Annotated in this window: 49 protein-coding genes and 1 pseudogene (2 of these 50 only partly in view); 14 read left to right on the top strand and 36 right to left on the bottom strand. The window is 71.3% G+C overall.

Annotated elements, in window-relative coordinates:
* The 17 genes in view from ACFVJQ_RS05805 to ACFVJQ_RS05725 are tightly spaced (at most 46 nt apart) and all read right to left on the bottom strand, a layout consistent with a single transcriptional unit that may run on beyond the window.
* On the bottom strand, nt 1-2,604 hold the 5' portion of the coding sequence (locus tag ACFVJQ_RS05805) for a putative baseplate assembly protein (protein ID WP_385781235.1). Its footprint begins 1,158 nt before the window's first position; 2,604 of the gene's 3,762 nt are visible here — the first part of the coding sequence; it begins with the start codon at nt 2,602-2,604; the stop codon falls past the left edge of the window.
* Nucleotides 2,601-5,735, bottom strand: a complete 3,135-nt coding sequence (locus tag ACFVJQ_RS05800) for a putative baseplate assembly protein (protein WP_385781232.1) — start codon at nt 5,733-5,735, stop codon at nt 2,601-2,603. The genes ACFVJQ_RS05805 and ACFVJQ_RS05800 overlap by 4 nt, the downstream gene beginning before the upstream one ends.
* Nucleotides 5,732-6,109 (bottom strand): GPW/gp25 family protein, encoded by a 378-nt coding sequence (locus tag ACFVJQ_RS05795; RefSeq protein ID WP_385513029.1) that lies wholly within the window; start codon nt 6,107-6,109, stop codon nt 5,732-5,734. The genes ACFVJQ_RS05800 and ACFVJQ_RS05795 overlap by 4 nt, the downstream gene beginning before the upstream one ends.
* Nucleotides 6,106-6,441 carry a hypothetical protein gene (locus ACFVJQ_RS05790; protein ID WP_385513028.1) on the bottom strand — a complete coding sequence of 112 codons (336 nt, stop codon included), beginning with the start codon at nt 6,439-6,441 and terminating at the stop codon, nt 6,106-6,108. The genes ACFVJQ_RS05795 and ACFVJQ_RS05790 overlap by 4 nt, the downstream gene beginning before the upstream one ends.
* Before the next feature lie 20 nt (nt 6,442-6,461).
* Nucleotides 6,462-6,998: a phage baseplate assembly protein V gene (locus ACFVJQ_RS05785; protein WP_385513027.1), complete on the bottom strand. Its 537-nt coding sequence runs from the start codon at nt 6,996-6,998 to the stop codon at nt 6,462-6,464.
* A 30-nt stretch (nt 6,999-7,028) separates the two neighbouring features.
* Nucleotides 7,029-8,168: a hypothetical protein gene (locus ACFVJQ_RS05780; RefSeq protein WP_385781228.1), complete on the bottom strand. Its 1,140-nt coding sequence runs from the start codon at nt 8,166-8,168 to the stop codon at nt 7,029-7,031.
* On the bottom strand, nt 8,161-8,529 hold the full coding sequence (locus ACFVJQ_RS05775; RefSeq protein WP_385513025.1) for a hypothetical protein: 369 nt from the start codon (nt 8,527-8,529) through the stop codon (nt 8,161-8,163). Before ACFVJQ_RS05775 ends, ACFVJQ_RS05780 begins: the two co-directional genes overlap by 8 nt.
* A gap of 10 nt (nt 8,530-8,539) precedes the next feature.
* Nucleotides 8,540-9,226, bottom strand: a complete 687-nt coding sequence (locus ACFVJQ_RS05770; RefSeq protein WP_385513024.1) for a hypothetical protein — start codon at nt 9,224-9,226, stop codon at nt 8,540-8,542.
* A complete protein-coding gene (locus tag ACFVJQ_RS05765; RefSeq protein WP_385513023.1) occupies nt 9,223-9,906 on the bottom strand; it encodes a hypothetical protein in 684 nt (227 codons plus the stop codon). Before ACFVJQ_RS05765 ends, ACFVJQ_RS05770 begins: the two co-directional genes overlap by 4 nt.
* 40 nt (nt 9,907-9,946) lie before the next feature.
* Nucleotides 9,947-16,774 carry a DUF4157 domain-containing protein gene (locus ACFVJQ_RS05760; protein ID WP_385781224.1) on the bottom strand — a complete coding sequence of 2,276 codons (6,828 nt, stop codon included), beginning with the start codon at nt 16,772-16,774 and terminating at the stop codon, nt 9,947-9,949.
* The gene (locus ACFVJQ_RS05755; protein WP_385781222.1) at nt 16,771-17,049 is read right to left on the bottom strand and encodes a hypothetical protein; all 279 of its coding nucleotides are present in this window, start codon (nt 17,047-17,049) and stop codon (nt 16,771-16,773) included. The genes ACFVJQ_RS05760 and ACFVJQ_RS05755 overlap by 4 nt, the downstream gene beginning before the upstream one ends.
* A complete protein-coding gene (locus ACFVJQ_RS05750) occupies nt 17,040-19,010 on the bottom strand; it encodes an ATP-binding protein (protein WP_385781219.1) in 1,971 nt (656 codons plus the stop codon). The genes ACFVJQ_RS05755 and ACFVJQ_RS05750 overlap by 10 nt, the downstream gene beginning before the upstream one ends.
* Before the next feature lie 33 nt (nt 19,011-19,043).
* Complete coding sequence (locus tag ACFVJQ_RS05745; RefSeq protein WP_385781216.1) at nt 19,044-19,901, bottom strand: DUF4255 domain-containing protein; 858 nt, start codon at nt 19,899-19,901, stop codon at nt 19,044-19,046.
* 46 nt (nt 19,902-19,947) lie between these two features.
* Nucleotides 19,948-20,685, bottom strand: a complete 738-nt coding sequence (locus ACFVJQ_RS05740; RefSeq protein ID WP_385781213.1) for a hypothetical protein — start codon at nt 20,683-20,685, stop codon at nt 19,948-19,950.
* Nucleotides 20,678-21,400 carry a hypothetical protein gene (locus ACFVJQ_RS05735; protein WP_385781211.1) on the bottom strand — a complete coding sequence of 241 codons (723 nt, stop codon included), beginning with the start codon at nt 21,398-21,400 and terminating at the stop codon, nt 20,678-20,680. The genes ACFVJQ_RS05740 and ACFVJQ_RS05735 overlap by 8 nt, the downstream gene beginning before the upstream one ends.
* Nucleotides 21,401-21,423: 23 nt before the next feature.
* On the bottom strand, nt 21,424-21,948 hold the full coding sequence (locus tag ACFVJQ_RS05730; protein WP_004003113.1) for a phage tail protein: 525 nt from the start codon (nt 21,946-21,948) through the stop codon (nt 21,424-21,426).
* Nucleotides 21,949-21,978: 30 nt separating this feature from the next.
* Nucleotides 21,979-23,844 (bottom strand): phage tail sheath C-terminal domain-containing protein, encoded by a 1,866-nt coding sequence (locus tag ACFVJQ_RS05725; RefSeq protein ID WP_385513016.1) that lies wholly within the window; start codon nt 23,842-23,844, stop codon nt 21,979-21,981.
* A gap of 364 nt (nt 23,845-24,208) precedes the next feature.
* Between ACFVJQ_RS05725 and ACFVJQ_RS05720 the strand changes: the two genes are divergently transcribed.
* Nucleotides 24,209-24,646, top strand: coding sequence for a YchJ family protein (locus ACFVJQ_RS05720; protein WP_385781205.1), 438 nt, complete (start codon nt 24,209-24,211; stop codon nt 24,644-24,646).
* Here ACFVJQ_RS05720 and ACFVJQ_RS05715 read toward each other — a convergent pair.
* Nucleotides 24,643-25,923 (bottom strand): annotated as a pseudogene (locus tag ACFVJQ_RS05715) (RNA-guided endonuclease InsQ/TnpB family protein). The gene ACFVJQ_RS05720 and the pseudogene ACFVJQ_RS05715 overlap by 4 nt on opposite strands.
* Nucleotides 25,924-26,148: 225 nt before the next feature.
* Here ACFVJQ_RS05715 and ACFVJQ_RS05710 point away from each other — a divergent pair.
* Nucleotides 26,149-26,346 carry a hypothetical protein gene (locus ACFVJQ_RS05710; protein ID WP_385781203.1) on the top strand — a complete coding sequence of 66 codons (198 nt, stop codon included), beginning with the start codon at nt 26,149-26,151 and terminating at the stop codon, nt 26,344-26,346.
* Nucleotides 26,347-26,422: 76 nt separating this feature from the next.
* On the opposite strand, the gene ACFVJQ_RS05705 is transcribed toward ACFVJQ_RS05710, so the two are convergent.
* On the bottom strand, nt 26,423-27,820 hold the full coding sequence (locus ACFVJQ_RS05705) for a GntP family permease (protein ID WP_129797017.1): 1,398 nt from the start codon (nt 27,818-27,820) through the stop codon (nt 26,423-26,425).
* A 60-nt stretch (nt 27,821-27,880) separates the two neighbouring features.
* Nucleotides 27,881-28,408, bottom strand: coding sequence for a gluconokinase (locus tag ACFVJQ_RS05700; protein WP_385781200.1), 528 nt, complete (start codon nt 28,406-28,408; stop codon nt 27,881-27,883).
* 141 nt (nt 28,409-28,549) lie between these two features.
* On the opposite strand from ACFVJQ_RS05700, the gene ACFVJQ_RS05695 reads away from it, so the two are divergent.
* Complete coding sequence (locus ACFVJQ_RS05695) at nt 28,550-29,251, top strand: FadR/GntR family transcriptional regulator (RefSeq protein WP_129797015.1); 702 nt, start codon at nt 28,550-28,552, stop codon at nt 29,249-29,251.
* A gap of 10 nt (nt 29,252-29,261) precedes the next feature.
* On the opposite strand, the gene ACFVJQ_RS05690 is transcribed toward ACFVJQ_RS05695, so the two are convergent.
* The gene (locus ACFVJQ_RS05690; RefSeq protein WP_385781197.1) at nt 29,262-29,885 is read right to left on the bottom strand and encodes a cytochrome b/b6 domain-containing protein; all 624 of its coding nucleotides are present in this window, start codon (nt 29,883-29,885) and stop codon (nt 29,262-29,264) included.
* The gene (locus tag ACFVJQ_RS05685; RefSeq protein ID WP_385781194.1) at nt 29,869-30,594 is read right to left on the bottom strand and encodes a molybdopterin-dependent oxidoreductase; all 726 of its coding nucleotides are present in this window, start codon (nt 30,592-30,594) and stop codon (nt 29,869-29,871) included. The genes ACFVJQ_RS05690 and ACFVJQ_RS05685 overlap by 17 nt, the downstream gene beginning before the upstream one ends.
* A gap of 124 nt (nt 30,595-30,718) precedes the next feature.
* Between ACFVJQ_RS05685 and ACFVJQ_RS05680 the strand changes: the two genes are divergently transcribed.
* The 6 genes from ACFVJQ_RS05680 (at nt 30,719) to ACFVJQ_RS05655 (ending at nt 34,824) form a co-directional block, all read left to right on the top strand.
* The gene (locus ACFVJQ_RS05680) at nt 30,719-31,234 is read left to right on the top strand and encodes an NUDIX hydrolase (RefSeq protein ID WP_224734080.1); all 516 of its coding nucleotides are present in this window, start codon (nt 30,719-30,721) and stop codon (nt 31,232-31,234) included.
* Nucleotides 31,235-31,265: 31 nt separating this feature from the next.
* Entirely contained in the window at nt 31,266-31,658 is a 393-nt protein-coding gene (locus ACFVJQ_RS05675) for a YidH family protein (protein ID WP_129797021.1), read from the top strand.
* Nucleotides 31,655-31,978, top strand: coding sequence for a DUF202 domain-containing protein (locus ACFVJQ_RS05670; protein WP_385513009.1), 324 nt, complete (start codon nt 31,655-31,657; stop codon nt 31,976-31,978). The genes ACFVJQ_RS05675 and ACFVJQ_RS05670 overlap by 4 nt, the downstream gene beginning before the upstream one ends.
* Before the next feature lie 131 nt (nt 31,979-32,109).
* Complete coding sequence (locus tag ACFVJQ_RS05665; protein ID WP_385513008.1) at nt 32,110-32,406, top strand: hypothetical protein; 297 nt, start codon at nt 32,110-32,112, stop codon at nt 32,404-32,406.
* Between the two features lie 174 nt (nt 32,407-32,580).
* Entirely contained in the window at nt 32,581-33,603 is a 1,023-nt protein-coding gene (locus ACFVJQ_RS05660) for a phosphotransferase family protein (RefSeq protein WP_385513007.1), read from the top strand.
* Nucleotides 33,604-33,609: 6 nt separating this feature from the next.
* Complete coding sequence (locus tag ACFVJQ_RS05655; RefSeq protein WP_385513006.1) at nt 33,610-34,824, top strand: acyl-CoA dehydrogenase; 1,215 nt, start codon at nt 33,610-33,612, stop codon at nt 34,822-34,824.
* Nucleotides 34,825-34,873: 49 nt separating this feature from the next.
* Here the strand turns inward: ACFVJQ_RS05655 and ACFVJQ_RS05650 are convergent, their stop codons facing one another.
* The 3 genes from ACFVJQ_RS05650 to ACFVJQ_RS05640 are packed head-to-tail and all read right to left on the bottom strand — an operon-like array spanning nt 34,874 to nt 37,922.
* On the bottom strand, nt 34,874-35,467 hold the full coding sequence (locus tag ACFVJQ_RS05650; protein ID WP_385513005.1) for a TetR/AcrR family transcriptional regulator: 594 nt from the start codon (nt 35,465-35,467) through the stop codon (nt 34,874-34,876).
* A 26-nt stretch (nt 35,468-35,493) separates the two neighbouring features.
* A complete protein-coding gene (locus tag ACFVJQ_RS05645; protein ID WP_385513004.1) occupies nt 35,494-37,161 on the bottom strand; it encodes a class I adenylate-forming enzyme family protein in 1,668 nt (555 codons plus the stop codon).
* Complete coding sequence (locus tag ACFVJQ_RS05640) at nt 37,158-37,922, bottom strand: SDR family oxidoreductase (RefSeq protein WP_385781187.1); 765 nt, start codon at nt 37,920-37,922, stop codon at nt 37,158-37,160. The genes ACFVJQ_RS05645 and ACFVJQ_RS05640 overlap by 4 nt, the downstream gene beginning before the upstream one ends.
* Nucleotides 37,923-38,144: 222 nt before the next feature.
* On the opposite strand from ACFVJQ_RS05640, the gene ACFVJQ_RS05635 reads away from it, so the two are divergent.
* Complete coding sequence (locus ACFVJQ_RS05635; RefSeq protein WP_385781184.1) at nt 38,145-39,380, top strand: exo-beta-N-acetylmuramidase NamZ domain-containing protein; 1,236 nt, start codon at nt 38,145-38,147, stop codon at nt 39,378-39,380.
* Nucleotides 39,381-39,436: 56 nt separating this feature from the next.
* Here the strand turns inward: ACFVJQ_RS05635 and ACFVJQ_RS05630 are convergent, their stop codons facing one another.
* Nucleotides 39,437-42,235 carry a penicillin acylase family protein gene (locus ACFVJQ_RS05630; RefSeq protein WP_385781181.1) on the bottom strand — a complete coding sequence of 933 codons (2,799 nt, stop codon included), beginning with the start codon at nt 42,233-42,235 and terminating at the stop codon, nt 39,437-39,439.
* Between the two features lie 231 nt (nt 42,236-42,466).
* On the opposite strand from ACFVJQ_RS05630, the gene ACFVJQ_RS05625 reads away from it, so the two are divergent.
* Nucleotides 42,467-43,069, top strand: coding sequence for a hypothetical protein (locus tag ACFVJQ_RS05625; protein WP_385261865.1), 603 nt, complete (start codon nt 42,467-42,469; stop codon nt 43,067-43,069).
* 102 nt (nt 43,070-43,171) lie between these two features.
* Here ACFVJQ_RS05625 and soxR read toward each other — a convergent pair whose 3' ends face one another.
* A complete protein-coding gene (gene soxR, locus ACFVJQ_RS05620) occupies nt 43,172-43,681 on the bottom strand; it encodes a redox-sensitive transcriptional activator SoxR (RefSeq protein ID WP_385513000.1) in 510 nt (169 codons plus the stop codon).
* Between the two features lie 105 nt (nt 43,682-43,786).
* Between soxR and ACFVJQ_RS05615 the strand changes: the two genes are divergently transcribed.
* Nucleotides 43,787-44,248 (top strand): MaoC family dehydratase, encoded by a 462-nt coding sequence (locus ACFVJQ_RS05615; RefSeq protein WP_385781178.1) that lies wholly within the window; start codon nt 43,787-43,789, stop codon nt 44,246-44,248.
* A 3-nt stretch (nt 44,249-44,251) separates the two neighbouring features.
* On the opposite strand, the gene ACFVJQ_RS05610 is transcribed toward ACFVJQ_RS05615, so the two are convergent.
* From ACFVJQ_RS05610 to ACFVJQ_RS05600, 3 genes are all read right to left on the bottom strand, one after another.
* Complete coding sequence (locus tag ACFVJQ_RS05610) at nt 44,252-44,896, bottom strand: TetR family transcriptional regulator (protein WP_385781175.1); 645 nt, start codon at nt 44,894-44,896, stop codon at nt 44,252-44,254.
* Nucleotides 44,897-45,064: 168 nt separating this feature from the next.
* The gene (locus tag ACFVJQ_RS05605; RefSeq protein WP_385512997.1) at nt 45,065-45,352 is read right to left on the bottom strand and encodes a YiaA/YiaB family inner membrane protein; all 288 of its coding nucleotides are present in this window, start codon (nt 45,350-45,352) and stop codon (nt 45,065-45,067) included.
* A gap of 59 nt (nt 45,353-45,411) precedes the next feature.
* Nucleotides 45,412-46,563 carry an acyl-CoA dehydrogenase family protein gene (locus ACFVJQ_RS05600; RefSeq protein ID WP_385512996.1) on the bottom strand — a complete coding sequence of 384 codons (1,152 nt, stop codon included), beginning with the start codon at nt 46,561-46,563 and terminating at the stop codon, nt 45,412-45,414.
* Between the two features lie 81 nt (nt 46,564-46,644).
* Between ACFVJQ_RS05600 and ACFVJQ_RS05595 the strand changes: the two genes are divergently transcribed.
* Entirely contained in the window at nt 46,645-47,286 is a 642-nt protein-coding gene (locus ACFVJQ_RS05595) for a TetR/AcrR family transcriptional regulator (protein ID WP_385512995.1), read from the top strand.
* Between the two features lie 46 nt (nt 47,287-47,332).
* Nucleotides 47,333-48,046 (top strand): ArsR/SmtB family transcription factor, encoded by a 714-nt coding sequence (locus tag ACFVJQ_RS05590; protein ID WP_385781170.1) that lies wholly within the window; start codon nt 47,333-47,335, stop codon nt 48,044-48,046.
* Between the two features lie 64 nt (nt 48,047-48,110).
* On the opposite strand, the gene ACFVJQ_RS05585 is transcribed toward ACFVJQ_RS05590, so the two are convergent.
* The 6 genes from ACFVJQ_RS05585 to ACFVJQ_RS05560 form a co-directional block, all read right to left on the bottom strand.
* Nucleotides 48,111-49,430 carry an MFS transporter gene (locus tag ACFVJQ_RS05585; RefSeq protein ID WP_385781167.1) on the bottom strand — a complete coding sequence of 440 codons (1,320 nt, stop codon included), beginning with the start codon at nt 49,428-49,430 and terminating at the stop codon, nt 48,111-48,113.
* 189 nt (nt 49,431-49,619) lie between these two features.
* Nucleotides 49,620-50,705 (bottom strand): Zn-dependent alcohol dehydrogenase, encoded by a 1,086-nt coding sequence (locus tag ACFVJQ_RS05580; protein WP_385512992.1) that lies wholly within the window; start codon nt 50,703-50,705, stop codon nt 49,620-49,622.
* A 14-nt stretch (nt 50,706-50,719) separates the two neighbouring features.
* Nucleotides 50,720-52,108, bottom strand: a complete 1,389-nt coding sequence (locus ACFVJQ_RS05575) for an aldehyde dehydrogenase family protein (RefSeq protein ID WP_385781164.1) — start codon at nt 52,106-52,108, stop codon at nt 50,720-50,722.
* Between the two features lie 117 nt (nt 52,109-52,225).
* Nucleotides 52,226-53,470, bottom strand: a complete 1,245-nt coding sequence (locus ACFVJQ_RS05570) for an MFS transporter (protein WP_385781161.1) — start codon at nt 53,468-53,470, stop codon at nt 52,226-52,228.
* 28 nt (nt 53,471-53,498) lie between these two features.
* Nucleotides 53,499-54,902, bottom strand: a complete 1,404-nt coding sequence (locus ACFVJQ_RS05565) for a CitMHS family transporter (RefSeq protein WP_385512989.1) — start codon at nt 54,900-54,902, stop codon at nt 53,499-53,501.
* Between the two features lie 133 nt (nt 54,903-55,035).
* On the bottom strand, nt 55,036-56,816 hold the 3' portion of the coding sequence (locus ACFVJQ_RS05560) for a molybdopterin oxidoreductase family protein (protein ID WP_385512988.1). 472 nt of this gene lie beyond the right edge of the window; 1,781 of the gene's 2,253 nt are visible here — the last part of the coding sequence; its start codon lies off the right edge, out of view — the gene reads right to left on this strand; it ends in the stop codon at nt 55,036-55,038.

Here is a 56,816-nt window from a genome sequence, read left to right as displayed (position 1 = left end):
CGGGGTCTGCCAGAGCGCGAAGGTCTGGTTGACGCGGTCGGAGTCGCCGCTGCCGATGGCCTCCTCGCGGCTCTCGCCGTGGGTGGCCTCGACGACGTTGCCGAGGATCCGGACGGTGTCGCGGCGGTAGCGGTGGGCGAGGTCGGCGGTCAGGGTCAGCCGGGTGTGGACGTGGTCGCCGGGCAGCTGCGGGTCGACGGCCGGGTCGGCGGCGGCGATGGTCACGACCTCGGTGGCGGTGACGCCGACCACCCCGGGAATGTCGCTGCGCTCGCCGGTGACGACGAGGGTGCGGCCGGGGCGCAGTCCGTCGTACAGCTCGGCGAGTTCGATCTCGTTACCGTGCACGTCCTCGCCGAGCGGTTCGTCGGCCAGGCGCAGCGGTTCGCCCGCCGCGTGCACGGTGGTGTCGCGGATGTGTGAGAGGAGGACGTCGAACTCGTCCAGCCAGGGGTCGGCGAGGACGAGTTCGGTGCCGCGGCCGGTGATGCCGTAGTTGGTGTACGCGGCGGTGCGGGCCGCGACGACCTGGGTGGTGACGAAGGCGAGCTTCGCGTCGCCGGGTATGCCGCCCTGGGCTCCCTTGGCGGGGCGCCGGATCGCCACCCAGCTGCCGACGGTGATGCCGTGGTGGACGGTGTCGAGCTGGAGCACACGGCGGTCGACGGGCTGCGGCTTGCTTGCGATGACCATCTCGACGTTGGGCTCGGCACTGCCCACCGTGTACCGGATGCTCACCTCGTACTCGCCGTGTGTGAACTGCTCGGCGCTGCCCGGCCGCAGGGCGATCTGCTCGGAGGTTCCGTTGTGCACGCCGACGTGGACCAGGCCGTCCGCGTCGGGCCGGGACACGAACAGGGTGCGTTCGGGCAGACCGGAGTGCAGACGGGCGGTGACGCCGGGGTCCGGGGAGTCCGTGGGGCGACGGTTCAGCCAGCTCAGGTCGCGGTCCTGGCCGGAGCGCACGGACAGGTCGACCTGGCCCGCACCCAGCGGGAAGGTGATGAACTGCGGGACGGGCAGGTTCTCGGCACGCTGGTCGGAGCTGCTGCCCTCGACGTACTGGAACTCCGCCCGGACCGGGACCTTGCCCCCGGTGTCGTACACGACCCGCAGGGTGACCAGCGCCGCGCCGGTGAGCGGCCAGTCCGCGGTGCGGATGACGCGGCCGCGGTTGTCCTGCACCGGCTTCAGCGGGGCGGTGGCGCCGAAGGGGGCGGCGGTGACGCGCATCGCCAGCAGCTCGCGCAGGAGCTGCGGTGTGCCGGGGGCGGCGGCCGTGCGCCAGGCCGGGTAGAGGGTGCCGAGGTTCGGGTGGAGGGCGGTGAGGAGGCGGGCGGTGTCGGTGCCGGGGTGGTGGGGGCGGGCGCGGGTGGCCGGCCCGGGGGTGGGGGTGGAGGTACGCAGGGCGGGGAGGACGGCGGACAGGGCCCGGAGGGCGGCTGCCTGAGGGTCAGGGGTGGTCCGCGCCTTGGCCGTGGCGGGCTCGTCGGGTCGGGCCGGTGCCAATTCCCGTGCGCGCTCGGCCAGTTCTGCGAGGACCGCCTCCAACTGCTCGAACCACGCCGCCACGTCCTCGTACGGCTCGGCCAGCACCTGCGCCTCGCCGAGTCGCGCGACGGGCTCCGCGAGGCGGGCCGCGAGCCGCTCCGGGGTCTTGAGGGCGTCCAGGTCGGCCCGCAGCGGGGCGAGTACCTGGTCCTCGAAGTCCTCGATCAGTCGGCTGACCGGCCGGGGGTTGGGCACCTCGGGGGTGGGCGGCTCGTCGCCGGGCTCGCCGGGGGTGGCGGGCTCCGCGGTCCAGCGGCGTACCTCGTCGACGATCTCCTTCAGCGTCGGCGGGGCCGACCTGGGCAGGGAGATCGCCGTGATGCCGTCCTCCCGGTCGACGCGGGCCGCGGCGACGGGCAGCAACGTCCGCTCGCCGCCCGCCTGTTCACCGAAGACGAAGAGGAGCTGGTCCCCGGTCTGCAGGGAGTTGGCCGTGCCCTCGACGAACAGCTCCGAGCGGCGCTCCAGGTCCTCGGGAGTGACGAGGCAGGGGCGCCGGCGCCGTACCTTCAGCTCGTTGAAGTCCCAGCGGGCCGTCAGGTCGTGGCCGGTCTCGAAGGTCAGGGACTCCTCGTCGGCGGAGGCGGGCACGCTGTGGCTGCGCGCCCCGCGCGGGATCAGCACCGGCAGGGTCTCGGCGCGGGGGTCGCGTTCGAGGGTGTACGCGAGGTGGGTGGCGGCGGCCACGCCGGGGCGGGGCCGGTGGCCGACGAGCCGGCCGAGCAGCACCAGGGAGCGGTGCTCGTCGGCGGTGCGGAGATAGGCCTCGTCGGCGATGCGCTCGGAGTGGAAGGTGAGCAGGTCGCCGAGGACGGCGGTGGCGTCGAGCAGGCCGATCGCCGGGTCGTCCGGGGTGCGGACGGTGAGCCCGTCGAGCGCCGGGTACGCGGGCGAGGCGAGCCGGTCGAGCAGGGCGGTCAGGAAGGAGCCGTACTCACCGACGCGGTAGTCGAGGGCGGTGCGGCCGGGCGGGTTGTGCAGGGGGGCCGGGGCCAGGCGCTCGTCGTGGCCGCCGCGGCAGGCGCCGCCGCAGGTGCATGCGTCAGCCGTCATCGGGCACCTCCCAGGGAAATCGCCAGCCGGCCGTTCTCCGGCCGGTCGGGGTCGTTGTCGCAGGTGGCGATCTCCAGCGGGCCGAGCCGCAGCACGCCGTCCTCCCTCTCTCCTCGGTCCTGCTCGAACAGCCGGCGCAGCCGGGTGACGTGCACGCTCTCGACGCCCGGGACGGCCGCGGCGACGGCGACCAGCCGGCTCAGCCGGACCGGTTCGCCGAAGGTCAGCGCGTCCGGGTGGAAGAAGCCGCGAGGGCCGGCGCCGAGCACCCGGTACAGCTCGGCCAGGATCTGCCCGTGCTGGTGTCCGGGCGCGGCGCACACGGTGAGCGCGATGTCGAGCGGCACCAGCCGGGCGGGGCCGACGACGAGGTCGTGGCCGATGCGCCGGTATGTCTCCAGGGACTGGGCCACGGCAGCGAGCAGCTCGTCCGACGGGGTGCCGTCGCCGCAGGCGTCGACGGCGATGTGCGCCTCCTGGACGCTGCCGGTCCAGCGCAGCTCGGCGGCCGCCCGCTGCACTCCGGGCAGAGCGGAGGCCAGGGCCGCGTAGTCCTCGGCGGTCACCGCGCGCAGGCGGGTGCGGCGCAGGTCCAGCGGCGCCAGCTGGCGTACCTGTTCGACGGGTTCGGGTTCGGTGCCGCCGGTGGCGGGCAGCGGGTTGCGGACCACGGCGGCGGGCGGTGCCTCGCAGTCGTCCGCGACGACGAGGTGGTTGATGGCCTCCGCGCCGACGTTGCCCGCGCTGCCGCCGCCGAGGCGGTAGTGGATCCGCAGGCGGGCGCCCGGGGTGGGGCGGGCGCCGTGCCGGCCGTCGCCGAACCGGAGGGCCAGCCGGCCGTCGTCCTCGAGTTCGCCGACGAAGTGACGGTCACGGGGGGCGCTGTCGAGCAGGTCGCGGCGGGGCTCCCAGACGTCGTCCCCGTCCTGGATGCGTACGGCGGGCAGGGCCCGGCGCGGGTCCTGGGTGAGGGCGCCGGTCGCGGAGCCCCGCAGCACCGGCTCGTCGGGGTGCAGTCCGGCCGCGTACGCCGGTCCCCAGCTGTGCGCGATCTCCCACGCGATGTGCCCGTCGAGGACCGTGCCCGCGCGGGCGCGGGCGGCGAGGACCTCGGTGCGGCGCAGCTTGGCGTCGAGCAACTGGTCACTGCAGTACAGGAGTTCGCGCAGCGCCCGGACGGGATGGAGGCGCAGTTCGAGGCGCTCCAGGATCTTCAGGCCGTAGATGACGGCGAGTTCGGAGATCTCCTCGTCGCCGAGCCCGTCGCGGTCGCGGGCGCTGCGCCACAGCTCGACGAGCCGCTGCCGGACCCGCCCCGGGATGGCGGCGATCCGCTCGGCCTGGCCCGCCGCCACGGTCCGGGAGTCGGGGAACGGCACGGCCTGCGCGACCGGGGCGCGGCCGAGGACCGGGCGGAAGCGGGGCCGGATACCGGGGTAGAGGGACTGCGCGAGCAGTGTCCGCAGGGCGGCGGCCTGGGCGTAGGCCGTGCCCGGCACCACGCGCTCGTGGCGCTGTCCGGCGCGTTCCAGGCCGAGCCCGGCCCGGGTGGTGGCGGTCAGGCCCACGACGTGGAAGAGTTCGCGCACGTCGTCGGGGGTGAGCGCGTCACCCGACTCCGCCTGGTCCGTCAGGGAGTTGATGAGCCGCGCGGGCGCGTTGCCCTCCGTCCGGTCGGTGCAGCCGAAGGCGAGCGAAGCGAGATGGGGGTACCCCCGGCCGGAGGCTGGGGGAGGGTCGCAGGGGGCGACGACGGCGGGCTCGGGCGGCACAGTGGCCGTCTCCGGGGCGGGCAGGGAGCGGCCGTGGTCGACGAGGACGACGTTGCCGCGGGCGAGGGTCACGTCGTCGACCGGGAGGCAGTCGCGGCCGCCGCGGGTGCTGAGGCAGAACGGGAAGCGCAGGGCGTCCTGAGCCGCCCAGGTGACCTCCAGGACGGGCTGGTCCTCGATGCGGTCGACGGCCGGGAGCACGGAGGTCAGACGGACGGCCTGCCGGTGGCTCGGGTCCGCGTCGCCGGGGGTGCCGGTGCGCGGGCCCTTCACCTCCTCCAGGACGAGCAGGTCGCCGGGCTTCAGGTCGAGTCGGCGTTCGCGGCAGGTCTCCGGGTCCACCCACTCGTCGCGCAGGGTGGCCGAGGTGGCGCCCTTCGGCAGGGCGCACACCTCGCCGCCCCACGTCCACAGCCGGATCGCGTTGTGCGCGACGCGCAGCTCCAACTGGTCGGCGGCGACGACCGGTTCGAAGACCTCCACCGAACCGCGCTCGTCGAGGTCGGCCAGGTCGCCGTCCCCGATGACCGTGCCGGGTTCGGGGCGGTCGTGCGGGTCGAGGGTGCGGACGTCGACGGAGGCGAAACGGTACGTCCCGGGAGCGAGCGTGTGGTCACCGGCGGTTTCGACGGTGACGTACGCCCGGGCGGTGCAGCCGTCGTGCATCGCGTAGTCGATGAGCCGCACATGACGGCGTACGGAGACCCGGCGGCGGGCGGTGTCGAGGTAGGCCTCGGTGGCCACCGCGTCCTGCTGGTAGCTGATCTGGTCGCCGGTGTACGCCAGCAGCTCGACCAGGGTCATGCCGAGGTCGGCGGGGTTGCGTTCGGCCCAGTCGGGGGTGGTGAGCGCGAGGCGGTCGAGGAGCAGCTTGCGGATGGTGTCGTAGTCGCGCGCCGTGTAGTCGATGACGGGCGCGGCCGGGAAGTCCGGCTCCTCGGAGTGGTCGTCCTTGCAGTCGAAGGGGGTCGGGCAGTCGGGCCGGAAGGAGAAGGCCGCGCTGTGGTAGCGCTGGTCGAAGCCGCGGAAGGGCTCGGTGCCGGGGCGGCCGTACGGGTCGGTCTCCACCAGGGAGAGGCGGTAGCGGGAGGTGTCGCCGGCCCGGTCGAGGGTGACGTAGAGCCGGTCGTCGAGCTCGGGGTCCTCCTCGCGTTCGATGCTGACGTCGGTCGCGGTGATGCCGGTGATGCGGCGGCCGCCGTCGATGCGGACGTTCTCCGGGATGAGGCCGTGCGGGGCCTTGCCGAGGAAGGTGACCGTCAGGAGCAGTCCGTCGTCGCTGACCTCGACGGCGTCGACTCCGTTGAGCTGGGCCGCTCTCACCTTGTTCCGGCGGGATGCGGTGGTGCCGGTGGTCATGCGGCCCTCCCTGCGAAGACGTCGTCGCGGCGGGTGCCGGTGGCGCGGACGACGTACGACAGGTACACACGGACGACGGTGTCCTCACTGACCACGTCGAGGGCCTCCACCTCGATGAGGTCGCCGAGCCAGCGCTGCAGGGCGGCCTGGACGGACAGCTCGAGGGTGTTGATCAGCTCGGGGCTGTTCGGGGCGAAGACCAGGTCGAGGAGCCCACAGCCGAAGTCGGGGCGCATGACGCGCTCGCCGGGGCTGGTGAACAGGAGTTGCTCGATCAGGTCGTGGACGTGGTCGCCGTGCCGGGCGTGGGCGGTGCGGCCGCGGCGGTCGGCGCGGAAGGGGAAGGCGATGTCGGTGGTTTTCGTGGCGCTCATCGGACGGTGACCTTTCGCTGCGCGGCCTGGACGACGGGCGGTCCCTGCGGCACCAGGGCCGCGGTGAGGCACTGGGCCGCGGAGGTGTCGAGCAGCACGGGCGCGCCGTCGACCGTGACGCCGGTGCTGTGGGCGGTCCAGCGGACCGAGACGCAGGGCATGGGCACACCGTCGACGGTGTGCGGGCAGCCGGTGACCACATAGCTGTGGGCGGCTGTGGCGACGGGGGCACCGTCGCTGAACACGGCCCCGGTCGGTGTGGTGGCGGCGGCGACGCGGCCGCCGTGCGGGCAGCCGATCACGGCACCGGCGTCGAGCAGACTCGCGGACAACGTGTTTACTCCCCCGTCTTCTATCGCTTCGAGAGCACGGTCAACTGGCCCTCATTGATGGTCACTTCACGGCCGCGCAGCACGATCTCGGCGCCCGCACCGGTCGCGACGACCACGGCTTCCTCGGTGATACGGATGTACGCGCCGCCCTTGGCCTGGAGCAGGATCCCCTCGTCGGTGCCGGGCGTGTCGCTCATGACGAGCTTGTGCGCCAGGGGCGTCTGGACGACGACCGGCTTGTTCGCCGCGTTCGCCCGGAGCTCGCGGCGCGCGTCGGGCGGCAGTTCCTCGGCGGCACCCCACCAGCACCCCGTCCACACCGGGAAGCTCGGGTCGCCCTGCTCGAACTCCACCCACACGCCGGTGCCGGGCGGCGGTACGACGAACTGTCCCGACTCGGGTCCGGTGAACGGCAGGCAGGGCAGCGCCCACGTCGACGGCTCGCCGCCGAGGACGTCCGGGACCTCGACGGTGATACGGCCGATGCGCAGCGGGTCGTCGTTGTCGACGACCCGGCCGCGGTACTTGCCGAGGTAGCGATTGCTGGGTGCCGCCATGGGGGACTGCTCCTGCTGGTCTCTGGGTGGTTACGGCCGGACGTGGGTGCTGCGGGCTTCCAGGCCCTCGCGGGAGAGGGTGAAGTTCTGCTGGAACGAGCCCGGGCGCAGGTTGTGCGTCACGGACTTGACGTAGTAGTCGCCGTCGTACGCCCGTCCCGCGCCGCGTACGCCGACGAGCTGGCGCGGCTGGAGGATGTAGCCGTGCCGGTTGACGTCGAGGGAGCCGGAACCGGAGACGACGTCGGCGGAGATCGCGGCCCGGGCGAGCAGCTCGGCCTCGGCCTGCCCGCGTTGCTGCTTGGCGGTGCCGGACAGGGTGCGGCGCTTGAGGGCCGGGGTGGGCCGCTTGCCGAGGGGCGGGCGCAGCGGGCTGATCGGCGGCTGCGGGAGAAGGGTGGACAGCCGGGTGTCCGGGTCCTGCCAGCGGGCCTGCGGCTCCTCGCGGGCGGTGCCGTCGTAGGCGAAGGTCAGCTGGTCGACGGTGGAGTTGGCGTCCATGTTGACGTTGAGGGCGTGCTGGCGGATGCCGAGGCGGACCTCCGGCCCCCAACGGGCGGAGGACTGACCGGGGTTGGGTCCTGGCTCCAGGTAGAAGGTGTAGCCGTTGGCGCGGGCGAGCTCGGTGACGTACTGCAGGTCGGTGCCGGTCTGGTAGTGCACGCGGAGGTCCTGGTGCGGCGGCTGGGCCACCGTCTCCGTGTAGACGTCGGGGCGGATGCCGTAGTCGGAGTAGCGGCGCAGGATGGCCAGCACCCGCTCGGAGGGCCGCAGGTTGGGGTAGCGGGCGGTCCGCTCCTCCAGGTCCATGAGGAGGGTGAGGTCCTCGCCGGTGACGGTGAGGGTGGAGTGGCCGGGCTGGTTGCTGGCGCCGACCTCGTGCCGTACGACCAGGCCGTCGAACAGCACACCGGCGGTGCCCCGGACGGTGACGGTGACGATGAGGCGGGTCTTCGGGTCGAAGAAGCCCTCGGGCAGCAGCCGGCGGCTGATGAGGCCGTTCTTGGTGAGGTCGAAGGCCAGCTGGAAGCCGCTGCGCTCACCGGCGGTGGCGGTGATTTGGGCGGACAGCAGGGCCTCGGTGACCCCGGCGGGGACGGGTTTGGTGAGCTTCGGCCCCATGTGGAGAGTGATGTGGACGGGCCCTTGGCCCACGGGCAGATCAAACACGGCGGTCTCCCCGGGGGAAGCCACCGGCCGCCGGTACGTCGATGATCCGGCCTGCCTCGCCGGTCAGCTCCCGTGGGTCGAGAACGGGGTTGGCGTCGGCGATCTGCCACCACTGGGCGGGGTCGCCGAAGTAGTGCTGCGCGAGCAGATCAGGGCGGTCGCCTGTGGCGACGGTGTGCGGCTGCGTGTCCTGTTCCTGGTCGAACGGCGGCAGCAACCGGCGCTTGGCGTACCGGACCTCGGTCCCGTCGGGCAGGCGGTGGACGCCGATCTCGGCGTCGTGGTAGCGACTGGTGCGTGGATAGGGGTGCACGCCCGGTATGGCATCGAGGGCGTTCTCGTAGGGTTCGATGTCGGCCATGGTGGTGCGGTCAGCCCCTTCCGCTCAGCGCGCCGGTGCCGGTGAGCCCGAGAGCGCCGATGCTCCCGCCCCGAGCAGCGGCCGCGAGGCGCTCCTTCTGCGCGAGGTGCGCCATGTAGAGGTCGGCTCCACGGTGTCCGGCGGGCAGGTCGCTGATGGTCAGGATCTTCATCCCGATACTCAGCGAGGCCCGGATGGGGTTGAGGTTCACGTCGAACGCGGACTCATTGACGGACAACTCGGTCAACCGCACGGGCATCACCCGCTTGCTCCCCCATGTGAAAAGAGTCAGCGGCATCTCGATCGGACTGATCTCGATGGTGCCTTTCTGTGCCAGTCGGCTCGCCGCGCGCAGCTGGGCGGTGGTCGGCTGCACGAGCATTTCCAGCGTGGCCAGCTGCGGGTGGATCCCGTCGGGCGCGGCGATCTCGAACTGGTCGGTGGCGTCGATCTCCGCGGTGAACTTCCAGGTCTCCTGGGCGGGACCCTTGAGCCGCAACGCCTCGTTCCGGTCCCCGCTGCCGGTGCCGCCGCCTCCGGCATCGCCGCTGTCGCCGGCCGACTGGGGGCTCACGCTGCGCTCGAGCGTGTCCGGGTTGAACTGCAGCACGATGATGCGCTGCGGAGTGCCGGTGTCAGGGTTGACGACGACGATGCCGGAGCGGATCGGTTTGGGGATGTCGGCGTAGCGGGTCACGTGCGCTCCCGGAGGCGGGTCTGCAGGTCCGTGTAGTCGTGGGCGGGGAAGAGACGGGGGAAGAGATCGAGCATTCCCGTCAGCCTCCGAGCGGTGCCCACGTAGTCCTCTTGGGTCAAGGACACCTCCGTGAAGAGGTACTGCCAGCCGAAGGTTCCCTTTGTCACACGCAGGGCATCCAGATACGAGCAGTAGTCGAGATCCATCTGGTGCACACCGAGTGGGCCGACGTCGAACCACAACTCGGGGCTGCGGACACCGGGTTGGATGCGCAGCGCGGTGAGATGGCCGACTCCGGTCATCGTGGTTCCGTCAAAACCCCGCAACTGGGAAAGCAGCTCACGTTCAGCAGGGGTGGGATTGGGCCAGCCCAGTTCAGGAGGATCCCCGCTCAGCACATCGGAGATGTGCGCGACATCGAATTCACCGGCGATGGAGAACTCCGATTCGACGACCTCCCAGGCGGCGGCGATCGAGACGAAACGGAAGTAGCACCTCTGCAGGGCCGGGTCCAGGGAGATTCCCTCGAATTCCTCCAGATTGGCGAACTCTGTCGGAGCGTCACCGAAAACCTGACTCACAGGCCCGTGCTCGGCCCGGGACACCTGAATCGCAGCACAGTCTCGCAGCTCGCCGAGCACGCTGACCCAACTGCGTTCGTAGGGTGTCAGATCTGCCATTTCTCCTCGATTCCCAAGCCGTGCGTCAGACAGGCATGATTCAGTCTTGATACCGCAGCATGTGCTTGGCATCCTTCAGCTGCTGGATGGCCGCACTGCGGTTTTCGTTGATGCCCCCGGATGCCGCTCCACTTGCTCCACCGAGGTCCAGCCTCGCCTGCAGTGCGCGCGTGAGTTCCGAGAGTTTGTGGAAGACCACTCCTGTTTCCCGAATCTTCACGATGGCCTCCGCAAAGTGCGGACTGATACCGGTTGCCGCCCTGATGACGGGGGCGGCCGCCGTGTTGATGTTGATCGTGGAGGGCTTTCCCGGCGGGTCGAACTTCCCTGGCCAGCTGCCCTTGGCGTTCCTGTCGCGAACCCACTGGTGATCCTCGACCCGGTAACCACCCCAGGTCACGTTCACATTCTTCGGGAATCCCGCATGAGTCGGCCAGTACGAGATGTCCACGTCGTACCAGATCATCTTCTCCGGCTTTCCCGTCGGACCGATTCCCTTGACCACGTGCCCCAGCGCACGTGCGGCCGGATGCTCCACCTCGTTGGCCGCTTCATTGTTGTTGATCTTGCGGGCGGGGACGAGGTTGGACGTGGAGGCATGACCGCCGAGCCTTGCTGGGAGCATATGCATGCGCACCCAGTTGTTCTTCCGCTCGTCATTCGCGGTCGGCACGGCGTTCCAGCCTTCGGGAAGGGCGCCGGTCCGGTTCTCGGCCTCTGTTCCGGCGGGCGTCGACTTCTTGATGTACGAAGCCTTGAAGCTGTAGGCGAGCGGGCCGTCAGCAAAGGGCGGCAGAACAGTGGGCGGCAACGGCGGCTCCCCCTCGGCCGACTGTCGCTGCTCGAGAAGCTCGGCCAGGTACTCCATCTGTGCCTTGAGATTCTCCATCTGGAGCTGGAAGGCTGAGTTACCCAGGGGCTTGCTGCTGATGCCATAAGGACTGCGGCTCGCAGGCAGAGCGTCCTGCCCGCGTTCGACCACCTCGTGCTGAGCCACCGAGGCCCTGAGAGCCTGGTCCTGCCTGGCCCAGAGCGCCGGGCCCGAATCCTTCAGTTCGGCGATCTCCTCACGCCAGCCGTCGAAATACTCCTGGATGTCCTGCAACCTGCTGCGCGTCGCGAGGTCGGCGCTCTTGCCCTTGCCCTTGAACAGGAGCGTGTGCGGCTCGCCGTCCATGGTCCTGAATCTCACGCGCGGCAGGTCATAGTCCTTCCTGCCCTCCGGCTCCCGCTGCCTGCCCCGGTCCGACGTCCGGCGCCTGTCCCGGTCTCGCGTCCGCTCCTGCCGACGCCGCCACTGGTCCCGCAGACGACGCAGCCGGTCGTTGAGGCGGCCGCCGATCTTGCGACGAGCCTTTCCGAACAGCTTGCCGACCGCGCGGCGAGCGCGGTTGACAGCCGACTTGACGGTCTGGCGGGCGCGGCGGACGCGACGGCGGGTGCGGTCTCCAGGTCGGCGGTCCCTGTCGGTGTCGCGGCGGCGGTCGGTCGCCCGGTCGTCGTCCCGGCGACGGTCGTCCGCCGTGCGCCGACGCTCGTCGGGACGGATGCTCCTGGGGTCGCGGTTGCGGTCGCGGTCGTCCTGGCGGTCGCCAGGGCGCCGTCGGTCGGGACGGAGTGTGTCGCGGGCCGGGCCGCGGCGCGACGGGGCGTCGGGGCCGTCGTCCTTGTCGGTGCGCGTGCGCTGCTCCGCGTCCCGCATCCGCTTCCGCGCAGCGTTGACCTCGCGGCCCTCCTCGCGGCGCCGCTCGTCGTCGCGGCGCTTCTTCGGGCGGGTGGTGTGCGAGGGGCGCGACTTCTTCTGAGGGGAGGAGCGCTTGCCGGGGCGTGGCCTCGTCGGTGGGCGGGACTTGTTGTCCGTGGAGGGCTTGCGCGGCGTCGGGCGGCCGTCGTCGCGGCCGGACGGGCGGTCGGTCGGGCGGTCCGGAGCCGGCGACCGGTCGTTGGTCGTGGGCGCGGGGTCCTGGTCCTTGGGCTTGCCCGGAGCGTTCGGCTGCGTGGGCGGTGCGTCGGAGCCGTCCGGCTTGTCCTTCTTCTTGCGGAGGTTCTTCAGCATGTCGCCGAGCTTGTCGGCCACTTTGCCCATGAACCTCCCGACGCCCTCGATCAGGAACTCGTAGATCAGCTCGAGCAGGGCGACGACACCGGCCGCCACCGCCTTCGCGAAGGGCAGGGCGCCATTGCCGCTCTTGACCGACTTCAGGAAGTCCATGAACAGGCCGAAGGCGGCGAGGATCTCGCTCAGCGCGCCCCACGCCGTCTTCAGGGCGTCGATGATCGCCATGACCCAGCCGGCCCCGGGGATCAGCTTCGCGACGACCTTCTCCACGACCAGCACACCGATGATGACCGGGAGTTGGGGCAGCGCCTCGTCCCACGCCATCTGAGCCATCTGCTCGACCGTCACCCCGCCGGAGACCAGCTCCTGGAAGTCCTCCATCGGGATGCCGATGATCTCCTGGACCTTCTGGTTGAACCAGGCCTTCACCGCGCTGGTGACCTCGTTGAAGAGGTGCTCCCTGGCACCGGTGTCCGCGGCGGCCCCCGCCTTGCTGATCCAGTCGCCGGGGTCGGAGACGATGTCGTTGAAGATGGCGGCCCATTCACCGAGGCCCTCCACCACGGCGGCGCCGAACTCCAGCGCACCGACGGTGGCGGTCTCGGCGACCTCGACGGCCGCCAGCATCCCGGTCTCCAGGACGTCGAGCCCCGCGAGCAGCGCCCCGCACAGGCCGTCGAGCAGCTTCCCCGCGATCTCCTTGAGGCCGTCCGCGATCTGGTTGACCTTCTCCACGGCCCAGTCGCGCGCACCGTCGATGGTGTTGCGCCACTTGTCGCGCATCGCCGGGTAGTCGGCGAGGAGTTCGTCACCGAGGGCGATCAGCGCGTCCGCGAACTTGTTGATCTTGTCGATCACCCAGTTGCGGGCGTCGTCGATGAGCTTGAAGACCTGCTGCTTGAACTTGTCGATGAGGTCGGTGACGATCTGCCGCGCCTTCTCGAAGACGCTCTTGATGGCGTTCTTGAGCTCCTCGAAGAACTGCTTCAGCTTTTCGATGGCTTCTTCGAGCCAGTTGTCGGCGTCGTCCTTGCCCTCCTCCTGCTTCTTCTCGGCCTCCTTCTCGGCGTTGGTCTGCTCGTCGGTGATCTTCTTGTTGTCGTCCTGGGTCCGCTTGTCGACGTCCTTGTCGGTCTGCTCCTCCTTCTCCTTGATGTCCTTGCGGACCTCGTCGTACTTCCTGCCCTTCTTGCCGTCGATCTCCGCGGTCTTGTCGTCCTGCTCCTTGCGCCACCTGTCGCGGGAGTCGGCGATGTCGGAGCGGCCCTTGTCCCGGGCGTCGGCCTGCTGCCTGCTGCTTCTGTCGACCTCGCGCTTCAGGTCCTGGTCGTGCTTCTGCCGGTCCGCCTGGGCCTTGTCGTCCTTGGCCCTGCGCTCCTGCGTCATCCTCTGCCGGCCCTCGGCGAAGCCGGCCTGGATCTGCGGACCGCGGTCGTGCTCGGCCACGGCGGACGCGGACTCGATCGGCACCCCGCCGCCGGACATCGTGCGCCCGGCACCCTTGGCGTTCTTGCCGTTGCCGCCGGGCACCTTGCCGGTCAGGGTCTCCTTGGGCACGTCCGGGTAGATCTGGTCCTCGCCCATCGGGCGGGCCGCGTCCTCCCGGCCGGAGCGGTGCAGTTCCGCCTTCCGCTCGTCGAGCTTCTGGCCCTGTTCGTCGGTGCGCTGCGGATCGGAGTCGTTCTCGAGCGGCAGCCGCGGCGCGTCGCCCACCTTGGCGTTCTGCAGTCCCTCGTCCTTGGTGGGGAGCCCGAGGATCGAGTCGATCAGGTCGTCGAGGGGCAGGATCTCCTTCAGGAGCTTGCCGAAGAGCTGCGCGCCGATGGTGACGGCGATGTCCCACCAGCTCGGCTCGGGCACGTTCGCGCCCGGTACCTCGCCTTCCGGTTTCTGCTCGCCGGTGATCTCGGGCGTTTTGCCCGGTGCGGCCTCGGTACGGGCCACCTTGGCGTTGGTGTACGTGCCCGGGGCCGCCGGCGTCGGACCGCCCGGTACCGTCCGCGGGGAGCCGGACGGGCGCTGCTCCTTCGGCGGCGCCTTGCGCAGTGCCGTACGTTCCTTGTCGACCGAACGGCCGACCGCGCCGTTCACGCCCTTGAGCGTGTCCAGCATCTGATGCGGCTTCAGGCCTGCGGCCGTCGCGAGTCCCGCCTCGGGCGTGGCGTTCGAGACGTCCGGTGCGGCGGCTTCCTTCTTGGGCTTCGCCGGGGCGGATGCGCCTGCGCGTCCGCCGCCGCCCCGCGCCGGTGCGGGAGCGGAGGTCGAGCGGCCACCGCCGCCTCCACCACGGCGGGCGTTGCGGGCGGCCTGCCGTGCGGTCTGCCGTTTGCTGCCCGACGGCTTGGACCGGGCGGCGGATCCACCGCCGCCGGAACCCGAAGTGCCGGACGCCTTGGGGATGTTGGTCTTCGCCTCCGAGGCGGACAGGGGTGAGGGGCCGTTACCCGGCGCCAGTTGCGGAGCGGAGCCGGGCCCCGGTGTGGAGACCTTGTCCGGGCCGGTCTCCGGTCCGGGGGAGGTGGCGTGGCCGTTGCCCTCGGTGACGCCCTGGTCGTCGGGGGTCGGGGTCGGCTTGGTGTCGGGAGTGCTGCCCTGGTCGGTGCCGGTGCCACTGCCAGTGCCGGTGTCGCTGCCGCCACCACCCGCCGTGTCCTCGCCCTTGCCTGCCGGCTTCCCGGCCCCCTTGTCCGCTCCGGCGCTCGGCTCCGTCTCGCTCTTCGCCGGGGCGCCCGCCGACTGCGATCCCTGCTTCGCGCTGCCTTCGGCCTGGCCGCCGCCGTCCGCCGGCTTACCGGACGCCTGGGACGAACCGGCGTCCTGGGTACGGGCGTCCTCGTCCGCCTTGGCGAGTCGCTCGGACCCGGTCGGCTCACCGGGCGGCGGGGTCGCGCCGGCTCCCGCACCATCGGCGGTGCGGGCCTCCGCGTCCCGTCGGCGGGCCTCGGCGTCCTCCGCACGCTGCTCCGCCTGCGTCTTGTCGCCGATGCCTCCGGCGGAGTCCGCCGAGGCCGTCGTGGTGAGCCCGGGCGCATCGGCCCCGGTGCCGGTCGCCCCGCCGGCTCCGTCCGGCCCGAGGTCCTGCTCTGCGGACGCGCCGGTGAACAGGTCCTGGTCGGTGAGTCCCCGGGGCTCGTCGTCCGTCCCAGAACGTGCGGGAGCGTGCTGCGGTGAGGGAGACGCGTCCGCCACCTCTTCCGGCGCCGGTCCGGCATCCGTGGACGGAGGGGAAGGCCGGGAGGCGTTGCCCTTCTTCCGCTCCTCGACGACGCCCGGGTTCTTCGCCGCCTCCGTGTAGCCGACGAGGTCGATGTCGGGGACGGGCTCGTTGCCGCGGGCCGCGGGCGTGTCCTCGTCGGCGCCCGGCTCCTGGTCCGCGGGCTCCGAGTCCAGCCCCAACGGCTCGTCGTCCGTGCCCTGTTCGTTCTCCGGATCGCCCGCCGAGCGGATCGGACCGGTGTCGCCGCCGGTCCGGGGCTTCTCGCCGGGCTCGGCGCCGCTCCGGTCGACGGGCGACGGGGCGGCCGCGGTGTTCGCGGCGACCGCCGGGCCCTCGTCCTGGCGCGTCTGCTGCTCGCCCGCCTGCCGCTCCGGCTCCTGCGGGGCCTCCTCCTGGCTTCCGGCCTCTTCCCGCTCCTCCTCGGCGGCGGCGTCCTTCTTCGCCTCGTCCTGCTGCGCGCCGTCGTCCTCGGCCTTCTGCTGCTCGTCCTGCGCGGAAGCGTTCTGGTCCTCGCGGGCAGCGGTGTCCTTGTCCTCCTGCCCGGACTCCGACCGGTCCTGCTCCCGTGCCCCGGCCTCCTCCTTGTCCTGCGCAGCGGCTTCTTCGGGGGACGTGCTCCCCTTCCCGTCGCCGGCTGCTCCCTCACCGGGCTTCTCCTGCTCGCCCTCCCCGCCGGCTTCCGGCCCGCTTTCGGCGCCCTCCGGCCGCTCGCGCGCGTCCGGGCGTTCCCCGGCGGTCTCGTCGCGCCGGCGCTCCTCGGCGACCTCGTCCGCCGCCCCGGGCACGGCCGAGGGCGCCGCCGCCGCATCCAGCGGCAGCGGCCCCGCCTGTTCCGCCTCCTCGACGAGGTCCAGCACCCGGTCGAGTACGGGCGCGGGCAGCCGTGTCTCCAGCCGGTCGAGGACGAGGTCCTGCACCTGCGGTGCCAGCCGTGCCAGCTGGAGCCGGACCCGGCCCGACCGGTCCTCCGGGTCGCCGCGCAGGGAGCGCAGGACTCCGTTCGCGACGCGGTCGACCAGGGTCGCCGGGTCCACCTCCTCCATGCGGCGCCGATCGGCGTTCACGGTCGCATACCGCAGCCATCCCGGCGTGGCCTGCCCCGGCTCGATCTCCGGAGCGGACTCCTCGTCCCGTACGAGATCCTGGGCCGCCCCCTCCGCCTCCCGCTCGATCCGCTGATGCGGCAGGCTCACCGCGCCGAGGTCACGGCCGACGCGCAACGTGCCCAGGCCGTGCGGGTTCTGGATGGTGTGCAGGAGCTCGTGGGCGAGCAGGCGCCGGCCGTCCGCCGTTCCAGGCCGGAAGGCGCCCTCGCGGAAGAAGATGTCCTGGCCGACCGCGACCGCGTCCGCGCCGAGCAGCTCCGTCAGCTGTCCGGCGTCGCGGCCGGTGTGCAACCGTACACGTCCGAGGTCGTGGCCGAGCCGCTCCTCCAGCTCCCGCCGGACGCCGGGGTCGAGGGGCTGGCCCGCGCCGCTGACGATGTCCTTCGGTTCCGGCGTACGGGACTTGGCGGCACGCTCCCTGCGCTTGCGGCGGCGCTGTTCGGCCGCCTGCTCGGAACGGGCTTCCTGGCTCTGCGTGTTGCTCACCGGGTCACCTCCCCATGGCCGCTGAGCCCTTCGTGCACGGCGCGCGCCAGCTCCTGCCCGAGCCGCCGTGCGGACAGACCGGCGGGCAGGGGCGGCAGTCCGGACAGGGCGTCCACGGTCAGCGGGCCGTCCGTCGCCAGCGGTACGCCGTAGGTGCGGATCAGGCGGGTGAGCTCACGCTCGAACGCGGCCGAGACCCGCTCCGGGTCCACCTGGAAGCCGCTGAGGGCCAGTTCGCCCACGTCCACTCGGATCTCACGCGGGGTCACACCCATCCGCGCACCTCCGTCGGCGTCAGGGACCGCTCGAGCTTCAGGTACTCGGTGCGGGCCGCCGCGAGCATGTGCCGCATCTGCAGCCGGTCGCCCTCCTCGGCCGCCAGGAACGCGCCGGACAGAGCGATGTTGCGGATCGAGCCGCCCGCGACGGTGAGCTGGGCGAGCAGATCGCAGTCGATGTCCTTGACCGGGGCCTGCGACGGCAGGACGCGGCGCCAGATCTCGGCGCGTTCGTGTTCGGCCGGGAAGGGGAAGTCGACGACGAAGCGGATGCGGCGCAGGAAGGCGGTGTCGAGGGCCTTCTTCATGTTGGTGGTGAGGATGGCGAGGCCGCGGTAGGCCTCCATCCGCATGAGCAGATAGCTGACCTCGAGGTTGGCGTACCGGTCGTGGCTGTCCTTGACCTCGCTGCGCTTGCCGAACAGCGCGTCGGCCTCGTCGAAGAGAAGCAGCGCGCCGCCGCGCTCGGCGGCGTCGAAGACGCGGCGGAGGTTCTTCTCGGTCTCGCCGATGTACTTGCTGACCACCTGGGAGAGGTCGACGACGAAGAGGTCGAGGCCGAGTTCCTTCGCCATGACCTCGGCGGCCAGCGTCTTGCCGGTACCGGAGCCGCCCGCGAACAGCGCGGTCACGCCGAGTCCGCGGCGCAGCGTGCCGGCGAAGCCCCACTCCTGGTGGACGGTCGGCCGCTGCCGTACATGGGCGACGATCTCGCGGAGCACGCCGACCTGCCGCTCGTGCAGCACCAGGTCGTCCCAGCCGGCCTGCGGTTCGATGCGCCGGCCCAGCTCGTCCATGCCGATCCGGGCCTCGGCCAGCCCGGCCCGCCAGGCGAGTCGGGCCGGGTCCAACTCGTCCTCAACGGGCAGGTCACGGCGTATGGTGGCGGCCGCGGACCGTACGACATGCGGCGGCAGCTGGAACTGGGCCACGAGCGAACGGAGTTCGAGGTCATCCAGGTCGATGTCCGCGAACGCGTCCGCCCACAGGGCCAGTTGTTCGTCGTCGTCGAGCCGGGGCACGCTCACGCGGGCGCCGTGCGGCCGGTCGGAACGCAGCGGGTCCTCGCTCGACACCACCATGGGTACGGCCGCCTGGGCCAGGAACGCCTCGGTCGCCGCCCGCTGGTCGCGGTCGAGTTCGCCCACCTCGACGAGCAGCGCGGCAGGCAGCAGGATCGCCTCGCGCTGCCAGAGCCGGGCGAGCCGGTCCCGTTCGGCGGGGTCGGTGGGCAGGTCCTCGGCGCTCATCGCGTAGAGGCCGAGCCCGGAGCGGGCGGCCCCCGCGGCGGCGATGTCGGCCCGGCTGCGCAGGTCCCCGCCGGTCAGCTCGACCAGCAGGGGCGCATCAGGGGTCGCGCCCGCCGTCCAGCCCGCGGCGACCCGGTTCGCGGCCAGGTCGTACGAGGGTGGCAGCCGGTCCGGCACCGGGGTGCGCCGCAGCCGGCCGTGCAGCCGGGCGTCCAGGTAGGGCGAGCCCAGCAGGAAGTGCAGGATGCGTTCGTCGAGCCGCAGCCGGGAGGTGGTCAGCCGGGACTCGTCGTCGAGCTCGACGATCCGCCAGCGCCGCAGCGGGGCGACGGGGGTGAGCGCGCTCCAGTGCGGCTCGGCGAGGGCTGCCAGGGCGAGCGAGAAGGTGGGGTACCCCCGCTCCGGGTCACCGCTCGCAGCGGCGCACCGGGCGGCCGTCGTGGGGTCCAGGTCCTGGGCGGCGGTGAGCAGGACGAGGTCGCGTTCGAACGGGGTGAGTCCGAAGCAGGCGATGAGGGCGTCGAGGGATGCGGCGAGGTGTCGTACGGGAGCGGGGTCGACGTCGGGCTCGGGTTCCGTCCGCTGTGCGTCCGGCTCGGCGGCGCGTGCCGCGTGGGCGTCGACGCGGGCCAGGACGCGCCCGATCTCCGCGAGCAGCGTCGCGCCGCTGTCCCGCTCACCGGCCGTGTCCGGCTCGTGTGCACCCATGTCCTCACCTGCCCCCGTCGCGCTCATCCCGTGTCACTTCTCCGTGTTCTCGCCCGGGCCGTCCGAGTTCCGTGGGCCCGGACGTGCCGACCGAGGGCTCGTCTTACGGGTGCGCGCCGACGTCTTGGCGACGGCCTTCGCGGCCTTCTTGGCGACAGGCTTCTCGGCCGCCTTCTTGGCAACGGCCGGTGCTTCGCTCTTCGCATCCTCCCTTGCGGGAACCGGGCCTGACGGCTCGTCATTGCTCCGCTCCACTCCGGGAGGGACCGGCGCCCCCGGCGCCCCGAACGGCAGCACCCGCACATCCGTCCGTTCGACCGGCTTCCGCGGCACCGGCGTCTCACGCCCGTCGATGAAGACCAGCGCCGCCTGGTAGACGACCGACAGTGAGTACGGGGTCTGGTGGAGCATGCCCCACAGCTTCGACGTCTCGTCGATGTCCATCACGGTCGGCGTGAACCGCACCCGTTGTGCGGCCTCGGCGAGGTCACTGCCCGCCAAGTACGGCTTTTCACCGGCGAGTTCGATGACGTCCTTCGGCAGAATCGGTGTCTCGTGCAGGGTGCGCACCACGGAGCCGATCAGACGCTGCCCGACGAGTTCCGTCTCGTCGCCGTAGGCACTGATCAGGTAGTGCAGGTCGAGTGCGGCGGCGGGCCGTTTGACCAGCGTGCCGTCGGCGGCGCGGGTGGGCAGGTCGTTGTTGCGCTGTGAGGTGTTGGGCGTGACCTGGTAGAGGAAGACCGAGATGGTGGGCTGCTCGACGGACGGGTCGGCCGGTGGCTTGCGCGGTTCGACCTTCACCGCCATGTCGATCTCGGGTCCGATGTTGGACTCGATGAGCAGGGCGAGGGCCTGGGTCACATGGGCGATGGCAAGTGCGTTGCTCATGGCGTGAGTTCCTCGGTCCCTGTCGTCCTGATGCTTCCTGTGCCGCTCATTCACGCCCCCGGGCCAGGTACTCCGCGAGGCTCACCGTCGCCCCCGGCCGCTCGGTCCCGGGCGTCCGCTGCCGCGGCCCGCCGGACGGCGACGGCGCCGCGGTCACCTCGAGCCGCCCGATCTGCACCTGCACCACCTGCTCGGGCGCCCGCGCCGACCGGCGGGCCGCGGCCTGCCGTACGGCCTCGCGTGCCGCCGCCGTGTCCGCCGCCCTGGGCCGTGGGGCGGCCGGTGCGGCGGGGGAAGCGGCGTCCGTACCCGGGGGGATGGGTACGGACGCCGCGGTCGGAACGGCGCGCTCCGGGCGGCCCGGCGTACGCCGCCCGGCACCCGGGACCGGTCGGGGGCCCGGCACCACCGGCGCCACCGGGCGCAGCAGCAGCGCCTCGGCCACGGCCGGTGGCGCGGGGGGCTGTGCCGGGTCGGCGAGCGGTCGTTCGGTGCGTACGACGGTCCGCTCCCGTTCCGTGTGCAGCCGTGCCGCCCGGGCGGCCGGAGCCGCACGCGGGGTGTCCGGGCGGGGTGCGGCGGACGGCGTCGAAGAGGGCCACACCGGCTCGGCGTCCTCGCCCGCGTTCCGCGCCCGTACCGCCTCGATCCGTTCGAACGGGCCGGGCGGCCGAGGCCGTACCCGCACCACATCCGGACGCGGGCCGGTCGAGGCCGGCGCGTGCCGGGCGATCAGCCGGTCGAGGAAGTCGGGCACCTCGGAGCCGGGCGTGGACTCAGACATCGGCGCACATCTCCAGGTAGTAGCGGCGCCGCAGCGGGCTGAGCGCCAGGATCTCCGGCTCGCTCCAGCCGTACGCGGTGGCGAGCAGGTGGACGTCGAGGAGCAGGTCCCTCGCCCAGGAGTCGAGTTCGGTCCACAGGTACGAGGCGATGTCCATCTCGGCCCGGGTGGCCCGCCCGCACTCGGGGCAGGCCACGTTGAGGGTGACGTCGGCCCCCGGGTCGGCGGCCTCGACCGCCTCGGCGATCCGGCGCTGCACGGGTGCGGGGAGGGCGTCGGCGGTGACCGCCGCCCCGTCGTGCACCGCCGAGACGAGGCACCGCGCGAGCAGCGCCCCCCGCGGATCCACGTCCCGCGCCGCCGCGGTCAGGTCGCCGGCGCCGGGCAGCCGGAACTCGACCTCCCAGCCGTCGTGCGCGACCCGTACGACCGTGTCACCGCGGACTCCGACCGAGCGGGCGAACTCCCCGGCGTCCAGGTCGAACTCCATGTCCGCCCCGCACTCCGCGCAGTCGAGCCGCACCTGCATGCGCTCGCCGAACAGGGCCCGGCGCAGTGCGAACAGGTCCGCCTCGCGCTCACCCACCGGAAGGGCGGGCAGCGCCCGGGCGTCGAGGTCCGGGCGCGCGGTGCGGTGCAGCAGCAGCGCGCGCCCGGCGGATGCCTCGGCGAGTCCCGCCTCCCAGGTGGCCAGCAGATCGGCCGCCCCAGCCATCAGCTCCCCCAACGTCCTTGACCTCAGGCCGGGTTCAGAAACGAGGGCTCCTCCGGCTCGGGCACCTCGTAGTCCCGCTCCCAGCCCTCGCACTCGAGCTTCAGCGACTGTATGGCCACCGCGTTGGCGTTGGCGTCCAGCTCGCCCAGGACCTGGTACTCGCTGGGCCAGGTCCGGTACAGCTTGTGCGAGACGGCGACCTGGCCGGCCTCGTTGAGGACCTGGATGACGATGTCCTTGCGGAAGTCGGCGAGGGACACCTCGGAGCCGAGACCGGCTCCGACCTGCCAGACCTTGTTGGCCCAGCGGTCGAACTCGGGGTCGTGGGTGACCCCGCGCTCCAGGGTGATGCCCTCGAACTCCGAGCGGCCCGGCGACTTGCGCGGCGAGGAGGGGTCGCCGCCGTGCCGGTGCTTGACGACCTCGGTGGTCCGCTTCAGGGGACTGATCTTGCTGATGCCCGCGACCGTACGACCGTCCCACAGGACCAGGAACTTGAAGTTCTTGTACGGGTCAAAACGATGGGCGTTGACCGTGAACTCAGCCATCGAAATTCCTCGGTATTCCTACGAGCGCGATCAGAGCGCGAACTGCCCGGACGTCTGCTGGATTTTGACGATCACGAACTCGGCCGGCCGCACGGGCGCGATGCCCACCAGCACGTTCACGACGCCATTGGCCACGTCCTCGTCGGTGGTGGTCTCGTGGTCGCACTTGACGAAGTAGGCCTCGCGCGGCGTGCTGCCCTTGAACGCGCCCTGGCGGAAGAGCGTGTGCAGATACGAGGAGGCGCTCAGCCGGATCTGCTGCCACAGCGATTCGTCATTGGGCTCGAACACGACCCACTGCAGGCCGCGTTGCAGGCTCTCCTCCACATGCAGCGCGAGCCGGCGCACGGGCACGTACTTCCACTCGCTGTCGAGCGCGTCGGAGCCGGCGAGCGTGCGCGCGCCCCACACCAGCGGGCCGGTCAGCGGGAAGGTACGCAGGCAGTTGACGCCGAGCGGGTTGAGCAGCCCCGTCTCCCGGTCGGTCAGCTCGACGGTGAGCGAGTGGACGCCCGCGAGCCGCGCCTCGGTGCCGGCCGGGGCCTTCCACACGCCGCGCTCGGAGTCGGTGCGGGCGAAGACGGCGGCGACCGCGCCGGACGGCGGGAAGGAGCGCAGCCGCCCGGTGAGCGGGTCGGTGAGCTGGAGGTGCGGGAAGTACAGGCCGGCGTGGTCGCCGCGCACGGCGTCGAAGGCGGCGAGCCCGGCGCGGGCCGTGTCCACACTGACCCAGGTGCTCGGGGCGTCGACGAGCAGGAAGATCCGCCGCTCCTGGCACAGCCGCTGGGCCGCCGAGACGACGGTGAGCATGTCCTCGGTCTTCTCGTACGAGGCCAGCTCGGGCAGCGCCAGCAGGTTGACGTCGGCGACGCCACGCAGGGCCTGGATGCCGGTCTTGTCGGCCTCGGAGCCGATGAGGTCGCGCGGTCCGGGCGCCTCGCCGTCCTCGCCGCCTTCCAGCGGGAACACCGGCGGGTTGACGGAGGCCTCCAGGCCCAGGTCGTTGGCGCACTCGCCGAGGAAGCGGACGACGTCCTCGGGGTCGGTGGAACCGGCGACGACCTGGATGCGCCGGCCGAAGGCGGTCACCTCGGCGCCGGCGAAGGCGTGCTTGCCGGGCGCGTCGGGCAGGGCGCGCAGCTTGCGCTCGAGGAGCAGCGCCAACTCGGCGACGCTGCACGGGGCTTCGCCGTCGCAGTCGGGGTCGTAGAGCCGGAACTCGCGCTCCACGTCGCCGATCTTGACGGTGAGGTCGACCTCCAGGTTCGGCAGCTCGTCCCCGAACGGCTTGGAGACGGTGCCGGACGGGTCGGGGCGGCCCTCGCCGACGGCCTCGACGCGGATGAGGCGCGAGCCGGCGTTGATCACGGTGGGCGCGTAGCGGCCGTGTCCGGCGTCCATGGACAGGCCGGTGAAGCTCTCGCGGGCGTCGCCCTTGGCGTCGTACACCCGCAGGTTGAAGGTCTCGTCGGGGTGGGGCGTGTCGTAGTCGACTGCGACACGCAGGCCGTTGCCCCAGACGCCGGGTTCCTTGGCGTGGACCTCGAGAACGCGGCTCTCGCTGTGGCCCTCGGTGGACTCCAGGACGACGCAGGCAGCCTTGCCGCTGCCGGCCTTGGCGACCCGGACGATCACGGCGACGCTGCCGCCGCCCGCGAAGAACTGATGCACCGCGTAGGCGACGGCGCTCTGCGAGCCGAGCCCTCCGAAGCGGCGCTCGAACTCGGCGAAACCGGTGACGCGCACCGGTTCGTTGAGCGGACCACGCCGGGTGTGACCGACGAACGCGGTCACCGACGTGGTCACGGCGGAGATGGTGCGGCTGCTGCTGGGAAGCTCTTCGACGTAGACGCCTGGATACGTCGGCCGGGCGGCGCTCACTGCATTCGTCGGCATTCCCCCTCCAATCCCTGTCTCGGGCACCGGACGAAGGCACCAAGAGATGACAGAGGAAGACTTTCCGGACCGGTGCGCCAGAACGCCACCCACACGGGCGACGGTGATCACGCGTACCGCATCAGTTCCCCCGTCAGCACCCCGGGCGGTCGGTCGCCCGGCCCAAGCGCACGCTTGTGACTCCTGATGCTCGAGTGCTCAACCCACCTTGGAGAGTGGGGTGTTGCTCTAGCAAGGCGTGTTCACGCCAGCCCTGGGGGAGGTTCGATGAAGGGTGGCGAACATGACTCGCACACGATGTGCGCGTGTCGGGGCGGATGATCCACCACTTCTGCACAGGCTGTGTTGCAGCAGAATGGAGCGCATGTCCCGACACCCCGCCCGGCCCCGCCGGCCACACCCCTCCACCCCTTCGCACAACCCTTCGTGCCCTTGCGGTCTTGCGGAGACATACGAGATGTGCTGTGGCCGATTTCATCGGGGTGAGGCCTCGGCGCCGACGGCCGAGGCGCTCATGCGGTCGCGCTACAGCGCTTTCGTGAAGCGGGACGAGGCGTATCTGCTGCGGACCTGGCATCCGCGGACGCGACCGCCGCGGGTCGAGTTCGATCCCGGTATGCGGTGGACCGGCCTGGAGATCCTCGACACCGGCGAGGGGACCGCGTTCCACACGACCGGGACCGTGACCTTCCGGGCGTCGTTCAAGGGCGGTGCGCTGCACGAGCGGAGCCGGTTCGAGCGGGTCGACGGGGCGTGGGTGTACGTCGACGGGGAGTTCCTCGAGTCAACTACCCGGTACTAAAGCGCCAGGCTTGCACAACGGGCATCACTGGCGGTGATGCTGCGTTTGCGTCCAGCCCCACCCCGGCGCGTGCGCTCCGGAGGTGAGGTAGGGGCCGTTGACTGGGCCCCCCGTCGCCACAACTCCCACGCGCGGGCGCGGATGTTGCGGGAGCCTCCCCCACTCTCGGCTTCGCTCGAGCGGGAGGTACCCCCATCGGTCCGCGTGCGCAACGACGCCGCAGTTCCGGCACGCGAACCAGGCCTGGGAGACCCGGTTCGCCTTGTCCACGTGGCCGCACTCGGCGCAGGTGCGCGAGGTGTACGCCGGATCGACGTGCACCACCGGCACCCCGGCCCGGCGGGCCTTGTACGCGATGAACCCTCCGAGCTGGGCGAAGGACCAGCTGGTGTGGGCGGCCCGTTGGGTTTGCGAAGCCGTACCCGTTCGCGGATGCCCGTCAGGTCCTCCAGGGCGATCCCGCGACCGGTGCGTTCTGCCTCGGCCACCACATGTTTCGCGATCTTGTGGTTGATGTCCTTCGCCCGCCGCGCCTCCTTGCGCCGCCGCTTCTTCAAGCGGCGCCTGGCGGACGGGGTGTTCTTCTTCTGCAGCTTGGTGCGCAGCGTGCGTTCCCGCAGCCGCGTGCGGTTCAGCTCCCGCCCGGCCATGATCTCGCCGTCGGAGGTGGTGGCGATGTTCACGATGCCCAGGTCGATACCGAGGAAGTCCGCCGGATCGGTGTTGGGCTCGGCCTCGGGGACCTCGCAGGTGGCCAGCAGGAACCACATGCCGTCCCGGCGCACCAGGTCCGACTCTCCCCGCCGGTGCAGGGCCAGGGTGGCCAGCTGCTCTCTGGAGGCGGTGAACGCCACGTCCTTCATCCGTCCCGACACGGTCCAGATCGAGATCCGTCGTTCGGCGATCTACCAGGACAGCATCCGGTCGTCGTAGGGCTGTGCCCCGTCCGGTCGGAAGGCGATCGGTTTCCCGGTGGCCCTGCGGTGCCGCTTCGAGCCGGGTTTGCCGAGGTTCCCGGCCTTCAGGTTCGCCGTCAGCGTCGCGTAGGCGTCACAGGTCTTCTTGATCACATGCTGGGCGGCCTGGGCTCCCAGGCTCCACCGCGCCTTCACCTCGTCATAGATGAGCTTGCGCAGCGCGAAGTTCTTCTTCACACCCTTTTCGAAGGCCACCTCACTGGCCCAAGTGGCCGCTTGGTTGCAGGCGTGCAGAGTCGCCTCAAGTGCCGCCGCCTGCAAGGGCGTCGGCAGCAGCTTCACCTGCACCACGAGCTTCACACCCGCGACGCTAGCCGGAACTCCCAGGTCTCACATTCGAACACAGGAAATTCCCCCGTAATCCCGGACCGCCTTCCCGGCGCTCCGCGCCGGATGCCACCGCGGTGCTCCGCACCGCTCACCCCAGGATGCGATTCCTCCCGGGCGTGAACGCCCGGGTACTTCAACCAGGACACCGCCGGTGTCCCCGACACCAACGAAACGGGCGACGGCTTCGGCTGCGAGGTGAAGCTGACCGACGTCACCGGTGACGGCAGGGCCGACCTGACGGTGGGCGATTGCTGGGAGAACACCAACGGCGCGGCGTTCTACCTGCCGTCCAACGGTACGAAGATCACCCTCGGCGACCGGGAGATCTTCGCCTCCTCGGTGGGCGTGGACTCCGAGGGCTACCCCAACTTCGGCGCCAACGCGGCGAACTGAAAAACACCCGGGCCGGGGCGGTTGCCCGGGCCCGGGTTGGTGGTTCGCCTGTTTGCGACTGTCCCGGAGACAGCCTCTATATGACCAGGGACAACAGCAGCACCAGCGCACCCGCGACCACCGAGATGATCGTCTCCATGATCGACCAGGTCTTGATCGTCTGGCCGACGTTCAGCCCGAAGTACTCCTTCACCAGCCAGAAGCCGGCGTCGTTGACATGGCTGAAGAAGAGCGAACCGGCGCCGATGGCCAGGACCAGCAGGGCGGCGTGCGTGGTGGACATGTCGGCCGCGAGCGGGGCGACCAGTCCGGCCGCCGAGATGGTCGCGACGGTTGCCGAACCGGTCGCCAGCCGGATCGCCACCGCGATCAGCCAGGCCAGCAGCAGGGCCGGGATCGACCAGTCCTCGGAGATGTCCAGGACCATCTGGCCCACGCCGGAGTCGATCAGCGTCTGCTTGAAGCCGCCGCCTGCGCCGACGATCAGCAGGATGCCCGCGATGGGCGCGAGGCCCTTCTCGACGATCGACGAGATCCGCTCCTTGGAGAACCCGGCGGGGCGGCCCAGCGTGAAGATGCCGACGAGCACGGCGGCGAGCAGGGCGATCAGCGGGGAGCCGGCCACGTCGAAGACGCGCTGCACGGTGTTCTCGGGGTCGTCGATGATGATGTCGACGAGGGCCTTGGAGAGCATCAGCACGACCGGCAGCAGGATGGTCGCCAGCGTGGCGCCGAAGCTGGGCCGCTTCTCCAGTTCCTCGGACGCCCGCTGCGGGATCATCCGGTCGGGGGCCGGGACGTCCACCCAGCGGGCGGCGTACTTCGAGAACACCGGACCGGCGATGATCACCGTCGGGATCGCGACGAGCACGCCGAGCGCCAGGGTCACACCGAGGTTGGCGCCCACCGCGTCGATCGCGACCAGCGGACCGGGGTGCGGCGGGACCAGGCCGTGCATGACCGACAGACCCGCGAGCGCCGGGATGCCGATGCGCATCAGGGAGTAGTTGCCGCGCTTGGCGACCATCAGCACGACCGGGATCAGCAGTACGACGCCGACCTCGAAGAACAGCGGCAGACCGATCACGGAGGCGATGAGGACCATCGCCCACGGCATCGAACGGCCGTTCGCCTTGGCGAGGATCGTGTCGACGATCTGGTCGGCGCCGCCGGAGTCGGCGAGCATCTTGCCGAGGATCGCACCGAGGGCGATCAGCACACCCACGCCGGCGACCGTGGAGCCGAGGCCGGTGGTGAAGCTGGTGATGGCCTTGTCGAGCGGTGCCCCGGCGAAGGCGCCGAGCGCCAGCGACCCGATGGTCAGCGCCAGGAAGGCGTGAAGCTTGAACTTGGTGATCAGCAGGACGATGAGCGCGATACCCGCCAGTACGGCGATGCCCAGCTGGGCGTGGCCGGCCGAGGTGATCGGCTCGACGGTGTCCGCTGCCAGCATCTCGACGCTGAGTCTGGTCACGGGGGTTCCCTTGTCGGTGGAGGAGATGGGGAGGGGAGGGGAGGGGGTGATGCGGGAGTTCTACGAGGTCTGCGAGGCCGTCTGATCCAGCCCGTCCAGCGCGGCCAGGGCGCGCGCGGTGATCTCCTCGGGCGTGCCGGAGACGTCGACGGCGACTCCGGTCTCGTCCGGCTGGAGCGGCTGAAGCGTGGCGAACTGCGAGTCCAGCAGGGCCGTCGGCATGAAGTGACCCTGCCGGTGCACCATCCGGTCCTCGATGAGGGCCCGGTCACCGGTGAGGTGCACGAACACGACGTCGGGGGCCGCGGCCCTGAGCCGGTCGCGGTACGACCGCTTCAGCGCCGAACTGCTGACCACCCCGCCCAGTCCGGCCCGCTCGTGCGCCCAGGCGCCGATGGCGTCCAGCCAGGGCCACCTGTCGTTGTCGTCGAGCGGGGTACCGGCCGACATCTTGGCGATGTTGGCCTGCGGGTGGAAGTCGTCGCCCTCGGCATAGGGGACGCCGAGCCGGGCGGCGAGCAGCGGACCGATCGTGGTCTTGCCCGTTCCGGCGACGCCCATCACCACGACGACGTGGGGGGTACGCATGTCTGCCTCGCTGTCTTCCTCGACATACGACGTCGCATCCGACGTCGGCCAAATGAAACCTTTTAGGTACGACGAATTCAAGAGCCTGTGACAAATAAGTCTGACTTTTTGTTCCCGTGACCCGGCACGTACGCTGAGTGCATGAGCACACCGGGCCGGGGGCTGCACGGCCAAGTACTGGACACCCTCGGCCCCGAGATCACCGCGGGTGAGTACCCGCCGGGCAGCGTTCTGCGCACCGACGAGCTGGCCCAGCGCTTCGACGTGTCGCGCTCCGTGATGCGCGAGGCGGTCCGCGTGCTCGAGTCCATGCACCTGGTCGAGTCCCGCCGCCGGGTGGGCGTGACAGTCCGCCCCAGGTCGGAGTGGAACGTCTACGACCCGCAGGTCATCCGCTGGCGACTGGCCGGCGCCGACCGGCCCCACCAGCTGCGCTCGCTCACGGTGCTGCGCTCGGCGGTCGAACCGGTCGCCGCGGGGCTCGCCGCCAGGAACGCCACCGCCGAGCAGTGCAAGGAGCTCACCGAGTGCGCCCTGGGCATGGTCGCGCACTCACGCGGTCACCAGCTGGAGGGCTACCTCTTCCACGACATCGCCTTCCACCGGGTGATCCTCAACGCCTCCGGCAACGAGATGTTCGCCCGCCTGGGCGATGTCGTCGCCGAGGTGCTGACCGGTCGTACCCAGCACGACGTGATGTTCGAGGATCCCGACCCGGCCGCCGTCACCCTGCACGTCAAGCTCGCGGAGGCGGTCCGGGAGCGCGACGCCGCCCGCGCGGAGGAGCTGACCCGGGAGATCGCGGTGGGCGCGCTTCAGGAGCTGGACATCCTGGCGCCCTGACGGCCGCTCTTCAGCGTCGCCAGAGCGGATGCTCCCGCTCCGCCCACTCCCCGCTCACCGACCCGGTCCGCATCCCCCGCCGGGCCTCCGGATCCGCCAGCGCCATGCCGATGTGCCCGGCGAGGACGATGCCGATGGTGAGGGCCAGCCAGTCGTGGACGAAGGTCGCGCTGGTGCGCCACACCAGCGGGGTGAGGTGGGTGAACCACATGATCAGGCCGGTGCCGAGCATCACCAGCGTCGCCCCGGCGATCCAGGCCGCGTAGATCTTCTGCCCGGCGTTGAACTTCCCCGCCGGACGTGCCTCACGCCGCTTGTCCCGGCGCAGGGCGGCGCGCAGCCAGACCCGGTCGTGCGGGCCGAAGCGGTTCAGCAGCCGCAGGTCACCGCGGAAGGCGCGGGAGGCGAGGCCGGCCAGCACGGGCACGGGCAGGGCGAGCCCCGCCCACTCGTGGACGGTGACGACCAGGGCACGGCGGCCGACCAGCTCAGCAAGCTCGGGGATGTACAGACAGGCCGCCGTCAGCACGCACACGCCCATCAGCGCGGCCGTCGTGCGGTGCACCCACCGTTCGGCCCTGCTGAACCGGCGGACCTGAGTCGCGGTGGCGGGGGCGTCAGCTCGTAGGCTCATCGTCCCGTCCGTTCGAACGGCCCACCCAGGCGTCGATGTCGTAGCCCCGCTTCTCCCAGTAGCCCGGCTGCACGTCCTCGGTGACGGTGATGCCGGAGAGCCACTTGGCGGACTTGTAGAAGTACATGGGGGCGACGTAGAGGCGTACGGGTCCGCCGTGGGCGTGGCTGAGATCCTCGTCCTGCATGCGCAGGGCCACCAGGACGTCGGCGCGGCGGGCCTGGTCGAGGGTGAGGCTCTCGGAGTAGGTGCCGTCGAAGCAGGTGAAGCGCACCGCCCCGGCCGACGGGCGCACTCCCGCGGCGTCCAGGAGCCGGGACAGGCGCACCCCCTCGAACGGCGTGCCCGGGACCCGCCACCCGGTGACGCACTGCACGTCGCGCACCATCCGGGTCTGCGGCAGGGCGCGCAGGTCGGCCAGCGTGTAGGTGCGCGGTCGGTCCACCAGTCCGTCGACGGTGAGGCGGTAGGTCGTGGCGTTCTTGTGCGGTACGGAGGAGGCGACGGAGTAGTAGCGGAAGCCGCCGCCGTTGGGCAACAGGCCGGTCAGGCCGGTGGGGTCCTTGTCCGCGGCGCTGCCGAGGAAGGACTCCAGTCCGCGCTGCAGGGTGGGCGCGGCGCCCACGCCGAGGGCGCCCAGGCCGAGGGTGCCGAGCAGGACGCGACGGCCGATCGGCCGCCCCTCCTGCTCGGGTTGTCCGGTATTCACTCGGCCATTCGAGCACCCGTGACCCCGGCGCGGCCAGGGGGGCGCGGACGCCCGTCAGGATTCCGTAACCACCGCTCAACCACCGCTGCCGAACCCATCGCTCCCGCCCTGCTTGGATGGCCCCATGAGCGCTGCTGACGAGATCCTCGACATCGTCGACGAACACGACCGCGTCGTCGGGCAGGCCCCGCGCGGGGAGGCGTACGCGCAGGGCCTGCGCCACCGGTGCGTGTTCATCCAGGCCCGGGACGCGGCGGGCCGGATCTTCGTCCACCGCCGCACGCCGACCAAGCTCGTCTTCCCCTCCTTGTACGACATGTTCGTCGGCGGCGTCGTCGGCGCGGGCGAGGCCTACGACGACGCGGCGCTGCGCGAGGCCGAGGAGGAACTCGGCGTCACCGGGCTCCCCCGTCCCGCGTACCTGTTCAAGTTCCTGTACGACAACGGCGCCGGCCACAGCTGGTGGTCCGCCGTCTACGAGGTGCGCTGTGAGCTGCCGGTCCAGCCGCAGGCGGAGGAGGTCGCCTGGCACGACTTCCTGCCCGAGCAGGAGATCGAGCGGCGTCTCGCGGAATGGCAGTGGGTTCCGGACGGCCTGGCGGCCTATGCGCGCCTGAGCGCCTACCGGTCGGCGGGCTGATCCACCCGCGAACCCCGATAGGGTCGTGCACGTGATCGAACTCGTACGGAACGTCCGGCTGTGGTTCGCACCCCAGCGGATCCGGGCGGAGGGCGTCACGCCCGACTACCGGTTCTCGCTGGCGAACGAGCGCACGTTCCTGGCCTGGTTGCGCACCGCGCTCGCGCTGATCGGCGGCGGGTTCGCGGTGGACCAGTTCCTGCCGGACCTGAGCCGGGGCTGGCGGGTCGGGCTTGCGCTCGCGCTGCTTGCGGCGGGCGTGCTGTGCTCCCTGCGGGCGGTCAATCACTGGATGCGCTGCGAGCGCGCCATGCGCCGGGGCGAGGACCTGCCGGTGTCGCGGTTCCCGGCGCTGCTGAGCCTGGTCGTCGCGGTGGTGGCCGTCGCGATGGTCGTCGTCGTGCTGGTCGGGTGGGAGGGGTGAGCGCCGTTGCCGCCCCGGAGCGGGATCCGGGACTGCAGCCGGAGCGGACCCGGCTCGCCTGGCGGCGCACCACGCTGTCGGGCACCGTCGCCGCCGTGCTCGCCGTGCGGACCGCACTGCACGGCGGGGCGTCGGCCCCCCGGCTCGTCGTCGGTGCCCTGTGCTGTGCCCTCTGGCTGGGCTTCCTGCTGGTCGCCCACCGCCGGATCCACGCGCTCGCGGCGACCGACCGCCCCGCGGCCCTCACACCCCGGTACGCCACGGCCGCGGCCCTGTGCACGGTCGCCCTGGCCGCCTGCGCCTCGGCACTCGTCCTCTAGCCAGGGCCTGTCCGCCGGGCAAGTCAGCCGCGGGTGGGGTACTCGGGCGCCACGCATGCCGGATGCCCGGATATGTTCCGTTCGCGTGGCAGCCTGTCCGTCGTCATCACCCGCACCCGAAGGTGAGCGCCATGACCACCCTGCACCAGGAACACACCTCCCACATGCACACCCACGGTCCCGCCTGCGGGCACGCCGAGGTGCCGCACGGCGACCACATCGACTACGCGCACGACGGCCATCTGCACCGCGCCCACGACGGCCACTGGGACGAGTGCGAGCCCGCCGCGCACACCGCCCACGAGGGGCACGACCACCGGCACGGCGAGGACTGCGGCCACATGCGGGTCCAGCACGGCGACCACGTCGACTACCTCCACGACGGCCACCGGCACGCCGCGCACGACGATCACTGGGACGACCACTGAGGTCCTGACACCCCGGCACTGGCCGACAATCACCCCTCGACAGCTCCCCGCCGACACGCGCGGGGAGCTGTCGGCCTATCGTGGCTCCGATCACGTTCGGGCGACCCTCTGGACTACATACCGACCGGTCGGCATCATAAGTCGGGTCCTGTTCACACGTCCGTAGGAGCGACGATGGTTGCCGACCACCCGCCAGGCCTCGATCCCGACCGGCTGCGCGGCCTGCTCGACCGTGAGCGGCCCGGCCTGGTGCACGGCCCGCTGACCGGCCGTCTGATCGAAGGCGGACGGTCGAACCTCACGTACATCGTCTCCGACGGCGTGTCGCAGTGGGTCGTACGACGGCCGCCGCTCGGTCATGTCCTGGCCACCGCGCACGACATGAAGCGCGAACACCGGGTGATCAGTGCCCTGTCCCAGACGAAGGTGCCGGTGCCGCGTCCGGTGCTGCTGTGCGAGGACGAGGAGGTGCTCGGGGCGCCGTTCTACGTCATGGAGTTCGTGCCCGGCACCCCGTACCGCACCGCCCAGCAGCTCGCCCCGCTCGGCCCGGAGCGCACCCGGGGCGCGGTGCTGTCGCTGGTGGACACGCTCGTCGACCTGCACGCGGTCGACCCCGACGAGGTCGGGCTCGCCGACTTCGGCCGGCCCGAGGGCTTCCTGGACCGGCAACTGCGCCGCTGGGGCAAGCAGCTGGACGCCTCCCGCAACCGCGACCTGGCCGGCATCGACGAGCTGCACACCGCCCTCGGCCGGGAGCTGCCCCACTCCCCCGCGCCGGCCGTCGTACACGGCGACTACCGGCTGGACAACGTCCTGATCGGCGAGAACGACCGGATCACGGCGGTGCTGGACTGGGAGATGTCCACGCTCGGAGATCCGCTGACCGACCTGGGCCTGCTCGTGATGTACAGCATGCCGCTGGGCATGTCCGACTCGCCCGTCTCCACCACCGCCGAGGCCCCCGGGCACCCGGATCCGGCCGAGATCGTCGAGCGGTACGCCGCCCGCTCCGGGCGCGATGTCTCGGCGATCTCCTGGTACACGGCGTTCGCCTGGTTCAAGCTCGCCGTGATCCTGGAGGGCATCCACTACCGCTACACCCTCGGCCAGACCGTCGGGCGCGGCTTCGACCGCATCGGCGACCTGGTTCCCGTCTTCATCGAGCACGGCCTGACCACCCTTCAGGAAGGCTGATCCGCCATGGACTTCGCGTTCGACGCGCGCACCGAGGAACTGCGCGCCAAGCTGCTGGCCTTCATGGACGAGTACGTGTATCCGGCCGAGCAGGTCGCCCACGAGCAGCGCGAGCGGCTCGCATCGCCGTGGGACACCCCGCCGATCGTCGAGGAGCTGAAGGCCGAGGCGCGCCGCCAGGGCCTGTGGAACCTCTTCCTGCCCGACGCCGAGTACGGCGCCGGGCTGACCAACCTCCAGTACGCCCCGCTCGCCGAGATCACCGGCCGCTCCCCCCAGCTCGCGCCGACCGCGACGAACTGCGCCGCGCCGGACACCGGGAACATGGAGGTGCTCGCGCAGTTCGGTGACGAGCAGCAGAAGAAGCAGTGGCTCCAGCCGCTGCTCGCCGGTGAGATCCGGTCGGCGTTCGCGATGACCGAGCCGGAGGTGGCCTCCTCGGACGCCACCAACATCACCACGCACATCGAGCGGGACGGCGACGAGTACGTCATCACCGGCCGCAAGTGGTACATCTCCGGGGCGATGAACCCGGACTGCAGGATCTTCATCGTGATGGGCAAGACGGACCCCGACGGGGCGGACATCCGCCGCCAGCAGTCCATGGTCCTGGTCCCGCGCGACACACCCGGCGTGACCGTCAAGCGCGCCATGCAGGTCTTCGGCTACGAGGACCACTACCACGGCGGCCACGCCGAGGTGGTCTTCGACCACGCGCGCGTGCCGGTGTCGAACCTGATCGGCGAGGAGGGCGGCGGCTTCGCCATCGCCCAGGCCCGGCTCGGTCCCGGCCGGATCCACCACTGCATGCGGCTGATCGGCATGGCCGAGCGGGCGATCGAGCTGATGTGCCGACGGGCCGTCTCCCGCACGGCCTTCGGCAAGCCGCTGGCCCAGCAGGGTGTGGTCCACAACTGGATCGCGGACGCGCGGGTCGCCGTGGAGCAGCTGCGCCTGCTGGTGCTGAAGACGGCCTGGATGATGGACACGGTCGGCAACCGGGGCGCCCACACGGAGATCCAGGCCATCAAGATCGCCACGCCCCGCACGGTCGTCGACATCCTCGACAAGGCGATCCAGCTGCACGGTGCGGGCGGTGTGAGCCAGGACTTCCCGCTGGCCGAGCTGTACGCCGGCGCACGGACGCTGATGATCGCCGACGGCCCCGACGAGGTGCACCAGCGGTCGCTGGCGCGGCGGGAGCTGAAGAAATACCTGTGAGCGCATGAGTAAGGGGCGGCCTCATGGAGACCGCCCCTTACTTCCAGGTTCAGGGCCGCAGCGCACGCAGCAGCAGATCCGCCAGCTGGTCGGCGACCTCCTGCGGGCTGAGCGGGCCGTCGGGCCGGTACCAGGTCGACAGATGGTGCACGGACCCGAAGTGGTAGTCCACCACCAGGTCCGCCGGGGTCTCCTTGGAGAAGACGCCCGCCTCCTGGCCCTCCTCGATCAGTGCACGGAAGCGTTCGTGGTAGCGCCGGCGCTCCGCGCGCACCTGCTTGTTCTTCTCCGGGCTCAGGTGATGCATGGAGCGGAAGAAGATCATGGCGTCGTCGAGGTTCTCGATCGTCGTGACCACGACGTCGGCCGCCGCGGCCCGCAGCCGCTTCTCGACTGGCTCGTCGGCGTCCGCGAAGGCGTCGAGACGCTCCTGCTGGACCCGCAGCACGCGCGCGTACACCTCGTGCAGAAGGTCGTCCTTGGAGCCGAAGTAGTGGTACAGCGCCCCCTTGGTGACGCCGGCCGCCTCGACGATCTCCTGCACCGAGGTGCGGTCGTAACCCCGCTCCGCGAAGAGCCGGGTGGCGGCGGCCAGCAGCCGCTGCGGCACAGGAGTCCCGTCTCCGTCCGTCGTCCTGGGCACTGCCGCCACCTGCCTTCCGTGATGTCCTACTGACTTTCGTGCGAACGGGAACGCAATTCCCGACGGAGGATCTTCCCACTCGCCGTCTTCGGCAAGTCGGGCAGGATCTCCACCTGCCGCGGGTACTTGTAAGCGGCCAGTCTCTCCTTGCAGTACGCGGCGAGCGCATCCGGGTCCGGATCGGCCCCCGGGCGGAGGCTGATGTAGGCCTTGACCGTCTCGCCGCGGTACCCGTCGGGGACGCCGACGACGGCCGCCTCGCGTACCGCCGGGTGGGTGTAGAGCACGTCCTCGACCTCGCGCGGCCACACCTTGAAGCCGGACGCGTTGATCATGTCCTTCTTGCGGTCGACGACATACAGCCAGCCCTCGGCGTCCATGAACCCGATGTCCCCGGTGCGCAGCTCGCCGTCGGGGAAGGTCTCGGCGGTGGCGTCGGGACGCCGCCAGTAGCCGGGCACGACCTGGGGCCCACGGACGACGATCTCACCCTGCTCCCCGAACGGCATCTCCGCCCCCTGGTCGTCGACGATGCGTACGACGGTGTCCGGCCCCGGCACGCCCACGGCCAGCGTCCCCGACGCCGGGTCGACGGGCGCCTCCCGGCCGGGCGGGACGGAGGCACAGGGGGCGGTGCACTCGGTGAGCCCGTAGCCGTTGCGGATGTACGGGCCGAAGCCGGCGCGGAACTTCTCCACCAGGGCGGGCGGCAGCGGTGCGCCGCCGGAGGAGATGATCCGGAAGGACGAGAAGTGGTCCGGGGTGACGGACGGGTGGGCGGCCAGCGCCATGAAGGCGGTGGACGGGCCGACCGTGTAGTGCGGCCGGTGCGCGGCGAACGCGTCGAGTACGACGCCCGCCTCGAACCGGTACGCCAGCACCAGCGTGCCCGCGCTGTTGAGACAGGCGCCGAACTGGCACACCATGCCGGTGATGTGGAACAGCGGCGCCATCGCGAAGTAGACCGGCGCCTCGGGCAGCCCGAGGCCGGTCCGCTGGCGCTCGGCGTTGTACATGATGTTGCCGTGGGTGTTGGTGGCGCCCTTGGGGGTGCCGCTGGTGCCCGAGGTGTAGCTGATCAGCGCGATGTCGTCCGGGCCCGGCTCGCGGCCGTCCGGCGCCTTGTGCCCCTGCCGGGCGACGGCCGTGAGGTCGTCGGCGTCCGGGGCCTGCGGCAGCCGCTCGAAGCCCAGCACGCGCGCGTCGTGCCGGGTTTGGAAGTCCAACTCACAGGCGGTGAGCACGATCCGCACCGGCGAGTCCGCCGCCGTGTCGCGCAGATACGACTCCCAGGCCCGGTCGGAGCAGATCAGCGCGGCCACCTCGCCGTCCCGCAGGACATGGCCGACCTCTCCCGACTTGTACATGGGGTTGACCGGCACGACGACCGCGCCCGCCTTCCAGGCGCCGAGCACGGCGAGGACGAAGTGCGGCGAGTTCTGCAACAGGACGGCGACCCGGTCGCCGCGCTCCAGACCGCGCGCGGCGAGGTGCCCGGCGACGGAATCGGTGAGCTCGTCGACGTCGCGGTACGTCAGGCGCCCGTCGAAGTAGGCGAGGAACGTACGGTCCGGCGCTTCGCCCATGACCCGGCGCAGGGCGTGCACCAGGGAGTCGGCGGGGTCGATCGGGGCGCGCTGGGCGTCGTCGAGCAGGTCCAGCCAGGGTTTGGCCTCGTACCTGGAGCCGGTCACCGGGCCGCCTCCCACTTCTGCTGGATGTGGTTCATGTTGGTCAGCCAGCGGTCCGGGTCGGTGGCCCGGGCCTGGTAGTACCCGGCGACCTCGGGGTGCGGCAGGATCAGGAAGCGGTCCTCCTCGATGCCCTTGAAGAGGGCGTCCGCCACGTCCTCGGGCTCGATCGCGGTGGGCACCAGCACCAGGTCGCCCGCGCTGCCGGTACCGGCCAGCATGTCGGTGCGCACGCCCTGCGGGCAGATCGCGTGGACCTTCAGGCCCCGGTGGCGGTAGGTCAGGGACAGCCACTCGGCGAAGGCGTAGGCGCCGTGCTTGGTGACGGCGTAGGGCGCGGCGCCGATCATGGTGAGCAGCCCGGCGGCGGAGACGGTGGACACGAAACGCCCGCTGCCGCGCTCCAGCCAGTCCGGCAGCAGCGCCTGCGCTGCACGGACGTGAGCCATCACGTTGACGTCCCAGGCGAGCGCCCAGACGTCCTCGCCGGCCGCCTCGGAACCGCCGGAGGCGACGCCGGCGTTGGCGCAGTAGACGTCGACCGTGCCACCGAGCGCGTCCCGCGCCGCGCCGACGATCGCGGAGGCGTCGCCGGGGACGGCGATCCCGCCGATCTCCTCGGCCACCGCCTCGGCCTTGCCGGCATCCAGGTCGTTGACGACGACACGCGCCCCTTCGGCGGCGAACCGACGGGCCAGCGCGGCCCCGATCCCGCCCCCGGCTCCGGTGACGACGACTCCCGCACCTTGCACGGCTTCCACCATCGGTCTCCTTCGACTGACACGCCTGCAACTCTGCCGCGCCAGACTAACCGGTCGGTATGTGATAAAGGAAGGGTGACTGCAATTACTCAGGGGCGCGGGGCTGTGTCGATATGCGGCTCCGCCGCGTGGGCGCGACAAGCCACCCACAACCCGCACCTTCCGCACCACCCGCGGAAGCGCTTAGCGTGCCATGCCACGGTCAACCGGTCACGGAGGTCACTCATGCACCTGTCCAGACGCGGTCTACTCGCAACGGCCACGGCAGCCGCATCGCTGCCGGCGTCCACAGCAGCCGCAGCCGAGCCCGGCAAGGGCCTGCGCACCGGTTTCGAACGCCTCACCGCCGACGGCTACGCCCTCCTCGAAGGCGACCGCGTGGGAATCGTCACCAACCCCACCGGCATCACCCGCGACGTACGCCACATCGTCGACGTCATGCATGCCGACGACCGGGTGAACCTGACCGCCGTCTTCGGCCCCGAGCACGGCTTCCGCGGCACCGCCCAGGCCGGCGGCTCCGAGGGCCGCTACGACGATCCGGCGACCGGGCTGCCGGTGTACGACACGTACCTGAAGAGTGGTCAGCCCCTCGCCGACATCTTCACGGCGTCGGACGTGAACACCGTCGTCTTCGACATCCAGGACGTCGGCGCACGCTTCTACACCTACATCTGGACCCTCTACGACTGCATGGAGGCGGCCAGGCTCGCGGGCAAGCGGTTCGTCGTGCTGGACCGCCCGAACCCGGTGACCGGGCGTTCGGCCGAAGGACCGGTGCTGCACAAGGAGTTCGCGACGTTCGTCGGCCGGCAGCCGATCTCCCAGGCGCACGGGATGACGGTCGCGGAACTGGCGCGGCTGTTCAACGAGGAGTTCCTGACCGCGCCGGTGGAACTGGACACCGTACGGATGACCGGCTGGAAGCGGTCGGAGTTCTACGACGCCACCGGGCTGCCATGGGTGCCGCCGAGCCCCAACATGCCGACGCCCGACACCGCCCTCGTGTACGCGGGAACGTGTCTCTTCGAGGGCACCAACCTCTCCGAGGGGCGCGGCACCACCCGCCCGTTCGAACTGCTCGGCGCGGAGGGCATCGACGGGCACTGGGCCGCCGCAGCGAACGAACTCGCCCTGCCGGGCGTGCACTTCAGGGAGGCGTACTTCGCGCCCACCTTCTCCAAGTTCCAGGGGAAGACCGTCGGAGGCGTGCAGCTCCACGTGCACGACCGGAACGCCTACGACCCGGTGCGCACCGGAGTCGCCCTCCTCGTGACGGCCAGGAAGGTCTGGAGCGGATTCGCCTGGCGCTCCGACAACTGGATCGACAAGCTGACCGGCTCCACCCTCGTCCGCACGATGATCGACGCCGGTGCGAGTGCCGACGAGGTGGTGGCGGGCTGGCAGGAGGAACTGGCGGCGTTCCGGCGGGTACGCAGGGAGTACCTGCTCTATCGCTGAGCGGCGCCGGTCCGGCGCGGCGGGCCGTGTCGGCCGGCCGCCGCGCCGGACGAGGGTCACCGGTGTGAGGTGAACTCCACGACCTGCTGGTACGTCGGCCGGTTCTGCCAGCTGATTCCGCGGTGGCCGATGCCGCCGAGTGCGCGGTGGACGACCGAGTCGGCACACCACTGGTCGCCCGCCGAGCAGGCGTCGTCACCGGGGTAGACCTGGGCGGCGGTCCTGCCGGCCGCCTCCTTCAGGGTGCTGATCAGGGTGTACCGGCAGGCACTGAGGCTGCCGTCACCGCAGTACGTCCTGGCCAGCGGTCCCTGCACCTGTTCGCCGAGCACCGACCGGATGTCCTTGTCGACATAACTCCACCACCCGTACTGGTAGGCGCTTCCGGCGTGTGCGCCGGTCGGGCCGTGGGCGGCCGACGGGGACTCGTCGACCGGCAGGTTGGCGGTGAAGGCGCTGTACAGGTCGCTGCCGAGGCCGGGTTCGAACTCGGCCTTCACCAGCAGCGGCCACCAGGCGTCCAGGATGCGGATCGCGTCGGCGTGGGCATAGGTGCGCGAACCGGCCGAGGTCTCCGTACGCCGTGACCCGGCCGACACCCACGCGGACAGTTTGCTCACCGCCGCTGCGGCCGCCGGGTCCGTCACCGGCGAGCTGTTGATCACCTTCAGCAGCTTCGGCAGCACGTCCTCCGCGCGCAGGTCCGCGAGCCCCGCCTCCGCCATCGCCTTCACCAGCGAGGCGCGCGTCACGCCACCGGCGTCCACCAGCTTCTTCACCCGGTCGTCCAGCAGATTGCCGCGGTGCACCGAGCCGTTGCCCCAGGGCGCGGCGGCGTAGTCCTCGGCCTGCTTGTTGTTCCAGGAGATGTAGTAGTCCTGGTCGATCGAGTTCGGGTGCTGGGAAGGCGGAGTGTAGGAGGCGGTGTTGGTGTCCGGGTTCCAGTTCCGCCACTCGTACGCCGGCCGGGCCCACGCTGGGAACTCGGCGTCGACGCCGTTCGCGCGCACCGGGTTGTCGCCGCTGTTGTAGTACGCGGTGTGCTCGGAGTCGGCGTAGAACCAGTTGAAGGTGTAGTTGATGTGCTGCACCGCGCTCTGGAAGCTCTCCGGACCCTTGACGTGATCGGGGTCGTTCAGCATCTGGAAACCGATGATCGAGTCGGCCTCGTGCAGGAAGGAGGAGCGCAGGGTGGTGTAGGCGACCTTCTTGCCGTCGACGGTCGCGCGATGGGTGACCGGGCCGTACTTCGTGCGCCAGACGCGCATCGTGTACGAACCGGCGGCGGTGCCGTCGGCCACGGTCGGCTTCCAGGCGTTCTTCTGCTCGACCTTCTCCATCGGCGTGCAGGTGCCGCGGTACAGGTAGTGGTAGTCGTCCTGGCAGAGCTCGACGGCGTACGTGTCGATGATGTCCTGGCCGGAGGTGGTCGCGCTCCAGGCGTAGTCCTGGCCGCGGCCGAGTTCGACGTAGAAGCTCAGGCCCGCGAAGGACGCGCCGCGGGCGCTGATGCCCGGTCCCTGGATCTCCTGGAGCATCAGCAGCTGCGGGGCGAAGTAGCCGGTCTGCGGGCCGAAGACGGCGACCGGGTGACCGCTCGCGGTGTGCTCGCCGCTCACCACCAGGGCGTTGGACATACCGCGCTTGGCGGAGGTGACGGCGTTCGCGGCGGCGTCGGCCGAGGCGCCGGTGGCACCCGGGGAAGCCGCGCTGCCCGTACGGTCGAAGACGAGCTCCTCGCGGGTCACCGAACCGGCGTCGGGCAGGGCCTCGCCCTGTGGGTCGGCGGGCTTCCGGCCGTACGGGAAGCTGCCGTCGTGGACGGTGAGGACGGCCTCGGGGTCGTTGCGCTCCCGGAAGGACTCCCACACCTTGGTGCCCTCGGTGACGCCGTACTTGGACTGGGCGGCGAGCAGCGAGAGCGCGTTGTTGACCTCACCGCCGCCGCCGGAGCCGAACAGCGCGCCGATGACGGAGGCCAGCGCGACCAGGTCGGTGGGCTTGAAGTGCGCGATCGTGCCGGCGTTGGTGACGGAGTCCTTGTGGCCGGTCAGGACGTACTCGCCGGGGAAGTAGCGGCCGCTGTCGGAGGCGTCGATGTAGGCGTTGATGCCGTCGACGTAGGCGTTGACGTCGGCGAGGGCCTGCCGGCCGCGCTCGCCGTTCGAGGCGACGGCGTTGTCTATCTGCGCCTGCAGATCGGTCTCGGTGTACGGGGCGTTGCGCCAGAACTCCTGCTCCAGGCCCTGGTTGGAGGCGGCGCCGCCCGCGAAGGAGGTGAGCTGTCCGCGCCCGACATGACGGAAGACGTCCATCAGCCACAGCCGGTCCTCGGCCGCCGCATAGCCGGCGCCGAACTCCGTGCCGTATCGGGTGGTACCGGTGATGTGCGGTACGCCCGTCTTCTTGTCGCGGACGATCGTCACGTCGCTGCGGCCGGCGGGCCTGACGGTGGAGGCGACCTGGTCGGCGGGGACGCCGAACGACGCGTCGTTGAAGAAGGTGTTGATCGTGGCGTCGGTGAGCGTGGAGTAGCCGGTGGCCAGGGAGGCGTACGGGCCGAGTTGGTCCTCGGCGTGTGGGGGCTGGGTGCCGAAGGCCTGGTGGAGGAGGATCTGGGCAAGGGTGGCGTTGCCGTTCTGGCCGGGCGGCAGGATGTCCGAACACCGGTTGCCGCAGTGGTCGGTGACGGCCGCGGCATCAGCGGCAGGCGCCTCGGGGGCGGCGGCCGCCTGGGAAAGCGGGGACAAAAGGCCGGCAATCAGGACGCATACGGATGCGGTCTTCAGGAACCCGAGGGATCTGCGGGGAGTTCTCAGTCTGTCGAGCGCGTTGCGTGGGGTGCGCCGTGGCATGGCAGCTCCTCCCGACGGGGGTGGGCGGGATGTTACCGCCGGTTATCCCCGAGTTTGAAGATGAACATGCGTCACTTTTGGGAGTCGAAAGGACCGGCTGAGAGCGGCAGTTGGAGACGGAGGACATCGGATGGAGCCGATTCGCTTGTCGATACGTCTATTCGGAGACGTCCGTACGACGACGCCGAAGTGACCGAAGTACAGGTGCAGGTGTGACGGAGGTGCAGGGCGATGGCCGGTTTCCGGAGTCTGGCGAGACAGGTACGCGACCCTCGGTGCGATCTGGCGCTACGGCGCTATTCGCTGCGCAAGTGCCTTGAACGGTTCGCCCCCTACGGGCACAGGGCGACCTGGGACCACTTGTGCTCCCGGGCCGGCTTCGGCCCGGAGGACCGGTCTCCCGAACCGGCGCGGCTCGTGGCCGCGTTGGAGGAGCTGGAGGAGGCGCGGGCGGTGTGGCTGGCCTACGAGGTCGAGTTCGCCGAGCGCCGCAAGAAGGAGAAGCACGACGGGCTGCGCAGGCCGGGCACGGTGGACGACTGGCACCGGCTGACCTGGGGCGGTTTCGGTGTCGCCTGGTGCGACGACCCGCGGCTCCACCCGGTCGAGCCGCTGGCGGAGGTACTGCGCCGGCTGATCGCCGCGCTGGAGCGCGAGCCCGGATCGGCGTGCCCGGTGTGCGGCGGGGAACGCCTCGTCTGGAAGTACGACCTGGACCACGAACCGTCGTCGGGTCCGGTCTGCACGGACTGCGGGATCCTGGTGCCGCGTCCCGTGCTCACGCCCGAGGCCCTGGCGTACGCCAGGCGCGAACGACTGCTGATGTCCGCCTGAGGATACGGGTGCTCAACGGGGGACAACGGGGGCAAAGTGGAACAAAGGGGGACAGTTGGAGGTGGTGAGACGCACCCCAACCACCTCCCGTCGGCAGCCCCCTCAGCAGCAGTCCCCGGACTCCCGCTGCCGCGGCCTGCCCTGCGGCCGGCCTCCCCCTCGCTCCACCATCAGGCGGGAGCCCGACTGGCGTTCACCGAAGGCGTCGTCGGGGTTGGACAGGATGCAGGTGTCCAGGGAGAGGCAGCCGCAGCCGATGCAGTCGGTGAGGTGGTCGCGGAGGCGGTTGAGCTGCTTGATGCGCTCGTCCAGTTCAGAGCGCCAGGCCTCGGAGAGGCGGGCCCAGTCCTCCCGGGTGGGCGTGCGTTCCTCGGGGAGCTCGGCGAGGGCCTCGCGGATGGTGGCGAGCGGGATGCCGACGCGCTGGGCGGCGCGGACGAAGGCGACGCGGCGCAGCGTGTCACGGGTGTAGCGGCGCTGGTTGCCGGCGGTGCGACGGCTGCTGATCAGGCCCTTGGACTCATAGAAGTGCAGGGCGGAGACGGCGGCGCCGCTGCGCGCGGAGAGCTGGCCGACCGTGAGCTCGTGGATCTTCTCGGGAATCTTGGGCACTCCTCCGACCCTACCGACCCGCCATGACCGACCACCCGTTGACATGGGCTTCCGATCGCACCATGCTAAGCAGTCGCTTAGGCAAGCTACGCGAGAGGCCGGGACATGGCAGAGCCGAGAATCTTCACGTCCGTCGACGAGCTGAAGGCGGCGGTGGGCGAGCAGCTGGGGTACACGGACTGGCTGGAGGTCGACCAGAAGCGGATCGATCTGTTCGCCGAGGCGACCGGCGATCATCAGTGGATCCATGTCGATCCGGAGAAGGCCGCCGCAGGTCCGTTCGGCACGACCATCGCGCACGGCTATCTGACCCTGTCGCTGCTGCCGTTGTTCGGCCCGCAGCTGATCGCCGTCGAGGGCATGAAGATGGGCGTCAACTACGGCACCAACAAGGTCCGTTTCCCCTCCCCCGTCCCGGTCGGCTCCCGGCTGCGCGCCACCGCGCGGATCACCGGCGTCGAGGACGTGCCGGGCGGGGTGCAGGTGACCACCGCCTTCACCGTGGAGCGCGAGGGCGGGGACAAGCCGGTGTGCGTCGCCGAGTCGGTGGCGCGGTACTACGTCTGAGGTCTACTTCTCGGCGCCCGGCGCCCGCTGCGCCCCCACCATCCGCAGCACGAGGTCGGCGTACATCGCGCCGACCTCGTCGGGCGTCCACGGGCCCTGGACATTGAACCAGCGGGCCACGTCGATGCAGAGCGAGAGCACGGCGAGGGTCGTGCCCCGCACGTCGAGCACGTCGAACTCGCCCGCCGCGAGGCCGTCCTCGATGATGCCGCGCACCTCGGCGTCGCACTGTCGCCGCAGTGCGACGATCTCGGCGCGGGCCTCGGGTCCGAGGGAGTCCAGTTCGTACTGCACCACGCGCGCTGTCGTGCGGCCCCCGGCGTGCCAGCGGACGAAGGAACTCACCGCGTCGGCGAGCCGCTCGGTCGCGCTGCCCTCACGCCGGGCCGCCGTGCGCAGGATGCCGAGGGCCCTTTCGTGGCCGATCCTGCTGATGCGGTGCAGCAGCTCTTCCTTGGTCTTGTAGTGGATGTAGAGCGCGGCCGGGCTCATGCCGGCGCGGCCCGCGATGTCACGGGTCGTCGTGGCGTGATAGCCGCGCTCGGCGAAGGCCTCCACGGCGGCGATCAGCAGTCGCCGGGCCGCATCAGGGGTGACCTCGGCCCACGGCTGCATCTCGCCGCCGGCCGTCTCCTCCGCCGTACTCATCGCCTGTCCGCCCCTCTCGCTGCCAGAGGCACCACCATACCGCCGAAGCTGAGCGAGCGCTTAGGGCCTGTCCGGCGGAGCAGGTCGCAGGAAAGCGACGATGCCTGATGGGTCCTGGTGAGCGTGGGAAGCCGGCGACCGATCCTGCCGGCAGGCCTGCGCGCCCGCTCAGAGCTTCTCGAAGGGGTCGTGCTCGGCGAGCAGCTTCTCCAGCCGCGCCTGGTCGACCCGGCTGACGATCTGCCCGGCCTCCTGCCGGTCGCGGATGACCTTGGCGAGCGTGAAGGCGGACGTGACGAGATAGAGGACGGCGATGCCGAGGAAGCCGCGCACCCATGGATCGGCCTCGAGCTGGAAGATGCCGACGGCCGTGGCGGCCAGGGCGACGGCGAACGACGCGACGGCCTGACCGTAGAAGGCGGCCGTGCTCTGCTGTTTGACCGGTGTGTCATTCATGGGGACAAGCGTCCGCGGATGTGGTGCGGCCCACATCCGCTCAGGTACTCAGAAGGTACTCAGAACGCCGAAACCCCGGTCAGCGCCCTGCCGATGAGCAGCTTCTGGATCTGGCTGGTGCCCTCGTAAAGGGTCATCACGCGGGCGTCACGCAGCAGCTTGCCCGCCGGGTACTCGTCGATGTAGCCGTAACCGCCGAAAACCTGGAGGGCGTTGTTGGCAGCGCGGACGGCCGCCTCCGAGGCGAAGAGCTTGGCCTTGGACGCCTCGGTGGCGAAGGGCAGGCCGCGGTCGATCAGGTCGGCCACCCGCCAGGTCAGCAGCCGGGCGGCGTCGACGTCCACGGCGATGTCGCTGAGGAGCTCCTGGACGAGCTGGTGATGGGCGATGCTCCGGCCGAACTGCTCGCGCTCGCCGGCGTACCGCACCGCCGCGTCCAGCGCGGCCTGCGCTATGCCGACACAGCCCGCCGCGACCGACATCCGCCCCTTGGCGAGGGCGGACATGGCCACGGAGAACCCCTTGCCCTCCGCTCCGAGCATCGCGGAGGCGGGGACGCGGACGTCCTGAAGGACCAGCTCGGCAGTGGCCTGGCCACGCAGGCCGAGCTTGCCGTGAAGGGTGCGGCGGGTCAGGCCGGGAGCGGAGGCCGGCACGAGGAAGGCGGAGATGCCCTTGTGGCCGGGGGCGTCCGTGGAGCGGGCGAACAGCAGGACGACATCCGCCCACGTCCCGTTCGTGATGAACATCTTGGTGCCGTTGATCACGTAGTCGTCGCCGTCGCGGACCGCGCGGGTGGCGAGGTTCCCGGCGTCGGATCCGGTGCCCGGCTCGGTGAGACCGAAGCAACCGACGTGCTCCCCGGAGGTGAGCCCGGGCAGCCACCGCCGCTTCTGCTCCTCGCTCCCCCAGGCGGCGATCGTCTTGGCGACCAGGCCCAGCGAGACGGACACGATGCCGCGCACGGACGAGTCCCCGCGGCCGAGTTCCTCCGTCACCAGGCAGTACGCGAGATGGTCGCCGCCCGAGCCGCCGTACTCCTCGTCGACGGTCAGCCCGAGGAACCCGACCTCACCGAGCTTCTTGACGATGCCGCGGTCCACCTCCTCGGCGCGGTCCCAGGTGACGGCGTTCGGGGCGATCTCGCGGTCCACGAAGTCCCGGGCGAGCTGCCGTACGGCGGTCTGCTCCTCGCTGAGCTCGAGGTTCATGACGGGTCACCCCACACATTTGAAAGACGCACATTTAAATTAGCACTGCTAGTTTCCAGTCGCAGCCCTACTATGTGCGCCATGGCCCGACCGCGCAAGCCCCTGCTCAGCACCGAACGGATCGTCGAGACGGCCCGCGCGCTGGTGGACACGGAGGGCCTGGCGGCCGTCTCCACCCGCCGGCTCGCCGCTGAGCTGGGGGTGAGCGGGCCCTCGCTCTACAACCACTTCCGCACCAAGGACGAGATCCTGGAGGCGGTCGCGGACTCGGTGAGCGCCCAGGTCGATCTGTCGATGTTCGAGGACGGCCGGGACTGGCGGACCGCGCTGCACGACTGGGCCGTCTCCTACCGGGCCGCGCTGCGCGACCACCCGAACATCGTCCCGGTCCTCGCCCGCGGCCCCGGCCGCCGCCCGGCCGCGCTGCGTCTGGCGGACGCGGTCTACGGCGCGATGGTCGAGGCCGGCTGGCCACCCGCGCAGGCCACCTCCATCGGCGCGCTGATGCGGTACTTCATCATGGGCTCCGCACTGGGCTCGTTCGCCGGGGGTTTCGTGGACGACGTGAGCGCATACGACCCCGCCGACTACCCGCACCTCGGGCAGGCCCATCTCCTGGCCGAGCGGCAGGAGAAGATCGACGAGCGCGCCTTCGAGACCGGGCTCGCGGCCCTGCTGGACGGGTTGGCGCAGCAGTACGAGCAGGTCGCACGGCCTGCGTAGAGACGGTTCGGTGGGCACCGAAAGGTGAGTGCACCATGCTGGGTGCATGACCTCCAGGGATCCCCGGGCGCCGGCGCTTGCGCGGTTCGCCGGACTGATCGCCGACGAGACGCGCGCCGCGTGTCTGCTGGCGCTGCTCGACGGGCGGGCGTGGACCGCCGGTGAGCTGGCGCGGCATGCGGGGGTGGCCGCGTCGACGGCGAGTGAGCATCTGCACCGGCTGGTCGCGGGCGGGGTGCTGGCCGAGGAGCGGCAGGGGCGGCACCGGTATGTGCGGCTGGCCGATGCGCGGGTCGCGCAGTTGGTGGAGGATCTGGCCGCGCAGGTCGCGCCCGGTGCCGTGGTCCGACGGCCGCGCGGGCTGCGTGAGACGAGTGCCGGGTCGGCCATGGCCCGCGGCCGTACCTGCTACGACCACCTCGCCGGGCGACTCGGTATCGCGGTCACCGATGCGTTGACCGCGCGCGGGCTGCTGCTGCAGGACACCGGGTTCGCGCTCACGGACGCCGGACTGCGGTGGTTCGACTCCGCGGGCATCGCCCTCGACCGCACGAGCCGCCGCCCGCTGGCCCGCGCATGCCTGGACTGGACCGAACGCCGCCCCCATCTCGCCGGCGTCGCGGGCGCGGCCCTGTGCCGGCACGCTCTCGACGCCGCCTGGTGTGTGCGCATCGGCTCGGAGCGGGCGGTGAAGGTGACGCCGGAAGGTGAGCGCGCCCTGTCCGAACTGCTCGGCATCGAGGCGGGAGCGCTGCGCTGAGCACCGGTCGCGGGCCGCGGCGCCGGTTTCCGAGAAGGCGCCGCAGCCCGAGGGCGGGTCGGGATCAGCGTGAACGTGCCCGGTCCGCAAGGACCTTGATGGACAGCAGTGCGATCACGGCGAGGCCGATGATGTAGGCGGACACCGCCATCGACGTGTCCGTCGCCTCCAGGAGCAGCACCATCACGAAGGGGGCGAGGCCGCCGCCGAACACGGCCGCGATCTGGTAGCCGAGGGAGGCGCCGGTGTAGCGCATCTCGGGCGTGAACAGCTCGGCGAACAGGGCGGCCTGGGGGCCGTACATGATGCTGAGGAAGCAGCTGGCGACGAACGTGCCGACCGCGAGCCACAGCAGCGATCCGGTGTCGATCAGCAGGAACAGCGGCACGGCCCACAGCGCGATACCGGCTGCGCCGAGCGCGTAGATCCGGATCCGGCCGACGCGGTCGGACAGCGCGGCGGAAGCCGGGATGAGGACGAGCTGGGTGAGGCTGACGCAGAGGGAGACGGTGAGCACCGCGCCGCGTTCCATGTCGAGTTCGCGGGTCGTGTAGTCGAGGACGCCGGTGATGAGGATGTAGAACGTCGCGGTGTTCACCGCGAAGGAGCCGCCGGCGAGGAGGACCGTGCCGAGGTGGTGGCGCAGGATCGTGCGCAGCGGGGAGCTCTGCTCCGACTTCTCCTTCTCGGCCAGCGCCCTTTCCGCCTCACGGAACTCGGGGGTCTCCTCGACGCGGGTGTGGATGTACCAGGCGAGGGCGAGGACGAGGATGCCGACCAGGAAGGGGACGCGCCAGCCCCACGCCTCGAACGCGGACTCCGTGGTGAGCGCGCCGGCCAGCAGGAAGACGGTGTTGGCGGTCACCACGCCGATGGGGACGCCGAGTTGGACGACGCTGCCGTAGACGCCGCGTTTGCCCTCGGGGGCGTATTCGGTGGCGAGCAGCATCGCGCCGCCCCACTGCGCGCCGACCGCGACGCCCTGGGCGACTCGGAGGGTGACGAGGAGGATCGGGGCGGCCACGCCGATCGTCTCGTACGTCGGGAGGAGGCCGATGCCGGTGGTGGCGATGCCCATGAGCGTGAGCGCGAGGACCAGCATCGGCTTGCGGCCACGTCGGTCGCCGAGGTGGCCGGCGACGATGCCGCCGAGGGGGCGGGCGAGGAAGCCGACGGCGAAGGTGGCGAAGGCGGCGAGTACTCCGGCGGTGGGGCTGCTGGCCGGGAAGTACAGGTCGCCGAGGACGAGGGCGGCGGCGATGCCGAAGACGAAGTAGTCGTACCACTCGACGGCCGAGGCGAGGGCGGCTGCGGTGGCGACCCGGCGGCGGTTCGGGGTGGCCGGGGCGGTGGTGAGCGGCTGGGCGGAAGGTGCCGTGTCCATGCGTGCACACTCCGGTGGGTGCGGGGACGGAACAGGGGTGACTCGGGTTCCGGGAACGTACTGACCGGACGGTATGGCCGTCAACGGGTCGTGCAGCAGGAGTTTTGCCTGTGCATGGCACGGAGAACGGCGTGCGGGCATGCCGAAGCCCCGGCCCACCCGCGGGGCCGGGGAGCGCGGGGGGCCGGGCTAGAAGACCACCAGGGCCCGGCCGCCCTTCCCCGCCGACATGTTCTCGAAGGCCGCCGGAATGCCGTCCAGGGCGATGTGTTCGGTGACCAGCGCTGTCAGGTCGAGGCGGCCGGAGCGGACGTGGTCGGCGAGGACGGGGAGGTCGTGCTCGGGGTTGGAGTTGCCGTAGACGCAGCCGGAGAGGGTGCGGCCCCAGTGGAAGATCTCCAGGGCGTTGAAGGTGACCTGCTGGTCCTTGCCGCCGATGCCCACCACCGTCGTACGGCCGCCGCGGCGGGTCGACTCCCACGCCGCGCGGATGGTGACCGCGCGGCCCACGCACTCGACGGCGACGTCGACGCCCTGCTTGGCGGTGCGGGCGCGGATCTCTCGGGGGGTGTCGTCGGAGGCGAGGACGTAGTCGGTGGCGCCTGCCGCGCGGGCCAGTTCCTCCTTCTGCGGGGAGACGTCCACCGCGATGATCCGGGACGCGCCCGCGATCCGGGCCGACTGGAGGGCGGCCAGGCCGACGCCGCCCACCCCGAACACGGCGACCGTCTCGCCGGGCCGGACCCGCGCCGAGTGGTGCACCGCACCATAGCCGGTGAGCACCGCGCAGCCGAGGAGGGCGGCGTCGGTGAGCGGGACGCCGGGCGGGGCGGGCAGGGCGCAGGATGCGGAGACCACCGTCTCCTGAGCGAACGCGGCCACGTTCAGCCCGGGGTACAGCTCCGCGCCGTCGCTGGAGCGGTGGGCGTGGACGTCGGCCGCGCCGTTCAGGGCGTTGGCGCACAGCCAGACCTCGCCGAGCGTGCAGGCGGGGCATGTGCCGCAGGACGGGGCCCAGTTGAGGACCACGCCGTCACCGGGCGCGAGGTGCGTCACCCCGTCGCCGACCGCGACGACCGTGCCGGCGCCCTCGTGGCCGAGGACGGCGGGGACCGGTACCCGCAGGGTGCCGTTGGACAGGGAGAGGTCGGAGTGGCAGACACCGGCGGCGGCGAGGCGGACCCGGACCTGGCCGGGGCCGGGATCGGGCAGGTCGATCTCGGTGATCTCCAGCGGGGAGCCGATGGCGGGCAGTACGGCGGCACGGACGGTCATGTCGGACAACTCCGTCAGAACTGGAGGGACTTGGTCTGGAGGTACTCGGCGAGGCCGTACACGCCCAGCTCCCGGCCCACGCCCGACTGCTTGTACCCGCCGAAGGGCGCGAGCGGGTTGAAGCGGCCGCCGTTGATGTCGACCTGGCCGGTCTCCATGCGGCGTGCGAAGGCGACCGCCTCCGCCTCGTCGCCCGCCCAGACGGCGCCGGCGAGCCCGTACACCGTGCCGTTCGCGATGCGCAGGGCGTCCTCCTCGTTCTCGTAGCGGAGGATCGACAGGACCGGACCGAAGATCTCCTCCTGCGCGACGGTCATCTCGGGGGTGACGTCGGCGAGGACGGTCGGGCTGATGAAGTAACCGCGCTCACGCGGGGGTTCGACGCCGCCCGCGACCAGGCGGGCGCCCTCGGCCAGACCCTTCTCGATGTAGCCGCGCACCCGGTCCCGCTGCCTGGCGTTCACGACCGGGCCGATGCGGTCGCCGTACTTCGCGGCTGCCGCGGCGGCGAGCTCGACGGCTGCGTCGTACTGCGCGGTGTGGACGAGCATGCGGGTCCATGCGCTGCACGTCTGGCCGGAGTTGGACATCACGTTGGCGACACCGACGTTGACCGCCCGGGCCAGGTCGGCGCTCGGCAGGATGACGTTGGCGGACTTGCCGCCCAGTTCGAGAGCGACCTTCTTCACGGCGGCGCCGGCCGTGGCCGCGATCCGACTGCCGACGGCCGTGGAGCCGGTGAAGGAGACCAGGTCGACGTCCGGGTGCCCGGCGAGGGCCTGCCCGGCCACCGGGCCGAGGCCCGTGACGAGGTTGAGGACGCCGGCCGGGACGCCCGCCTCGTGCACCGCGTCCGCGAAGGCCTGCGCGGTGAGCGGGGTGTCCTCGGCGGGCTTCAGGACGACGGTGCAGCCCGCGGCGAGGGCCGGGGCGACCTTGGCGACGATCTGGTGCAGGGGGTAGTTCCAGGGCGTGATGGCGCCGACCACGCCGATCGGCTCGTGGTAGACGGTCGAGTTGCCGACCCTCTCCTCGAAGGCGTACGTCGCCGCCAGCTCGGCGTACGAGCCCGCGACCGCGATCGGCGTGCCCATGTGCACCGCCTGCGAGAACGCCAGTGGCGAGCCCAGCTCCGCGGTGATCGTCCCGGCGATCTCGTCCTTGCGTGCCACGAGGACGTCCCGCAGGGCGGCCAGTCGCGCGGCCCGCTCGGCCGGCGGTGTGGCGGCCCAGGCCGGGAGCGCGGCGCGGGCCGCCCGGACCGCGTGGTCCACGTCCTCGGCGTTGCCCGCGGGAACCTGCCCGATGACCTGCTCGTCGACCGGGTTCACGACGTCGATCGTGTCCTGGCCCTCGGCGGGGCACCAGACGCCGTCGATGTACAGGGCCTGCTGCGCCTTCATGATCTGTCTGCCTCCCGAGCCTGTGCGTCGTCCGGTGCCCAAACTAGCGGTGTTAGTTTTCCGGCGCCAGGGGTGCCCCCGAAGCCTCCGGCACCAGAGGTACCCGGGCGCGTGGCGTCAGGCGTCGCTCTTGCGCTGCGCCGTCGGGTGGGGTGACGGACGTCTGCCGGTGGCCGCGGTGTCCTCCTCGGCGGGCCTGGCCGGGGAGCGCAGTGCCACGCCCGCCGACAGCAGCAACAGCCCGCCGAGCATCACGAACGGCGCGGCCACGCCCGCGACCCCGGCGATCAGGCCGGCCGTGGCGGGAGCGGCGACCTGGCCCAGGCGGTTGCCGGTCAGACGCAGGGCGAGGGCCGTGGAGCGGGCACCCTCGGGGGCCGCCTGGACGACCGTCGTCATGGACAGCGGCTGGCCGACGCCCAGGCAGAAGCCGAGGGCGGCGAGGATCAGGGCCAGCGCCCACACCGGCACCGGCAGGGCGATGCCCACGCACAGCAGGGCCGCCAGCAGGCAGGTCACGGTCAGCAGCAGGGTGCGGCCGACCAGCCGCAGCAGGGGCGTGAGGACCAGCCGGCAGGCGATGGTGGCCGCCGCGCGCAGACTGAGCAGCAGGCCGATCACGGACGGTGCGATGCCGCGTTCTTCGCCGACCACGGGCAGGTAGGCCGTGAGGACGTCGGTCGCGGACAGCACCGAGAGGCTGATCAGGATGCCCGCGGGCACGCCCCGCGCGCGCAGGATGCGGTGGACGGGGACGCGGTCTCCCTGTCCGGTACGGGACTTGGGCGTCGTACGACGATCCTCTATGCGCCACAGCGACGTGAACGCCACCGCGCAACCCGCGCCCGCGACGAGCAGGGCGAGCGCACTGGTGCCCACCATGTCGTGGCCGCCGATCAGCGCCCCGGCCGCGATCGGGCCGACCAGCTGGCCGAGCGAGGCGCCGATGGTGAAGTGGCCGAAGTTGCGGTCCTGTTCGTGCGGGGCGGACTGGCGGGCGACCAGGGACTGGGCGCCGATCACGAAGCTGAGGTGCCCGAGGCCCATCACACCGCTCCAGATCGCCATCGCCCAGAGCGAGTCGACGAGGCCGCTGAGCGCGCAGCCGCCGGATATCAGGACGACACCGGCGGGCAGCAGGGGCGCACAGCGGCCGTGGTCGGTACGCCGGCCCAGGGGGACGGCGGCGAACAGGGGGAGCAGGGCGTAGACACCGGCGATCACACCGACCGCCCGCTCGTCGGCGCCCAGCGCGAGGGCCCGGTAGGAGACCGCCGGCCGGGCCATCGACACCGCCCCCTGCGCGAAGCTGAAGGCGATGACGAGACGGAGCAGCCAGCCGCGGTTCCTGCCGGGCCTCACGATGAGCGAACCTCCACCGGTCAACGGATCAGATGATCCCGAACAGGATGCCTGCCCCGAGGATCACGAGGCATGTGAGGGCGGCCCACTTCACCACGAACCTTGTGTGGTCGCCGAATTCGACCTTCGCCATGCCGACCAGCACGTACACGGCCGGGACGAGCGGGCTGGACATGTGCAGCGGCTGGCCGACGAGCGAGGCGCGGGCCATCTCCAGCGGCGAGACACCGTGCGCGGCGCCGGCCTCGGCGAGGACCGGGAGGACGCCGAAGTAGAAGCCGTCGTTCGACATGAAGTAGGTGAGCGGCAGGCTCAGGATGCCGGTGACGAGGGCCATGTGCGGGCCCATGCCCTCGGGGATGACGTCGACCATCCACTTGGCCATGCTGTCGACCATGCCGGTGCCCTGGAGGACGCCGGTGAAGACGGCGGCGGCGAAGACCATGCCGGAGACGTTGAGGACGTTGTCGGCGTGGGCGGCGAGCCGGGCCTTCTGGTCGGGAAGGTGCGGGAAGTTGACGGTGAGCGCGAGGGCGGCACCGAGCAGGAACAGCACCGGGATCGGCAGCAGCTCCATGATCATGGCGGTGAGCAGGCCGACCGTGAGCAGCGCGTTGAACCAGTACAGCTTGGGGCGCAGGGTGGGCCGGTCGGGGTCGAGGCCCTGGAAGTCGTCGTCCTCGGGGGCGTCGGCGTCGGTGCCGGCGCCCGAACCGCCGGTGCTCGCGACACCCTTGCCGGTGCCGGAGCCGGAGCCGCCCGCGACCAGGACCGTCTCCTTCTCCTTCTCCTCCACCAGCACCTCGTCCAGCGTCAGCACGCCGAGCCGCCTGCGCTCGCGCAGACCGAGGACGTACGAGAGGACGATCACGAAGAGCAGACCGACGGCCAGGGCCGGGATCATCGGCACGAAGATGTCGCTGGCGTCCAGCTTCAGGGCGGTGGCGGCGCGCGCGGTCGGGCCGCCCCACGGCAGGGTGTTCATCACGCCGTTGGCCATCGCCGCGACACCGGTCAGGATGACCAGGCTCATCTTCAGGCGCTTGTACAGCGGGTACAGGGCCGAGACCGTGATCATGAAGGTGGTCGAGCCGTCGCCGTCCAGCGACACGATCGCGGCGAGCAGGGCCGTACCGACCACGATCCGCATCGGGTCGGCCTTGCAGAACTTGAGGATCCCCCGGACGATCGGGTCGAAGAGCCCGACGTCGATCATCACACCGAAGTAGACGATCGCGAACATGAGCATCGCCGCGGTGGGGGCGAGGCTGGAGACCCCGTCGATGACGTAGTCGCCGAGCTGCGCGCCCTTGCCGACGAAGACACAGAACAGTGCGGGTATGAGCACGAGCGCCGCAATGGGCGACATCTTCTTCATCATGATCAGGACCAGGAAGGTCGCGATCATGGTGAAGCCGAGGATGGTCAGCATGAGTGGATACCTAACGTTCGCCCTTGAACTCCCACCAGGGCCGGCGGTGCGACGACGTTAGGTCCCGTCAAGCAGCGTTAACAAGACGTTGACGTGCGAGCAATAAGCGCAAAACTGCTGGTCACAGCTTTGCTCAGGTCAGCGGGGTGAGCTTTTCGGTCACGGCGGCGACTTCCACGGGCACTCCGTTGAGGACCGCGTTGCCCGACAGCGGGTCGAGCAGGCTGCCGTCGAGGAGCTGGTTGACGTTGACGCCGGGGTCGGTGGCGGCGTGGGTGAGGCGGGTGCCGGGGCGGTCGTGGCCCCAGCCGTGCGGCAGGCTGACCACGCCCCTGCGCACACCGTCGGTGACCTCCGCGGGGGCGGTCACCTCTCCCCCGGCGCCCTTCACGCGCACAGGGGCCCCGTCGCGCACACCGAGGCGTTCGGCGTCCTCGGGGTGAATGTGCAGGGTGCAGCGGTTGGTTCCGCCGGTGAGAGCGGGCACGTTGTGCATCCAGCTGTTGTTGGACCGCAGATGGCGGCGGCCGACGAGGACGAGCCCGTCGGGTCGTTCCCGCAGCGCCTCGCGCAGGCGGGGCAGGTCGTCGGCGATGGGCCGCGGGAGCAATTCGACCTTCCCGCTGACCGTCTTCAGCGGCTGCGGGAGCCGGGGCCGCAGCGGGCCGAGGTCGATGCCGTGCGGGTGGGCGAGCAGTTTCTCCAGGGTCAGGCCGTCCGGTCGTACGCCGAAGCCGTCGCCGTAGGGGCCGAGGCGCAGCATCATGTCGAGCCGGCGTTCGGGGCCGTTCGCCCCCGTGAGCTGCGCGGCGAGTTCCTTCGGGTCGCGGCCGTGCACCGGCGAGTGCGGTTCCCGGACCGCCTTGCCGAGGGTCTGGTCGATGACCATCGCGTCCACGGCCGCCGGGTCGGCGCCGTGCATGCCCGTGGCGGCCAGGACCAGGCGGGCGAGGATCTCGGTCTCGGGCATCCTGCCCGGCTCCAGGGGCACGGCGGGGCGGGTGTAGCGGACCTGGTTGCGGATGGCGAGGGTGTTGAAGGCGAAGTCGTGGTGAGCGCTCTGGGCGGGCGGGGGCGGCGGCAGCACGACATGGGCGTGCCGGGAGGTCTCGTTGAGGTAGGGGTCGACGCTGACCATGAAGTCCAGCGAGTCGAGGGCCTTGTCGAGGCGGTCGCCGTCGGGCGCGGAGAGCACGGGGTTGGCGGCCACGGCGATCAGTGCCCGGACGGGCTCGCCCTCCTCGGTGGCGGTGTCGATCTCCTCGGCGAGCGCGGACAGCGGCAGCTCGCCCTTGGCCTCCGGGTGGCGGCTCACCCGGGAGTGCCAGCGGCCGAGCGCGAACCCGCGGCCGGGTCCTGCGGGCCGGGGCGTCCGGTCGGTGGCGGCCTGCGGGAACAGGGCGCCACCCGGCCGGTCCAGGTTGCCGGTGAGGATGTTGAGGACGTCGACGAGCCAGCTGGCGAGCGTGCCGTGCGGGACGGTGCTGCTGCCGATGCGGCCGTAGACGGCGGCGGTGGGGGCGGCCGCCAGTTCGCGGGCGAGCGCACGGATCGTGCCGGCCTCGACGTCGCAGGCCGCCGCGACGGCTTCGGGACTGAAGTCCCGTACGGCGTCCCGGAGTTCGCGCAGGTCCTGGACGTGCGGCGCGAGGTCGCCGAGGTCGACCAGGTCCTCCGCGAAGAGGACGTACGCCATCGCCGCGAGGAGCAGGGCGTCGGTGCCGGGGCGGACGGCGATGTGCCGGTCGGCGAGTCTGGCGGTGCGGGTGCGGCGCGGGTCGATCACGGTGAGGGTGCCGCCGCGCGCCTTGAGCGCCTTGAGCCGACCGGGGAAGTCGGGGGCGGTGCACAGACTTCCGTTGGACTCCAGCGGGTTGGCGCCGATGAGCAGCAGGTGGTCGGTGTGGTCGAGGT

The organism is Streptomyces sp. NPDC127197 (genome assembly GCF_042672405.1).
GTDB lineage: Bacteria > Actinomycetota > Actinomycetes > Streptomycetales > Streptomycetaceae > Streptomyces > Streptomyces flavusporus.
The sequence above is the reverse complement of the archived record's forward strand: the minus strand, read 5'-3'. Positions and strand labels throughout refer to the sequence as shown.

Coding starts and splice junctions, on each gene's coding strand:
- ACFVJQ_RS05800 (WP_385781232.1), bottom strand. CDS start 5,735: ATGACCACCGGCACCACCGCATCCCGCCGGAACAAGGTGAGAGCGGCC.
- ACFVJQ_RS05795 (WP_385513029.1), bottom strand. CDS start 6,109: ATGAGCGCCACGAAAACCACCGACATCGCCTTCCCCTTCCGCGCCGAC.
- ACFVJQ_RS05785 (WP_385513027.1), bottom strand. CDS start 6,998: ATGGCGGCACCCAGCAATCGCTACCTCGGCAAGTACCGCGGCCGGGTC.
- ACFVJQ_RS05775 (WP_385513025.1), bottom strand. CDS start 8,529: ATGGCCGACATCGAACCCTACGAGAACGCCCTCGATGCCATACCGGGC.
- ACFVJQ_RS05765 (WP_385513023.1), bottom strand. CDS start 9,906: ATGGCAGATCTGACACCCTACGAACGCAGTTGGGTCAGCGTGCTCGGC.
- ACFVJQ_RS05755 (WP_385781222.1), bottom strand. CDS start 17,049: ATGGGTGTGACCCCGCGTGAGATCCGAGTGGACGTGGGCGAACTGGCC.
- ACFVJQ_RS05750 (WP_385781219.1), bottom strand. CDS start 19,010: ATGGGTGCACACGAGCCGGACACGGCCGGTGAGCGGGACAGCGGCGCG.
- ACFVJQ_RS05745 (WP_385781216.1), bottom strand. CDS start 19,901: ATGAGCAACGCACTTGCCATCGCCCATGTGACCCAGGCCCTCGCCCTG.
- ACFVJQ_RS05740 (WP_385781213.1), bottom strand. CDS start 20,685: ATGTCTGAGTCCACGCCCGGCTCCGAGGTGCCCGACTTCCTCGACCGG.
- ACFVJQ_RS05735 (WP_385781211.1), bottom strand. CDS start 21,400: ATGGCTGGGGCGGCCGATCTGCTGGCCACCTGGGAGGCGGGACTCGCC.
- ACFVJQ_RS05730 (WP_004003113.1), bottom strand. CDS start 21,948: ATGGCTGAGTTCACGGTCAACGCCCATCGTTTTGACCCGTACAAGAAC.
- ACFVJQ_RS05725 (WP_385513016.1), bottom strand. CDS start 23,844: ATGCCGACGAATGCAGTGAGCGCCGCCCGGCCGACGTATCCAGGCGTC.
- ACFVJQ_RS05720 (WP_385781205.1), top strand. CDS start 24,209: ATGTCCCGACACCCCGCCCGGCCCCGCCGGCCACACCCCTCCACCCCT.
- ACFVJQ_RS05700 (WP_385781200.1), bottom strand. CDS start 28,408: ATGCGTACCCCCCACGTCGTCGTGGTGATGGGCGTCGCCGGAACGGGC.
- ACFVJQ_RS05695 (WP_129797015.1), top strand. CDS start 28,550: ATGAGCACACCGGGCCGGGGGCTGCACGGCCAAGTACTGGACACCCTC.
- ACFVJQ_RS05690 (WP_385781197.1), bottom strand. CDS start 29,885: ATGAGCCTACGAGCTGACGCCCCCGCCACCGCGACTCAGGTCCGCCGG.
- ACFVJQ_RS05680 (WP_224734080.1), top strand. CDS start 30,719: ATGAGCGCTGCTGACGAGATCCTCGACATCGTCGACGAACACGACCGC.
- ACFVJQ_RS05665 (WP_385513008.1), top strand. CDS start 32,110: ATGACCACCCTGCACCAGGAACACACCTCCCACATGCACACCCACGGT.
- ACFVJQ_RS05660 (WP_385513007.1), top strand. CDS start 32,581: ATGGTTGCCGACCACCCGCCAGGCCTCGATCCCGACCGGCTGCGCGGC.
- ACFVJQ_RS05655 (WP_385513006.1), top strand. CDS start 33,610: ATGGACTTCGCGTTCGACGCGCGCACCGAGGAACTGCGCGCCAAGCTG.
- ACFVJQ_RS05640 (WP_385781187.1), bottom strand. CDS start 37,922: ATGGTGGAAGCCGTGCAAGGTGCGGGAGTCGTCGTCACCGGAGCCGGG.
- ACFVJQ_RS05635 (WP_385781184.1), top strand. CDS start 38,145: ATGCACCTGTCCAGACGCGGTCTACTCGCAACGGCCACGGCAGCCGCA.
- ACFVJQ_RS05630 (WP_385781181.1), bottom strand. CDS start 42,235: ATGCCACGGCGCACCCCACGCAACGCGCTCGACAGACTGAGAACTCCC.
- ACFVJQ_RS05625 (WP_385261865.1), top strand. CDS start 42,467: ATGGCCGGTTTCCGGAGTCTGGCGAGACAGGTACGCGACCCTCGGTGC.
- ACFVJQ_RS05615 (WP_385781178.1), top strand. CDS start 43,787: ATGGCAGAGCCGAGAATCTTCACGTCCGTCGACGAGCTGAAGGCGGCG.
- ACFVJQ_RS05610 (WP_385781175.1), bottom strand. CDS start 44,896: ATGAGTACGGCGGAGGAGACGGCCGGCGGCGAGATGCAGCCGTGGGCC.
- ACFVJQ_RS05605 (WP_385512997.1), bottom strand. CDS start 45,352: ATGAATGACACACCGGTCAAACAGCAGAGCACGGCCGCCTTCTACGGT.
- ACFVJQ_RS05600 (WP_385512996.1), bottom strand. CDS start 46,563: ATGAACCTCGAGCTCAGCGAGGAGCAGACCGCCGTACGGCAGCTCGCC.
- ACFVJQ_RS05595 (WP_385512995.1), top strand. CDS start 46,645: ATGGCCCGACCGCGCAAGCCCCTGCTCAGCACCGAACGGATCGTCGAG.
- ACFVJQ_RS05590 (WP_385781170.1), top strand. CDS start 47,333: ATGACCTCCAGGGATCCCCGGGCGCCGGCGCTTGCGCGGTTCGCCGGA.
- ACFVJQ_RS05585 (WP_385781167.1), bottom strand. CDS start 49,430: ATGGACACGGCACCTTCCGCCCAGCCGCTCACCACCGCCCCGGCCACC.
- ACFVJQ_RS05580 (WP_385512992.1), bottom strand. CDS start 50,705: ATGACCGTCCGTGCCGCCGTACTGCCCGCCATCGGCTCCCCGCTGGAG.
- ACFVJQ_RS05575 (WP_385781164.1), bottom strand. CDS start 52,108: ATGAAGGCGCAGCAGGCCCTGTACATCGACGGCGTCTGGTGCCCCGCC.
- ACFVJQ_RS05565 (WP_385512989.1), bottom strand. CDS start 54,902: ATGCTGACCATCCTCGGCTTCACCATGATCGCGACCTTCCTGGTCCTG.